At 73.3% G+C, this 51,748-nt stretch carries 40 protein-coding genes, 1 tRNA gene and 4 pseudogenes; 28 read left to right on the forward strand and 17 right to left on the reverse strand.

The genetic code is table 11. From position 1 onward, the window contains the following. Window positions 1-374: pseudogene (locus ACLIYP_RS08840) on the reverse strand (gephyrin-like molybdotransferase Glp); the annotation flags it as partial. 4 nt (window positions 375-378) lie between these two features. Continuing rightward, window positions 379-1,284 (reverse strand): UTP--glucose-1-phosphate uridylyltransferase GalU, encoded by a 906-nt coding sequence (galU, locus tag ACLIYP_RS08845; protein WP_412712577.1) that lies wholly within the window; start codon window positions 1,282-1,284, stop codon window positions 379-381. Between the two features lie 227 nt (window positions 1,285-1,511). Here galU and ACLIYP_RS08850 point away from each other — a divergent pair, with 227 nt between their 5' ends. Beyond that, window positions 1,512-2,120, forward strand: a complete 609-nt coding sequence (locus ACLIYP_RS08850; RefSeq protein WP_412712616.1) for a 5-formyltetrahydrofolate cyclo-ligase — start codon at window positions 1,512-1,514, stop codon at window positions 2,118-2,120. Between the two features lie 65 nt (window positions 2,121-2,185). On the opposite strand, the gene ACLIYP_RS08855 is transcribed toward ACLIYP_RS08850, so the two are convergent. Continuing rightward, the gene (locus tag ACLIYP_RS08855; RefSeq protein ID WP_412712578.1) at window positions 2,186-4,996 is read right to left on the reverse strand and encodes a penicillin acylase family protein; all 2,811 of its coding nucleotides are present in this window, start codon (window positions 4,994-4,996) and stop codon (window positions 2,186-2,188) included. Window positions 4,997-5,216: 220 nt separating this feature from the next. On the opposite strand from ACLIYP_RS08855, the gene ACLIYP_RS08860 reads away from it, so the two are divergent. From ACLIYP_RS08860 to mscL, 6 genes are all read left to right on the forward strand, one after another. Continuing rightward, entirely contained in the window at window positions 5,217-6,698 is a 1,482-nt protein-coding gene (locus ACLIYP_RS08860; protein WP_412712579.1) for a potassium/proton antiporter, read from the forward strand. 340 nt (window positions 6,699-7,038) lie between these two features. Beyond that, window positions 7,039-8,409, forward strand: a complete 1,371-nt coding sequence (locus tag ACLIYP_RS08865; RefSeq protein WP_412712580.1) for an MFS transporter — start codon at window positions 7,039-7,041, stop codon at window positions 8,407-8,409. Window positions 8,410-8,554: 145 nt separating this feature from the next. Continuing rightward, window positions 8,555-8,878 carry an FmdB family zinc ribbon protein gene (locus ACLIYP_RS08870; RefSeq protein WP_412712581.1) on the forward strand — a complete coding sequence of 108 codons (324 nt, stop codon included), beginning with the start codon at window positions 8,555-8,557 and terminating at the stop codon, window positions 8,876-8,878. Between the two features lie 100 nt (window positions 8,879-8,978). Then, window positions 8,979-9,809 carry an S-methyl-5'-thioadenosine phosphorylase gene (locus tag ACLIYP_RS08875; RefSeq protein ID WP_412712582.1) on the forward strand — a complete coding sequence of 277 codons (831 nt, stop codon included), beginning with the start codon at window positions 8,979-8,981 and terminating at the stop codon, window positions 9,807-9,809. Window positions 9,810-10,456: 647 nt separating this feature from the next. Beyond that, window positions 10,457-10,750 carry an RcpC/CpaB family pilus assembly protein gene (locus ACLIYP_RS08880; RefSeq protein WP_412712583.1) on the forward strand — a complete coding sequence of 98 codons (294 nt, stop codon included), beginning with the start codon at window positions 10,457-10,459 and terminating at the stop codon, window positions 10,748-10,750. A gap of 108 nt (window positions 10,751-10,858) precedes the next feature. Then, on the forward strand, window positions 10,859-11,452 hold the full coding sequence (gene mscL / locus ACLIYP_RS08885) for a large conductance mechanosensitive channel protein MscL (RefSeq protein ID WP_412712584.1): 594 nt from the start codon (window positions 10,859-10,861) through the stop codon (window positions 11,450-11,452). A 22-nt stretch (window positions 11,453-11,474) separates the two neighbouring features. Here the strand turns inward: mscL and ACLIYP_RS08890 are convergent, their stop codons facing one another. Continuing rightward, window positions 11,475-11,684, reverse strand: a complete 210-nt coding sequence (locus ACLIYP_RS08890; protein ID WP_412712585.1) for a hypothetical protein — start codon at window positions 11,682-11,684, stop codon at window positions 11,475-11,477. A gap of 53 nt (window positions 11,685-11,737) precedes the next feature. On the opposite strand from ACLIYP_RS08890, the gene ACLIYP_RS08895 reads away from it, so the two are divergent. After that, window positions 11,738-12,790 (forward strand): P1 family peptidase, encoded by a 1,053-nt coding sequence (locus tag ACLIYP_RS08895; RefSeq protein ID WP_412712586.1) that lies wholly within the window; start codon window positions 11,738-11,740, stop codon window positions 12,788-12,790. A gap of 227 nt (window positions 12,791-13,017) precedes the next feature. Here ACLIYP_RS08895 and ACLIYP_RS08900 read toward each other — a convergent pair whose 3' ends face one another. Beyond that, complete coding sequence (locus ACLIYP_RS08900; protein ID WP_412712587.1) at window positions 13,018-14,034, reverse strand: sigma-70 family RNA polymerase sigma factor; 1,017 nt, start codon at window positions 14,032-14,034, stop codon at window positions 13,018-13,020. A gap of 183 nt (window positions 14,035-14,217) precedes the next feature. Here ACLIYP_RS08900 and ACLIYP_RS08905 point away from each other — a divergent pair, with 183 nt between their 5' ends. The 3 genes from ACLIYP_RS08905 to ACLIYP_RS08915 all read left to right on the forward strand — a co-directional run bounded on the left by ACLIYP_RS08905 (window position 14,218) and on the right by ACLIYP_RS08915 (window position 17,131). Then, entirely contained in the window at window positions 14,218-14,739 is a 522-nt protein-coding gene (locus ACLIYP_RS08905; protein ID WP_412712588.1) for a GNAT family N-acetyltransferase, read from the forward strand. A 414-nt stretch (window positions 14,740-15,153) separates the two neighbouring features. After that, on the forward strand, window positions 15,154-17,001 hold the full coding sequence (locus tag ACLIYP_RS08910) for a glycoside hydrolase family 3 protein (protein WP_412712589.1): 1,848 nt from the start codon (window positions 15,154-15,156) through the stop codon (window positions 16,999-17,001). 57 nt (window positions 17,002-17,058) lie between these two features. Beyond that, a tRNA-Arg gene (locus tag ACLIYP_RS08915) sits at window positions 17,059-17,131 on the forward strand. Window positions 17,132-17,202: 71 nt separating this feature from the next. On the opposite strand, the pseudogene ACLIYP_RS08920 reads toward ACLIYP_RS08915, so the two are convergent. Then, a pseudogene (locus tag ACLIYP_RS08920) lies at window positions 17,203-17,488 on the reverse strand (tyrosine-type recombinase/integrase); the annotation flags it as partial. A gap of 316 nt (window positions 17,489-17,804) precedes the next feature. On the opposite strand from ACLIYP_RS08920, the gene ACLIYP_RS08925 reads away from it, so the two are divergent. The 5 genes from ACLIYP_RS08925 to ACLIYP_RS08945 all read left to right on the forward strand — a co-directional run bounded on the left by ACLIYP_RS08925 (window position 17,805) and on the right by ACLIYP_RS08945 (window position 24,110). Then, window positions 17,805-18,863 (forward strand): LacI family DNA-binding transcriptional regulator, encoded by a 1,059-nt coding sequence (locus ACLIYP_RS08925; protein ID WP_412712590.1) that lies wholly within the window; start codon window positions 17,805-17,807, stop codon window positions 18,861-18,863. Window positions 18,864-19,276: 413 nt separating this feature from the next. Continuing rightward, on the forward strand, window positions 19,277-20,758 hold the full coding sequence (locus ACLIYP_RS08930; RefSeq protein ID WP_412712591.1) for a glycoside hydrolase family 32 protein: 1,482 nt from the start codon (window positions 19,277-19,279) through the stop codon (window positions 20,756-20,758). Window positions 20,759-20,862: 104 nt separating this feature from the next. Then, window positions 20,863-22,203 (forward strand): ABC transporter substrate-binding protein, encoded by a 1,341-nt coding sequence (locus tag ACLIYP_RS08935; RefSeq protein ID WP_412712592.1) that lies wholly within the window; start codon window positions 20,863-20,865, stop codon window positions 22,201-22,203. A gap of 78 nt (window positions 22,204-22,281) precedes the next feature. After that, window positions 22,282-23,271 carry a carbohydrate ABC transporter permease gene (locus ACLIYP_RS08940; RefSeq protein ID WP_412712593.1) on the forward strand — a complete coding sequence of 330 codons (990 nt, stop codon included), beginning with the start codon at window positions 22,282-22,284 and terminating at the stop codon, window positions 23,269-23,271. A gap of 2 nt (window positions 23,272-23,273) precedes the next feature. Then, window positions 23,274-24,110 (forward strand): carbohydrate ABC transporter permease, encoded by an 837-nt coding sequence (locus ACLIYP_RS08945; RefSeq protein WP_412712594.1) that lies wholly within the window; start codon window positions 23,274-23,276, stop codon window positions 24,108-24,110. Between the two features lie 64 nt (window positions 24,111-24,174). Here the strand turns inward: ACLIYP_RS08945 and ACLIYP_RS08950 are convergent, their stop codons facing one another. After that, the gene (locus ACLIYP_RS08950) at window positions 24,175-26,310 is read right to left on the reverse strand and encodes an amylo-alpha-1,6-glucosidase (protein ID WP_412712595.1); all 2,136 of its coding nucleotides are present in this window, start codon (window positions 26,308-26,310) and stop codon (window positions 24,175-24,177) included. A gap of 121 nt (window positions 26,311-26,431) precedes the next feature. Between ACLIYP_RS08950 and ACLIYP_RS08955 the strand changes: the two genes are divergently transcribed. From ACLIYP_RS08955 to ACLIYP_RS08970, 4 genes are all read left to right on the forward strand, one after another. After that, window positions 26,432-27,490, forward strand: a complete 1,059-nt coding sequence (locus ACLIYP_RS08955; protein WP_412712596.1) for a LacI family DNA-binding transcriptional regulator — start codon at window positions 26,432-26,434, stop codon at window positions 27,488-27,490. Window positions 27,491-27,636: 146 nt separating this feature from the next. Next, window positions 27,637-28,881 carry a sugar ABC transporter substrate-binding protein gene (locus ACLIYP_RS08960; protein ID WP_412712597.1) on the forward strand — a complete coding sequence of 415 codons (1,245 nt, stop codon included), beginning with the start codon at window positions 27,637-27,639 and terminating at the stop codon, window positions 28,879-28,881. A gap of 6 nt (window positions 28,882-28,887) precedes the next feature. Next, window positions 28,888-30,048, forward strand: coding sequence for a carbohydrate ABC transporter permease (locus ACLIYP_RS08965; protein WP_412712598.1), 1,161 nt, complete (start codon window positions 28,888-28,890; stop codon window positions 30,046-30,048). Then, window positions 30,045-30,944 (forward strand): carbohydrate ABC transporter permease, encoded by a 900-nt coding sequence (locus ACLIYP_RS08970; RefSeq protein WP_412712599.1) that lies wholly within the window; start codon window positions 30,045-30,047, stop codon window positions 30,942-30,944. Before ACLIYP_RS08965 ends, ACLIYP_RS08970 begins: the two co-directional genes overlap by 4 nt. Before the next feature lie 129 nt (window positions 30,945-31,073). Here the strand turns inward: ACLIYP_RS08970 and ACLIYP_RS08975 are convergent, their stop codons facing one another. Both ACLIYP_RS08975 and ACLIYP_RS08980 read right to left on the reverse strand, forming a co-directional pair. Beyond that, window positions 31,074-31,760, reverse strand: coding sequence for an esterase/lipase family protein (locus tag ACLIYP_RS08975; RefSeq protein ID WP_412712600.1), 687 nt, complete (start codon window positions 31,758-31,760; stop codon window positions 31,074-31,076). A gap of 133 nt (window positions 31,761-31,893) precedes the next feature. Further along, the gene (locus tag ACLIYP_RS08980; RefSeq protein ID WP_412712601.1) at window positions 31,894-33,330 is read right to left on the reverse strand and encodes an FAD-dependent oxidoreductase; all 1,437 of its coding nucleotides are present in this window, start codon (window positions 33,328-33,330) and stop codon (window positions 31,894-31,896) included. Window positions 33,331-33,675: 345 nt separating this feature from the next. Here ACLIYP_RS08980 and ACLIYP_RS08985 point away from each other — a divergent pair, with 345 nt between their 5' ends. Both ACLIYP_RS08985 and ACLIYP_RS08990 read left to right on the forward strand, forming a co-directional pair. Then, the gene (locus ACLIYP_RS08985) at window positions 33,676-34,110 is read left to right on the forward strand and encodes a phage holin family protein (protein WP_412712602.1); all 435 of its coding nucleotides are present in this window, start codon (window positions 33,676-33,678) and stop codon (window positions 34,108-34,110) included. Next, entirely contained in the window at window positions 34,107-34,475 is a 369-nt protein-coding gene (locus tag ACLIYP_RS08990) for a DUF3618 domain-containing protein (RefSeq protein WP_412712603.1), read from the forward strand. Before ACLIYP_RS08985 ends, ACLIYP_RS08990 begins: the two co-directional genes overlap by 4 nt. Here the strand turns inward: ACLIYP_RS08990 and ACLIYP_RS08995 are convergent. Both ACLIYP_RS08995 and ACLIYP_RS09000 read right to left on the reverse strand, forming a co-directional pair. Continuing rightward, the gene (locus ACLIYP_RS08995) at window positions 34,440-35,549 is read right to left on the reverse strand and encodes a YihY/virulence factor BrkB family protein (RefSeq protein ID WP_412712604.1); all 1,110 of its coding nucleotides are present in this window, start codon (window positions 35,547-35,549) and stop codon (window positions 34,440-34,442) included. The genes ACLIYP_RS08990 and ACLIYP_RS08995 overlap by 36 nt on opposite strands. 133 nt (window positions 35,550-35,682) lie before the next feature. Next, the gene (locus ACLIYP_RS09000) at window positions 35,683-38,001 is read right to left on the reverse strand and encodes a serine hydrolase (protein WP_412712605.1); all 2,319 of its coding nucleotides are present in this window, start codon (window positions 37,999-38,001) and stop codon (window positions 35,683-35,685) included. A 322-nt stretch (window positions 38,002-38,323) separates the two neighbouring features. On the opposite strand from ACLIYP_RS09000, the gene ACLIYP_RS09005 reads away from it, so the two are divergent. From ACLIYP_RS09005 to ACLIYP_RS09015, 3 genes are all read left to right on the forward strand, one after another. Beyond that, the gene (locus ACLIYP_RS09005; protein WP_412712606.1) at window positions 38,324-39,085 is read left to right on the forward strand and encodes a GOLPH3/VPS74 family protein; all 762 of its coding nucleotides are present in this window, start codon (window positions 38,324-38,326) and stop codon (window positions 39,083-39,085) included. 168 nt (window positions 39,086-39,253) lie between these two features. After that, window positions 39,254-40,114 carry a helix-turn-helix domain-containing protein gene (locus tag ACLIYP_RS09010; RefSeq protein WP_412712607.1) on the forward strand — a complete coding sequence of 287 codons (861 nt, stop codon included), beginning with the start codon at window positions 39,254-39,256 and terminating at the stop codon, window positions 40,112-40,114. Between the two features lie 235 nt (window positions 40,115-40,349). Then, complete coding sequence (locus ACLIYP_RS09015) at window positions 40,350-40,559, forward strand: DUF397 domain-containing protein (RefSeq protein WP_412712608.1); 210 nt, start codon at window positions 40,350-40,352, stop codon at window positions 40,557-40,559. Window positions 40,560-40,772: 213 nt separating this feature from the next. Here the strand turns inward: ACLIYP_RS09015 and ACLIYP_RS09020 are convergent, their stop codons facing one another. Continuing rightward, complete coding sequence (locus tag ACLIYP_RS09020; protein WP_412712609.1) at window positions 40,773-41,897, reverse strand: ADP-ribosylglycohydrolase family protein; 1,125 nt, start codon at window positions 41,895-41,897, stop codon at window positions 40,773-40,775. Window positions 41,898-42,147: 250 nt separating this feature from the next. After that, window positions 42,148-44,739: a bifunctional FO biosynthesis protein CofGH gene (locus tag ACLIYP_RS09025; protein ID WP_412712610.1), complete on the reverse strand. Its 2,592-nt coding sequence runs from the start codon at window positions 44,737-44,739 to the stop codon at window positions 42,148-42,150. Between the two features lie 529 nt (window positions 44,740-45,268). On the opposite strand from ACLIYP_RS09025, the gene ACLIYP_RS09030 reads away from it, so the two are divergent. The 3 genes from ACLIYP_RS09030 (at window position 45,269) to ACLIYP_RS09040 (ending at window position 48,923) form a co-directional block, all read left to right on the forward strand. Continuing rightward, window positions 45,269-48,220 carry an AfsR/SARP family transcriptional regulator gene (locus ACLIYP_RS09030; protein WP_412712611.1) on the forward strand — a complete coding sequence of 984 codons (2,952 nt, stop codon included), beginning with the start codon at window positions 45,269-45,271 and terminating at the stop codon, window positions 48,218-48,220. Window positions 48,221-48,440: 220 nt separating this feature from the next. Beyond that, a complete protein-coding gene (locus tag ACLIYP_RS09035) occupies window positions 48,441-48,596 on the forward strand; it encodes a hypothetical protein (protein ID WP_412712612.1) in 156 nt (51 codons plus the stop codon). A 198-nt stretch (window positions 48,597-48,794) separates the two neighbouring features. After that, entirely contained in the window at window positions 48,795-48,923 is a 129-nt protein-coding gene (locus ACLIYP_RS09040; protein ID WP_412712613.1) for a hypothetical protein, read from the forward strand. 88 nt (window positions 48,924-49,011) lie between these two features. On the opposite strand, the gene ACLIYP_RS09045 is transcribed toward ACLIYP_RS09040, so the two are convergent. From ACLIYP_RS09045 to ACLIYP_RS09060, 4 genes and pseudogenes are all read right to left on the reverse strand, one after another. After that, window positions 49,012-49,503, reverse strand: a complete 492-nt coding sequence (locus ACLIYP_RS09045) for a hypothetical protein (protein ID WP_412712614.1) — start codon at window positions 49,501-49,503, stop codon at window positions 49,012-49,014. Between the two features lie 147 nt (window positions 49,504-49,650). Then, window positions 49,651-50,148 carry a hypothetical protein gene (locus tag ACLIYP_RS09050; RefSeq protein ID WP_412712615.1) on the reverse strand — a complete coding sequence of 166 codons (498 nt, stop codon included), beginning with the start codon at window positions 50,146-50,148 and terminating at the stop codon, window positions 49,651-49,653. A 181-nt stretch (window positions 50,149-50,329) separates the two neighbouring features. Then, window positions 50,330-51,595: pseudogene (locus ACLIYP_RS09055) on the reverse strand (outer membrane protein assembly factor BamB family protein); the annotation flags it as partial. Further along, a pseudogene (locus ACLIYP_RS09060) lies at window positions 51,564-51,748 on the reverse strand ((d)CMP kinase); the annotation flags it as partial. The pseudogenes ACLIYP_RS09055 and ACLIYP_RS09060, both read right to left, overlap by 32 nt.

The raw sequence follows: 51,748 nt of genomic DNA on the forward strand, positions 1-51,748 counted from the left end.
CCGCCGCCGGCACCGCCGTCGGTCCACTCCACGGGGACGACGGCCTCGGCGCCGGGCGGCAGCGGCGCTCCGGTCATCACGCGGGCGGCCTGGCCGGGGCCGACCTCGGGCAGCCGGCCGGCGCCCGCCGCGACGTCGCCGACGACCTCCAGCACCGCCGGGTCGTCCCCGCTCGCCTTCTCCACGTCGGCGACGCGCACCGCGTAGCCGTCCATGGAGCTGTTGTCGAAGGGCGGCAGGGAGACGGGCACCAGGACGTCCTCGGTGAGCACGCAGCCCTGGGCGTCGAGCAGGTGCAGCTCGATGGGCTCCAGCGGGCCCACCGACCGCAGGACGTCGGCCAGGTGCTCGTCGACGGACCAGGTACGGCTCAAGTGCCTACAGCTCCTCTTTGACGAAGTCTCGCAGCCAGGCGCGGAAGTCCGGGCCCAGGTCCTCGCGCTCGCTCGCCAGCCTGACGATGGCGCGGAGGTAGTCCCCGCGGTCGCCGGTGTCGTAGCGGCGGCCCTTGAATACCACACCGTGGACCGGGCCGCCGACGGACGGGTCGGCGGCGAGGGCCTGGAGGGCGTCGGTGAGCTGGATCTCGCCGCCGCGGCCGGGCTCGGTCTTGCGCAGCACCTCGAAGACGGCCGGGTCCAGGACGTAGCGGCCGATGACGGCCAGGTTGCTGGGGGCGTCCTCGCGGGAGGGCTTCTCCACCAGGTCCGACACGCGCACGACGTCGTCGTCGCCGGTGGGCTCGGCGACGGCGCAGCCGTAGAGGTGGATGCTGTCCGGGTCGACCTCCAGCAGCGCCACGACACTGCCGCCGTAGGTCTCCTGGACCTCGATCATCCTCGACAGCAGCGGGTCGCGCGCGTCGATGAGGTCGTCGCCGAGGAGGACGGCGAAGGGCTGGTCGCCGACGTGCGGGGCGGCGCACAGCACCGCGTGGCCCAGGCCCCTGGGGTCGCCCTGGCGCACGTAGTGGATGGTGGCCAGGTCGGTGGACTCCTGGACGCGGGTGAGCTTGGTCGCGTCGCCCTTGCTGCGCAGCACCTCCTCCAGCTCGTAGTTGCGGTCGAAGTGGTCCTCCAGCGGGCGCTTGTTGCGGCCGGTGACCATCAGGACGTCGGGGAGGCCGGCGGTGACGGCCTCCTCCACCACGTACTGGATCGCGGGCTTGTCGACGACCGGCAGCATCTCCTTCGGGGTGGCCTTCGTCGCCGGAAGGAAGCGGGTGCCGAGCCCGGCGGCCGGGATGACGGCCTTGGTGATCCGCCGTGTACGCGAGGTAGTCATGTCTGCACCATAGCCGTTGGTTTGTGACGTAACACGCACGTCTGAGTGGTCCGTTGCGGTTCGCGGGGATTCGTCCCGGCGCTCGGGGCCGCGCCGGCGCGCCATCAGGATGATAATGCGCCTGCCATGGCGAGGGACTGGCGTAATCGAGCCGGGGAGATGAACACGGCGTGAAGGACGACGGAACCACCGGAGCACACCGGGGTACGCGGGCGGCGGCGGAGACGGTGCCGGGAACGGCGGCGGAGACGGTGGCCGGCGAGAAGCGTGCGCTGCGGCGCGCCCTCCTGGCGGCGCGGGCCCATCTGCCGGAGGACGGCGTCCACCGGGTCGCCGGCGCGCTCGCCCGGCACGCCCTGGAACTGCCCGAACTGACCGGGGCGCGCACCGTCGCCGCGTACGTCTCGGTGGGGCGCGAGCCCGACACCCGCGCGCTGGTGGACGAACTGCACTGGCGCGGCGTACGCGTGCTGCTTCCGGTGCTGCTGCCGGACGACGACCTGGACTGGGCCGCGTACGAGGGCGCCGAGTTCCTCTCCCCCGCCCGCCGGGGGCTGCTGGAGCCCACCGGTCCGCGGCTCGGGCCGCAGGCCGTGACGGGGGCCGAGGTCGTGCTGCTGCCGGGCCTGGCGGTGGACCGGCGCGGGATGCGCCTGGGGCGCGGCGGGGGCAGCTACGACCGGGTGCTGGCCCGGATCGAGGCGTCCGGGGCCGCCCCCGCGCTGGTGGTGCTGCTGCACTCGGGCGAGTACCTGCGCCGGGTGCCGGCGGAGCCCCACGACCGTCCGGTGCACGCCGCGGTGACCCCCGAGGGGGTGCACCGCTTCACGGCGTGAGACCGGCGGGCGCGGGGCTCGCGGCGTCACGGGTTCACTGCGTCACGGGGCCACGGGCGAGGGCGTCACGGGGTGAGGGCCATGGTGTCCTCGGTGGCGTCCTCGACGGCGTCCGGGCTGAACGCCCAGTCCAGCTGCCCGCCCTCGGCCCAGATGTCCGTCTGGTCCACGTAGTTGGCGTGGTAGGCGTGACCGGAGGCGCCGGCGAGGTTGATCCAGCTCGACTCGTCGAGGTCGGCCAGGTTGACCACCATCCGCATCGACGGCACCCAGACCACCTCGTAGCCGCCCGCCGCGTTCCAGCCGGTGGCGTTGACGGCCGCCTCGCCGCCGCCGAGGTCCCAGGGGCCTCGGTTGAGCAGGTGCTGGACGAAGCCGGGGCCCTCGGTGCCCAGGGTCTGGTTCTGGAGCATCAGCCGGTGCAGACGGCCCCAGCTCCAGGTCTCGATGTCCTTGCCGAGCTTGGTGGTCAGCTCCCAGCGGGCGTCCTTCATGGCGCGGGCCAGCAGCGCGTCGCGGTCGCCCTCGCCCTCCTCGAAGCGGCTGCCGGGGGTCCACCAGCCGCTGTCGGGCTCGTCCAGCAGCGTGCGCACGACCTCGTACCAGCGGTCGCCGCCGTCGGGCTGCGCGGACTCCGGGGCGCGGGTGCCGCACTCGCGGACGGTGCGCGGGTTGCCGCTCAGGTCCTCGATGGGGCCGGACTCGTCGGCCGGGCGGACCCGCAGGCACTCGCCCTCGACGCGGACCTCCTTGGGGAGCTTGTTGCCGAAGCCGAGCTTGAGGAGGTTGCGCCACACGCCGTTGAAGTAGGCGGCGGGCGCGGAGTCGGCGTCCTGGGTGTAGTCCCAGCCCTCCAGCAGTTCCTGCGCCTGGCGGACGTAGGGGTCCTTGACGTCGATCTTCAGCAGGTAGGGCACCAGGATCTTGGCTATCTCGCTGCTGTTGTCCAGCTGCATGGTGCGCATGTCGTCCGTGGAGACCTTGCCGCCGTCCTTGATCTTGGACTGGATGAGGTCGTCGATCCGCTGGCTGCGCGCGCCGTAGCCCCAGTCCTCGGTGAGCGGGTAGGGGTACTTCTCCGCGTCGATCACGGCCTGGTTGGCGGTGACGATGTAGCCGCGCTCCGGGTTGTACTCCCAGGGCAGGGCCTCCTGCGGTATGTAGCTCTCCCACTCGTAGTCCGAGTCCCAGCCGGGTGCCGGGTAGCGGCCGTCGTGGCCCTCGGCGCGGACCGGGATGCGGCCGGGCGCCTGGTAGCCGATGTTGCCCTCGGTGTCGGCGTAGACCAGGTTCTGGGAGGGGACGGCGAACTTCCGGGCCGCCTTGCGGAACCCTTCGAAGTCGCCGGCGGCGTTCAGCTCGAAGACCGCGTCCATCGTCCTGGAGGGCTCCAGCGCCGTCCAGCGCAGCGCGACGGCGTAGCCCTTGCCGCGGTCGGGGGCGACGTCGCCGACGGGGGCGTGGTCGCCGACGCCGGCCAGCTCGCCGCTGCGGTCGGAGACGAGGGGGCCGTGGCGGGTGGAGCGGACGGTGATCCTGCGGTCCTCGCCGCCCGCGACCTTGATGACCTCCTCGCGGGTGTCGTACGGGACCTTCTTGCCGTCGTAGAGGTACGTCCCGTTCTCGATCTTCTCCAGGTACAGGTCGGTGACGTCGGCGCCGAGGTTGGTGAAGCCCCAGGAGATGTCCTGGTTGTGGCCGATTATCACGCCGGGCATGCCGGAGAAGGTGAAGCCCGCGACGTCGAAGGGGCAGGCCTCGCCGACCGAGTTGCAGTGCAGGCCCATCTGGTACCAGAGGGAGGGGAGCTGCGGGGCCAGGTGCGGGTCGTTGGCGAGCAGCGGCTTGCCGGTGGTCGTGTACTCGCCGGAGACGACCCAGGAGTTGGAGCCGATGCCGTCGCCGCTGGGGCCGAGGAGGGCGGGGATGGAGTCGAGGGAGGCGGCCAGGGCCGCGAGCTGGGTCCGCGCGCCCTGACCGGTCTGGTCCGCCGGGGCGTCCTGGGCGGCGCCGTCGGGGGAGGCGGCCCCGCCGGGGACGGCTGTGCCCGGGTCCGCTGTGCCCGGAGCCGCGGTGCCCGGGTCCGTGGCGCCGTTCTGCGCGGCGCCCCCGTCCTGCGGAGCGGTGCCCTTCGGGTCGTAGGCGCCGTCGAGGGCGCTGACGGCGCCGTCCCGGACGATCGGCTTGTTCCGGTCGTAGGGGTAGTCCGGGTAGAGCGCCTCGATCTGCTTGTTCGTCAGGCGGCTGGAGAGCAGGGCACGGTCTATCTCGTCCTGCATGTTGCCGCGCAGGTCCCAGGCCATGGCCTTGAGCCAGGCGACGGAGTCCACCGGCGACCACTTGTGCGGCTTGTAGTCGCTGACGAAGCCGAGGGCCGCGTACTCCAGGGAGAGCTCGGCGCCGCTGCGGCCGCCCAGGTAGGCGTTGACGCCCTCGGCGTAGGCCAGCAGGTACTTCTTGGTCGTCTCCGACAGCTTGGTGTCGTACTCCTCCTGCGCCACCTTCCGCCAGCCCAGGGTGCGCAGGAAGGCGTCGGTCTCGACCTGGCTCTCGCCGAACATCTCCGACAGCCGGCCGGCCGTCAGGTGCCGCCGTACGTCCATCTCCCAGAAGCGGTCCTGGGCGTGGACGTAGCCCTGGGCGCGGAAGAGGTCCTCGGCGCTGTCGGCGTAGAGCTGGGGTATGCCGTGCTCGTCGCGTTTGACGGTGACCGGGGCGGAGAGGCCGTCGAGCTGTACCGAGCCGGTCGTCCGGGGGAAGGACGCGCGGACGGTGTCGACGCTCCAGTAGGCGCCGTAGCCGACGCCCGCCACGAGCAGCAGCACGACTGCGATCACGAGAAGGCGGGCGCGTCGCGGGGTCTTCTTGGCGGGCATCGCTGTCCTTCGAGGGCAGGGTGGGACCAGAGGTGCTGGAGCAACCATAGGACGAGCCGGGTCACCGGTCGGCAGGGAGTCTGCGCATCGGGAGCCGAAGATTCAAGCGATGGTAAATTGTTAGGCAATGAAATGACTTCCCGGCGGCCGGGTCCCGGCCGCCGTCTCCGCATGCCCACGGAAGGATCGGCTTCTGACTGTCGACCGCCTCAACGAACTCATGCTGGTCTCCGCGCTCGTGCTGCTCGTCGCCGTCGCGGCCGTCCGGCTCTCCTCCCGCACGGGGCTGCCCAGCCTCCTGATCTACCTCGGCATCGGACTCGTCATCGGGCAGGACGGACTCGGGGTCGAGTTCGACAACGCCGAACTGACCCAGGTGCTGGGCTACGCGGCGCTCGTGGTGATCCTGGCCGAGGGCGGTCTGGGCACCAAGTGGCGGCAGATCCGCCCGGCGATGCCCGCCGCGGCCGTACTGGCGACCGCGGGTGTCGCGGTCAGCGTGGGCGTCACCGCCGCGGGGGCCCACTACCTGGTGGGGCTGGACTGGCGGCCGGCGCTGATCATGGGGGCGGTCGTCTCCTCGACGGACGCCGCGGCGGTCTTCTCCGTGCTGCGCAAGGTGCCGCTTCCGCCACGCCTGACGGGGATGCTGGAGGCGGAGTCCGGGTTCAACGACGCGCCGGTGGTGATCCTGGTCGTCGCCTTCGCCTCGGCCGGCCCGATGGAGTCTTGGTACGTCCTGGTCGGGCAGATCGCGCTGCAGCTGGCCATCGGACTCGCGGTGGGACTGGCCGTCGGCAAGCTGGGCGAGTACGGCCTGCGGCAGGTCGCGCTGCCCGCCTCCGGCCTGTACCCGATCGCGGTGATGGCGCTGTGCGTGCTGGCGTACGCCGGGGGCGCACTGGCGCAGGGCAGCGGGTTCCTGGCGGTCTACGTCAGCGCGGTCGTCCTCGGCAACTCCAGGCTGCCGCACCGCCCGGCCACCCGGGGGTTCGCCGACGGCATGGCGTGGATCGCGCAGATCGGCCTGTTCGTGCTGCTCGGTCTGCTGGCGACCCCCTCGGAGCTGCTGCGCGACTTCTGGGCGGCGCTGGCGGTCGGACTGGTGCTGACGCTGGTGGCGCGGCCGGTGTCCGTGGTGCTGTGCACCCTGCCCTTCCGGCTCCCCTGGCGGGAGCAGACGCTGATGTCGTGGGCGGGGCTGCGCGGCGCGGTGCCGATCATCCTGGCGACGATCCCCATGGTCGACCAGGTGGAGGGCAGCCGGCGGATCTTCAACATCGTCTTCGTGCTGGTCGTGGTCTTCACCCTGCTCCAGGGGCCGACCCTGCCCTGGGTCGCCCGCAGGCTCGGGCTGGACAAGGCCGGCGGCACCCAGGACCTGGACATCGAGTCGGCCCCGCTGGAGCGGCTGCGCGGGCACCTGATCGCGGTCTCCATCCCCGACGGCTCGCGCATGCAGGGCGTGGAGGTGGCCGAGCTGCGGCTGCCGAAGGGCGCGGCGGTCACCCTGGTCGTGCGCGAGGGCAGCAGTTTCGTGCCCTCGCCCTCGACCGTCCTGCGGCACGGCGACGAACTGCTGGTGGTCGCCACCGACGCGGTGCGGGACGCCACCGAGCGGCGGCTGATGGCCGTGGGCCGGGGCGGCAAGCTGGCGGGCTGGCTGGGGACGGCGGGCAGTTCGGCGCTGCGGCAGGGCTGAGACAGGGCTTCGGCAGGGCGGGAACGGGGACGAAGTCAGGGCGGGGCGGGCCGGTCGGGCGGGTGGGTGGGACGGGGGCGGAGACGGGGACACGGGCAGGGGGCACGAGCGGGACGCGACCGGGTCTGCGGGTGATCGGCTACCCTGAGGCCGTACGTTTGTCCGACTTTCGGAGCTACCGGAGTTTCGACCCCGCCTGATGCAGGGCCGGCACGGCCGCCCGGCCGACCACACGCCGCGGTCCGTGCGAGAGGACGGCCTTCGGCGTGCCCCCGCCGTACCGCGACACCGCGCGCCGTACGGACCGCGGCGCGCTACCAGGCGGCAGAAAGGTACGGCCGTGGCCACCACGGTCACTCCCGTCACGAACCGGAAGCCCGGCTACCGGGACCTGCTGCGCACTCCCGGTGCGTGGACGTTCCTGCTGCCCGGCTTCCTGGCCCGCCAGCCCTTCGCGATGCTGACGCTCGGCATCGTGCTGCTGGTCGAGGACACCACCGGATCGTTCGGCACGGCGGGCGCCGTCTCCGCCGTGACCGGCGTGTCGATGGCCCTGTTCGCACCCCGCAGCGGCCGGCTCGCCGACCGCTTCGGCCAGCGTGCGGTCCTGGTGCCCGGGGTGCTGCTGCACGCCGCCGCCGTGGGCGTGCTGACGGCCCTGGCGCTGTCCCGGGCGCCGCTGTGGGCACTGCTGCTGGCGGCCGTGCCGGCCGGTGCCTCGGTGCCGCAGGTCGGCCCGATGGTGCGGGCCCGCTGGGCGCACCTGCTCAGGGGCGGGCCCGGTTCACCGGACGGATCGGGCCCGCCGGGCGGGCCGGGCAGGACCCGGCTGCTGTCGACGGCGGCGGCGTTCGAGTCGGTCACCGACGAGCTCACCTTCGTCATCGGCCCGGTCCTGGCCACCGCCCTGTGCACCGGAGTGCACCCGGCCGCCGGGCTGACCGCCGAGGCGGCCCTGACCATCGTCGGCGGACTGCTCTTCGCGGCCCAGCGCCGTACCGCGCCGCCCGCCCACCGCCGCGCCCGGGGAGCGGACGGCGCGCCGCACGCCTCGGCGCTGTCGGTGCCGGGCGTACGGGTGCTGATCGTCGCCTTCCTGGGCATCGGCGCTGTCTTCGGCGGGATGCAGGTGTCGATGGCCGCCTTCACCGACTCCATCGGACAGCCGGGCCTCAACGGCGTGCTGTACGGGATCTTCGCCGCGGGCAACATGCTCGCCGGTCTCGTCTTCGGCGCCCTGACCTGGCGCTCGGCCCCGCAGCGCCGGCTGCTGGCGGCGTACGCGCTGCTGACGCTGACCACCGCGCCCCTGTGGGCGGTGGACGTGGTCCCGCTGCTGGCCGTCCTCGGGCTGCTGACCGGCATGGGCATCGCGCCGAGCCTGATCACCGGCTTCACCCTGGTGGAGCGGCTGGTTCCGGCGGGCGTGCGCACCGAGGCGTTCACCTGGATGGCCGGTGCGGTGGCGCTGGGGCAGGCCGGCGCCGCGTCGGCCGCCGGGCAGCTGACGGACGGCTTCGGGGCGAGCGCCGGATTCACGGTGCCGCTGGCCGCCACGGCGCTGGCGCTGGCGACGGTGGCGGCACTGCGCGGATGGCTGAAGCCGGACGGCGGGCAGGAGGGGGACGGGCGGCCGGGCGACGGGAAGGCCGACGGCGGGCGGCCGGGCGACCGGCGACCGGGCGGTGGAAGGGAGCCGCGAACCGGGTGACGGAGGGCGCCGGACGGAGGACGGGGAAGGGGCCCCGGGGCGTGGCGAGGGTCACCGTCCGCCGCTCCCGGTGGACTAAGCCGCCGGAATACTGCACCATGGTGCGTCGTTAGCACTCCACAGGGAAGAGTGCCAGGAGGAGCAAGTGCCGACCTATCAGTACCAGTGCACCGAGTGCGGCGAGGGCCTGGAAGCGGTTCAGAAGTTCACCGACGACGCACTCACCGAGTGCCCGAGCTGCAAGGGCCGCCTGAAGAAGGTGTTCTCCGCGGTCGGCATCGTCTTCAAGGGCTCCGGCTTCTACCGGAACGACAGCCGCGGCTCCTCGTCCGGCAGCCCGTCGTCGTCCTCTTCTTCGTCGTCGGCCTCGTCCGCGGCGTCGTCGCCCTCGTCGGCCTCCTCTTCCTCCGAGAAGAGCTCGGGTTCGTCCGGCGGCTCGTCGTCCAAGGCAGGCTCCTCGGCGGCCTGACGGTCCGCCTTCCGGCCCGGAGCCGGAACCCGCCTGTCCCGGCCCCGTCGCGGTACGCACCGCGGCGGGGCCGCGGCGTCGGGGGCTAGTGTGTTCGGCCATGAGCGCACAGGCGGAGACAGGCGTCATCGGCGGGTCCGGGTTCTACTCGTTCCTGGACGACGTGATGGAGGTCGCGGTGGACACGCCGTACGGCGAGCCCAGCGACTCCCTCTTCATCGGCGAGATAGCCGGGCGCCGGGTGGCCTTCCTGCCCCGGCACGGCCGCAAGCACCATCTGCCCCCGCACCGCATCAACTACCGGGCCAACCTGTGGGCTCTGCGCTCGGTCGGCGTGCGGCGGGTGCTGGGGCCGTGCGCGGTGGGCGGGCTGCGGCCCGAGTACGGGCCCGGCACGCTGGTGGTGCCGGACCAGCTCGTGGACCGCACCAAGTCGCGCGTCCAGACCTACTACGACGGCGAGGCGCTGCCCGACGGCTCGGTGCCGAACGTGGTGCACCTCTCCTTCGCCGACCCCTACTGCGAGGCGGGCCGGGCGGCGGCCGTCGCGGCCGCGCGCGGGCGCGGCTGGGAGCCGGTGGACGGCGGCACCATGGTGGTGATCGAGGGGCCGCGCTTCTCGACCCGCGCGGAGTCGCGCTGGCACGCGGCGCAGGGCTGGTCTGTGGTCGGGATGACCGGGCACCCCGAGGCGGTCCTCGCCCGCGAACTGGGCCTGTGCTACTCCTCGATGGCGCTGGTCACCGACCTGGACGCCGGCGCCGGGACCGGCGAGGGCGTCTCGCACGAGGAGGTGCTCCAGGTCTTCGCACAGAACGTCGGACGGCTGCGCGAGGTGCTCTTCGACACGGTGGCCGGCCTGCCGGCGGAGCGGGACTGCGCCTGCGCGACGGCTCTGGACGGACTGGACCTGGGGATCGAGCTTCCCTAGAGGGCTCCGGGAGCCGGCCGGCGGCGGGCTGTGGGCGAAGGGCCGAGGGCTGTGGGAGCTGTACGGGGCGGCTCGGAGGGCGCGTGCGGCTCGTGCGGTTCCCGTGCCTCTGCCTCGCGCGGGTGAGCGAGTTGTCCACAACCGGTGGGTAGTCCACAGGGCCCGGCGGATCTCCGCGGGGCCGGACATCGTTGGGGTGCTTCCAGCACAAGGCGGTGACCTCGATGTCCTCTTCTTCCCCTCAGTCCGCGCCCCCTGGCACACCTTTCTCCTCCCCCTTCTCCTCGTCCTCCCCCTCGTCCTCTTCGTCCTGTACTTCCTCCGTTCCCCCTCCGCCCTCCTCCCTCTCCACGCCCCACTCCCTTCCGCCGCCCTCCTGCCCTCCGGCCGCCGGTCCCGTGCCGGAGTTCGAGCCGGTGCGTGCCGGGCGGGGCCCCCTCGGCCCGCTCCGGACGGCGGGCCGGTGGTTCCGGGCGGCGGCACTGCTGCTGGCCGTCGTCTCCGCGGGCGCGGCCCTCTGGGGCGCGCCCGTAGACGGGGGCGGAGACGGGCACCGTGCGCTCCCGGCGGCCCGGCCCGCGGCCGGGGAAGCACCGGCGGGTCCGGCCCCGCCCGCGTCCACGGACGGCGGGGAGGACGGCACGACGGTGGACGCCCCTGTGCGGATCCCCGACGCGGAGGCGGTGCGACTGCTGCGGCCCGGGGACAGGGTGGACGTACTGGCCACCCCCGCCGGCGCCCCGGACGCCGGCCCGGCGGTCCGCGCGCGGACCATCGCCCGGAACGTGCCGGTGGCGGCCGTACCCGAGCCCGCCTCCGGCCCGGAGGCGGGATCCGGCGGCCGGGAGGGGGCGCTGGTGGTGCTCTCGGTGCCCCGGCCGACGGCCGCCCGGCTCGCCGGAGCGGCGGCGCACTCCCATCTGGCGGTGACACTGTGCTGACCACCGCCCGCCGGGGGCCGGGCTGGACAGTCCGCGCGGAGTTCGTGCAGCGTGTGCTGCGTTCATCCGGCGGAAGCCGGAGCACGTGTGCGGAGGAGAGGCAGTCCGTTGAGCGAGAAGCAGGGCGTCCTGGCCGGGTTCAGGTCATTCCTGATGCGGGGCAACGTGGTCGATCTGGCCGTTGCCGTCGTCATCGGGGCGGCCTTCACCAAGATCGTGAACTCGGTGGTGGAAGGCGTCATCAACCCGGTGGTGGGCTCCATCGGTCCAAGGGACCTCGACCGCTACCAGTCCTGCCTCCAGGGCCCGTGCGAGTTCGACGCGGCGACCGGTGCGGCCGTCAGCGGTATCGCGATCAAGTGGGGCTCGGTGCTGAGCGCCGCCCTGACCTTCCTGATCACCGCCGCGGTCGTCTACTTCCTGATGATCGTGCCGATGAACAAGTTCAAGGAGCGGCTGGACGCGCTGAGCGCCCAGGAGGCGGCGGAAGCGGCCGCGACTCCGGCCCAGAAGACCGAGGTGGAGCTGCTCACCGAGATCCGCGACGCGCTGCTGGCCCAGCGCGACGGCAACGGCGGCGCGGACGCCGCCCTTCTCGCGGCGCAGCGCGGCGCCCTCGAGAGTGGCGGTGCCCGGCCGGGCACCGAGGGACCGTCCGGTACATCCGGAGGTACGTCCGGAGGTCCCTCCGGGAAGGCCTGACCCGGGCGCTGCCCGGAGCGCCTCACAGATGGTGCGGTGGCTTCTCGTCCAGGAAGCGGGCCAGATCGGCAGCACCGCCGTCGCCGCCCGCCTCCGGGCGCTCGCCCCAGCCGCGGTCGGTGTCGTCGGCCGAGGGACGGCTCAGCGGGTCGGAGAAGTCCAGCGCGGAGGCCGGGTCGCGGGGCTCGGCGCCGTGGCCGGAGGTGGCGCCGGGGGTGGCGGGGGTGCTCATCCCTCCAGAGTACGGCGGCCCCGGCCCGCACCCGGGAGGAGGATCATGGCCTCATGAACGCCTCGAAGGTCAACGACGCACTGACGGATGTCCAGGGCCTGCGGGTCGGCCACGCGCAGCGGATCGGCGACGGCTGGCTGACGGGCACGACCGTGGTCCTCGCCCCGGAGGGCGGGGCGACCGCCGCCGTGGACGTGCGGGGCGGCGGGCCCGGCACCCGGGAGACCGACGCCCTGGACCCGCGCAATCTGGTGGAGCGCATCGACGCCGTGGTGCTGACCGGGGGCAGCGCCTTCGGGCTGGACGCCGCCTGCGGGGTGACGTCCTGGCTGGAGGAGCGCGGCAGGGGCTTCCCCGTGGGCCCGGAGCCGGACCAGGTGGTGCCCGTGGTCCCGGCCGCCTGCCTCTTCGACCTGGGCCGGGGCGGCTCCTGGCGGGCCCGTCCCGACGCGGCGCTCGGCCGGGAGGCGGCCGAGGCGGCCGCCCGTACGAGCGTCGGCGAGCCGGTCCCCCAGGGCAACGCCGGGGCCGGTGCGGGGGCTGTGGCGGGCGGGCTCAAGGGCGGAGTGGGCACCGCGAGCACGGTCCTGCCCTCGGGCACCACGGTGGGCGCGCTGGCCGTGGTCAACGCGGTGGGCTCGGCCCTGGACCCGGCCACCGGCGCGCTCTACGGCGAGCTGTACGGCAGGCGTCCGGTCTTCCCCACCGATGCCGAGCACGCCGAGGCGCTGCGGTCCCTGGCCGCCGCCCAGCAGGAGTCGGAGCGCCGTTCGGCCGCCTCCGTACGGCCGCCGCTCAACACCACACTGGCCGTGGTGGCCACCGACGCGCAGCTCACCCCCGCCCAGGCGCAGAAGCTGGCGGGCACCTCCCACGACGGGCTGGCCCGCGCGGTCCGCCCGGTGCACCTGCTCACCGACGGGGACACCGTCTTCGCCCTGTCCACCGGCACACGCCGGCTGGAGGCGGAGGAGGTCAACGACGTGCTGGCGGCCGGCGCCGACACCCTGACGCGGGCGGTGGTCAAAGCGGTACTGGCCGCGGAGGGCGTGGACGGCCCGGGCGGGGTGTTCCCGGCGTACCGCGACCTCTACCGCCGTCCCTGAACCGGTACGGCTCGGTTCCCCGGCGTCCCCCCGGCGTCCCCGGTGCAGCCTCACCCCACCGCCCCACCACGCCGCCTCACCGCCACCGCACCGGGGCGCCGGACGCCACCGGCCCCGGACACAGCGGGACCCCGGCGCTGGGGGGGAATGCGCCGGGGTCCCTGTCCAGGGGTCGTCTTCGGTTGTGCTCCGGCGCGGCGCGGTGCGCCCCACCGCGCCGGACGCCGTCACGCCGCCGCGTCGAAGCCCGTGTCATGGGCCATCTTCTTCAGCTCGAGCAGGGCGTGCTTCTCGATCTGGCGGATGCGCTCCCTCGTCAGGCCGTGCTGCTTGCCGACCTCGGTCAGCGTGCGCTCGCGCCCGTCCTCGATGCCGTAGCGCGCCCGGATGATGGAGGCCGTCCGGTCGTCGAGCCGACCGATCATGTCCTCCAGTTCCTCACGCCGCAGCATCACGAGCACGGAGTCCTCGGGAGAGGTCGCGGAGGTGTCCTCCAGCAGGTCGCCGAACTGCGTCTCGCCCTCGTCGTCCACGGACATGTTCAGGCTGACCGGGTCACGGGCCCAGTCCAGCACGTCCGTGATGCGCTCGGCCGTGGAGCCCAGCTCCTCGGCGATCTCGGCGGGCTCGGGGTCGCGGCCGTGCTCGCGGTTGAACTCCCGCTGCACGCGCCGGATCCGGCCCAGTTCCTCCACCAGGTGGACGGGGAGGCGGATGGTGCGCGACTGGTCGGCGATCGACCGCGTGATGGCCTGCCGGATCCACCACGTCGCGTACGTGGAGAACTTGAAGCCCTTGCGGTAGTCGAACTTCTCCACCGCCCGCACCAGGCCCGCGTTCCCCTCCTGGATCAGGTCCAGCAGCGGCAGGCCGCTGCGGGGGTAGCGCCGCGCGACGGCGACGACCAGGCGCAGGTTGGAGCGGATGAAGACGTCCTTGGCGCGCTCGCCTTCGGCGGCCACGGCCTCCAGTTCCCCGCGGGTCGCGGTCGCGCTCGGCGAGTCCTCCGAGACGGGCTCGACCTCGCCGTCGAGGATCTGCCGGGCGTACACGCCCGCCTCGATGGCGAGCGAGAGCTCGACCTCCTTCGCCGCGTCCAGCAGCGGGGTGCGGGCGATCTCGTCGAGGTACATGCCGACCAGGTCCCGGTCCGCTACATCCCCTGCCGACGAGGTACGTACAGGTCGTGCCTCGTCAGCGCCGTTGGGATCGGCCTGACGACGGGCGACGGCACGGGTTGCCATGCGTACTCCCTTGCGAGTCGTGGTCTACAACTGGTCGGTGGCGGTCCAGCCACCCGGCGTCTCCTTGGTTCGGGTGCCCGTTCCGATGGAATCAACGACTTCAATCCGGACAGAATTCCCACGGCGCGCATCGTTTTTCCGGATCTTGCGGTATTCTGCGCCGCCGCACAGAGAGGGCCGGGCATGACGGAGCGCGGAGAAGTCCAGGTCAGAGCGGGCGAGGAAGGCGACCTCCCGGATCTGACGAACATCTACAACCACTACGTCCGTGAGACCCCCGTCACATTCGACGTCGAACCCCTCACCGCCGACGCCAGGCGTCCCTGGTTGCTCTCCCACCCCAAGGACGGTCCCCACCGCCTTCTGGTTGCCCTCGACGCGGAATCCAACCGCCTCCTGGGCTACGCCACCAGCAGCCCGTTCCGCCCCAAGCCCGCCTACTCCACCTCGGTCGAGGTCAGCGTCTACCTCGCCCCCGACGCGTGCGGGCGGGGTGTCGGCACCCTGCTGTACGAGCACCTCTTCGAAGCCCTCGGCGGCGAGGACGTCCACCGCGCCTACGCGGGCATAGCCCAGCCCAACGAGGCCTCCGTACGCCTCCACGCCCGCTTCGGCTTCCGCCACATCGGCACGTACGGCGAGGTCGGCCGGAAGTTCGGCCGGTACTGGGACGTGGCCTGGTACGAGAAGCCGCTGGGTCGCTGAGGCGCCGCCGAGGCGTCCGGCGCGCGCTCACGGCCCCGGCTCCCGCGGCGGACGCGTCCCGCGTCACCCTCCGGGAGCACCGTGCCGCGCCCGCGCCGCGCGTCGCCGCGCCCGGCCCCGGCCGCCACGGCCACAATCCCAGTGGGCCCGCCCGAACCTCCCCGCCCGAAGCCGCCCCCCGACCCACCCTCCCGTCCCCTCCTTCCCGGCTCCCCCGCCCCCTCCTTCCGCGCCTCCCCGTGCACCTCCGCCAATGGCCCGACCACTGACAGTCCCGCACCCCTCTGGCCGCGGGCCCGGCGCGCTGGAACGATGTGGCCGCCACGGCTCCGGCATCCGTCCCCACATGCCGTCCCTTCCGCACGCGCACCACCGGCCCCACCCGTTCCATCCGCCCATGTGAGGAGAGACCCGATGCAGCAGCCCGCGACTCCCAGCCGCAGACAAGCCCTCGCCACCGGCCTGTTCGGTGTCACCGCGGCGCTGACCGCCTCCGCCGCCCTCTCCTCCCCGGCGAACGCGGACACCGGGACGGCCGCGGGATCGGCCGCCGGCTCCGGCACCGACCGCGCACGCGCCCGGGCCCGGGCCCTGGTCCGCCGCATGTCCCTGGAGGACAAGGTCGGGCAGCTCTTCGTCGTCGAGGTCTACGGGCAGGCCGCCGACACGGTCTCCGCGGGCAACCGCACCCTGTACGGCGTGGACACCCCCGCCGAGGTCATCGCCAAGTACCGGCCGGGCGGGGTCATCTACTTCGACGCCCGCCGCGGCCCCGACAACGTCCGCGACCCGCTCCAGACCGCCCGTCTGTCCAACGGCCTCCAGCGGGCCGCGGTCCGCGCGGGCGCCCGCGTGCCGCTGCTGGTCTCCATCGACCAGGAGGGCGGCAGCGTCGTCTACCGCCTCACCGACCCCGCCACCCTCCTGCCCGGGAACATGGCGCTGGCGGCGGGCCGGTCCGCCGCCGACACCCGGCGCTCGGCCGAGATCATCGGCCTGGAGCTGGCGGCGATGGGCGTCAACCAGAACTACGCCCCGGTCGCCGACGTCAACGTCAACCCCGAGAACCCGGTCATCGGCGTCCGCTCCTTCGGCTCCGACCCCGCCCTGTGCGCCTCCCTGGTCGACGCCTCCGTGAGCGGCTACCACCGCGGCCGGGTCGCCTCGGCCGCCAAGCACTTCCCCGGGCACGGCGACACCGACACCGACAGCCACACCGGTCTCCCGCGGATCGACCACACCCGCGAGGAGCTGGAGAGCATCGACCTGCCGCCCTTCCGGGCCGCCATCGCGCGCGGGGTCGACACGATCATGACGGCCCACATCGTCGTCCCGGCCCTGGACCCGTCGGGGGTCCCTGCCACCATGTCGCAGCCGATCGTCACCGGGCTGCTGCGCGAGGAGCTGGGCTTCGAGGGCCTGATCGTCACCGACGCCCTGGACATGCAGGGCGCCTCGGGCCAGTTCCCGCCGGACGTGGCACCGGTCCAGGCCCTCAGGGCCGGTTGCGACCAGCTCGTCCTGGCGCCGAGACTGGACACCGCCTACGGCGCCGTTCTGGAGGCCGTGCGCGGTGGGGAGATCCCCGTCTCCCGTCTGGACGCCTCGGTCGAGCGGATCCTGGCGCACAAGCTCCGCCGGGACCTCTTCCGGCACCCGTACGTGGACGAGCAGCACGCCGTGCGCACCGTCGGCGCCGAGCACCACAGGACCGACGCCCAGGCCATCACCGACCGCACGGTCACCCTGGTCAGGAACGAGGGCTCCCTCCTGCCCCTCCCCTCCGGCGCCCGCTCCGTCCTGGTCACCGGCTGGGGCGTGGGCACCACCCGGACCCTCGCCGACGCGGTCACCGAGCGGCCCGGCCAGAGCGCCACCGTGCTGGAGACGGGCGCGATCCCCTCCGCGGACCGCATCACGGAGGCGGCCGGCGCGGCGGCGGGCGCCGGCCTGGTGATCGTCTCCGTCAACGCGGCCGCGGCGGGCTCCGAGAAGGGCGCCGCGCAGGCGAGGCTGGTCCAGGCCCTGATGGACACCGGCACGCCGGTCGTCGCCGTCGCCGTCCGCAACCCGTACGACGTCCGCCGCTTCCCCGGCGTCCCGGCCTACCTGGCCACCTACTCCTACGGCGCCCCCTCCCTCCGGGCCGCCGTCCGCACCGTCTACGGCGACCTCTCCCCCGCCGGCAGGCTCCCGGTCGCCGTCCCGGACCTCGGCTCCACCGGCACCCTCTATCCCTTCGGACACGGCCTGACGTACTGACTTCCGCCCAACACGTTCGGCACGCCCCGCGCTCATCCGCTAACCTGTCCTGCGTCCGCCTTCGTAGCTCAGGGGATAGAGCACCGCTCTCCTAAAGCGGGTGTCGCAGGTTCGAATCCTGCCGGGGGCACCGGCGCAAACGCCCCGGACCGATCAAGGTCCGGGGCGTTTGACATCCACAGGTGACATCAACGGCAGCGGTCAGCCGTGCTCGGGCTGTCTCCGAAGCAGCCGGTCCATGTGGCTGATGGCCTCCCGCTGGGTGTCCTGCGCGACGTGCGTGCGGACGTCCATGGTGATGCTGATCCGGCTGTGCCCCCAGGATCTCCATCGCCACACGGGGAGCGGCCCCGGCCGCGGTCAGCAGGGCCGCGCAGCCGTGCCGGGCGTCGTGCGGCCGGGTCGCCCGAAGGCCGGCCTTCCCGGCGGCGCGGGTGAAGGAGCGGCAGACGTTGCGCGGCTCGACCGGGCGGCCGGTGCGGGCGGTTGAAGGCGGTGAAGGCGCAGCCGCCCTCCTGCGAGGTCGTGCGGGGCGGGGTCGAGTTCGATCCGCTGTCCTCCGCCGGGCCGTACAGGGCCGGCGGCGGAACGAGCACCCGCCGGGTGCCCGCCGCGTCGGCGGGCGCGCCGCCCGTGGGCCGTCGGGTGCACGTGGTCGGCAGACGCCGCTGCAGCGGGAGGACATGCCGCGTCCACGGGTTCGGAACAAGCCATTGACAGCGGCTCCGGCTGGCGGCACCCTCGTGTGCACGCGGATGCCAAATCGATTGGGCAACCCGGAATCAACCATTTTGGCAGGGGAGATGGCGCGGCGGAGCAGGATCAAGGACGTGGCCGAGGCGGCAGGTGTGTCCGTCACGACCGTGTCCCACATCCTCAACCGGGTCGAGGGCAAGCGGATCAGCCCGCAGACCCGGCAGCGCGTGCTGCGGATCGCCGAGGAGCTCGGGTACACGCCGAACGGTCTCGCCCGGGGACTGAGGCTGCAGCGGTCGCAGACCATCGGCTTCGTCAGCGACGAGATAGCCACGACTCCCCATGCGGGGCGGATGATCCTGGGCGCGCAGGAGAGCGCCGCGGCCGAGGGACTGGTGCTGTTGCTGGTCAACACCGGCGGCGACGCCGAACTGGAGCGCGTCGGCACGGAGATGCTGCTCCAGCGGCAGGTGGACGGCGTGGTGTACGCGGCCATGTACCACCGCGTCGTGGATCTGCCGGACGTCCTGCGCTCGACGCCCACGGTGCTGCTGGACGCGCGCTCGGACGATTCGGCCGTCCCCTCCGTGGTGCCGGACGAGGTGCAGGGCGGTTACGCGGCGGTGCGCGAGTTGATCGACCACGGCCACCGCCGGATCGGCATGACCGTGCAGACCGTCGACCTTCCCGCCCGTCAGGGCCGCCTGGAGGGCTACCGCAAGGCGCTGGCCGAGGCCGGCATCGCCTACGACCCCTCCCTGATCGCCGCCGAGACGGCCGCGTCGTTCAACACGGTCGGCGGTGACGTGGACGCCGGCTACCTCGCCGCGCGACGCCTGCTGTCGGCGGAACGACGTCCCACGGCGCTGTTCTGCTTCAACGACCGGATGGCGGCCGGTGCCTACCGGGCCGCCGCCGAGTCGGGACTGTCCATCCCCGGCGACCTGTCGGTCATCGGGTTCGACAACCAGGAGCTGGTCTGCGAGTCGGTTCACCCGCGGCTGAGCACCGTTCAGCTCCCGCACTACGAGATGGGGGCACGGGCCGTGGCCCGGTTGCTCGCGCTCACCAGGAATCCGGGCCGGCCACCGGGCCCGGGCACCCAGGAACTGCTGCCTTGCCCGCTGGTGGCGCGGGCATCGGTCGCTTCGCCGCCCCGACTCTGACCCCGGGGCGGCAAAGCACTTCACACCATGACAGGCGACCGTCGCAACCGGTCGTCGGTCCTGCCGGTACTTGGAACACAGTGAGGGTACACACATGTCCCCCGATGTTTTCGACGAGCCGTCGCGGCGGCATGCCCGCCTGATGTCCGACAGCGCCGCGGAGCACTGAACCGCGCCGGCGGCCGGTCCGTCGCCGGCGCTCCGCCCCGCCCTCCCCGCATCCCGCCGCGGGGGCCTGGCGTCCTGCCGCGGGGGCCTGCGGCGGACCCGGCTTCCGCCGCCGTGCCGCGGGGGCCTGCGGCGAGTGCCCGCGGAAGCCGCCCCCGGCGCGATCCCCGCGGGGATCGCGGCCGGCCTTCCCCGGTGACCGTCCGTTCCCGCACGCTCCGCCGCACATACCGAAAGGCACACGTGTGTCCACCGCGCCCCGCGATCCGTACCGGCCCGTAGCGCACCTGCGGCCGCCCCGGAACTGGATCAACGACCCCAACGGGCTGGTCCTGCACGACGGCCACCACCACGTCTTCTACCAGTACAACCCCTACGGCGCGACCCACGCCAACATGCACTGGGGCCACTTCCGCAGTCCCGACCTCGTGAACTGGGAACCGCTGCCCGTCGCCCTGTCCCCGGCCCCGGGCGGCGTGGACGCCGACGGCTGCTTCTCCGGCAGCGCGGTCTCCGACGGAGACCGGCTGGTCGTCTTCTACTCCGCGAACCGCCGGGACCGCTCGCCCCGGCACCAGCCGGTCGCCACCGCCACCTCCCGGGACGGCGGCCGGACCTTCGGCCCGCGGGGCGACCTGCTCATACCCGCCTGGCCCGAGGACTGCACCATGTACCGCGACCCGTACGTGTGGCGGGACGGCGACAGGTGGCGGATGCTGGTCGGCGCCGCCCTCGCGGACGGCCGGGGCGCGGCGCTGCTGTACGAGTCGCCGGACCTGGAGACCTGGACCTGCCTGGGCCCCTTCGAAGCCCGCGAGCAGGAGCCGGTCGGCGACACCGGCCTGCACACCGGCGAGGGCTGGGAGTGCCCCCAGTACCTTCCCCCGCAGTCCGGGCGGCCCGGCGCCCTGATCTTCAGCGCGTGGAACGACCACGACGGCGCGCGCTGCGTCGCGGCGCTGATCGGCGAGGAGCGCGGCGACGGCTTCGAGGCCGGCCCGCCCGTCCTCGTCGACCACGGGCCGGACTGCTACGCCCCCGCCCTGCTGCGGGCGCCGGGCGGCAGGTGGCTGGTGTGGGGCTGGTCCGCGGAGGCCCGCGAGGAGTCCTGGGCGGTCTCGGACGGGTGGGCCGGTGTGCTGACCCTCCCCCGCGAGATCTCGGTCGGCGGCGACGGCACGTTGCGCCAGCGGCCCGCTGCCGAACTGCTCGCCCTGCGCGGCGAGCACACCGTACACGCCGAGGGCGTCCTCCACGGCCGCGGTCGGGAGTCCGTGGCGCTGGGCCGCGTGGGCCGCTCCTTCGACCTGACGGCCCGTCTGGATACGGCGGGCGCGGCGGCCCTGCGGCTGCTGACCACCTCGGACGGCTCCGGGTATCTCGACATCCGCCTCGACGCCGCCGCGGGCGAACTGGTCGTCGACCGCGACCGCGCCTCGTCGGACGGCCGCGCACACGGCGGCTCCTACCGGATGCCCTGTCCCACCGGACAGCCGGTGGACCTGCGTGTGGTCGTCGACCACTCCATCGCCGAAGTCTTCCTGACCTCCACAGGCCAGGTGCTCACCCTGCGCTTCTACCCGACGGGGGACGACCCCTGGCACCTCGAGGTCCGCACCGCGCCGGGCGTGCGCCTGAACCACGCCGTCGACGTCTGGGAACTGCTGCCCCTGGAGATCAGGGAGCCGGGCGCCGGCCCCGGCCTGCCGCACGGGCAGGCCCCGTGACGGGGGCACCGGCCACGTCGCCGCAGGGCACGCGCCGACCTCCCCGCACAGACCCGCGCACCACCACCCACCCACCCGTACACCGCGCACCGGAGGCGCCCACCATGAATCCCGGCACCACGAGATCCCGGCGAACGGCCTGTGCGGCCCTGGCCCTCGTCCTGCCGCTGGCCGCGCTGGCCGGCTGCGGCGGAGGCAGCGGAGGCGTCTCCGCCGAGGAGGGCAGCGGCACGGGCACCATCACCGTCTGGGCCCACCAGGGCGTCAAGGCCGAGGCCGCCGCGCTGCGGAGCGCTGTGGAGTCCTTCAACTCCTCGCAGGAGAAGGTCGAAGTCAAGCTGACCCTGATCCCGGACGCCGACTACACCAAGACCATCACCGCCACCGACGCCTCCGAACTGCCGGACGTGATGGAGTTCGACGGCCCGACCATGGCCAACTTCGTCTACAACGGCAAGCTCGCCCCGATCGAGGACTACGTCTCGGCCAAGACCCTGGCGAACGCCACCGACGCCATCAAGGCCGAGGGCGAGATCGACGGCAGGCGGTACGGGCTGGGCATGTACGACTCCGGGCTCGGCGTCTACGGCAACAAGAAGCTGCTGGACGCCGCCGGGGTGAAGTACCCCGAGGGCCTGTCCGACGCCTGGACCGCGGCCGAGTTCACCGAGGCGGTGGAGAAGCTGGCCGCGAAGGACTCCGACGGCAAGAGCCTGGACCTCCAGGAGGCCAACGGGTACGCCTCCGAGTGGGGCACCTACGGCTTCGCGCCCATCGTCTGGTCGGCCGGCGGTTCGCTGCTGAAGGACGGCAAGGCCACCGGCGCGCTGGACACGCCGGCCGCGGCCTCGGCCCTCAAGACCTTCCAGTCCTGGAAGAAGTACGTCGACCCCAACACCGACGGCAACGCCTTCACCAAGGGGCGGGCCGCGCTGAGCTGGGTCGGCCACTGGATGTACCCCGCCTACAGCGAGGCCCTCGGCGACGACCTGGTCGTCCTGCCCCTGCCCGACTTCGGCAACGGCCCCAAGACCGGTCAGGGCTCCTGGGCGTGGGGCATCGGCGCCAACACCAAGAACGGCAAGGCCGCCGGCGCTTTCCTGGACTCCCTGCTGAACGACGCCAACGTCACCGCGATGACCGAGGCCAACGGCGCCCCTCCCGGCACCCGGTCCGCCCTCGCCGAGAGCGAGCTGTACAAGCCGGGCGGCCCGCTCCGGCTCTTCGCCGACCAACTCGCCAAGCCCTGCGGCGACAGCGCCGTCGACCGGTCCTGTGTCGCCGTGACCAGGCCGATCACCGCCGGATACCCCGCGGTCACCGCCGAGTTCGGCCAGGCGCTGAGCGACGTCTACGGCGGCGCCGACCCGAAGGCCGCCCTGGCCGAGGCCGCCCGCGCGATCGATCAGGACTTCTCGGACAACGACGGCTACGAGCTGCGGTAGCCGGCAGTCGGCAGCCGGGAGGGGCGGACGCGCCCCCGACAGCGCCCGCCCCTCCCGACCGGAAAGAGGAACCCCGCCGTGACCACCGTGAACCACGAACCCGCCGCGCCGGACCGGCGCAGACCGGACCCGTCACCGACATCCGCCGGGCCCGTACGGCCCCGGCGCCCCGACCGCGACCTGGTGCACGGACTGCTGATGTCCGCGCCCGCCCTCGGCGGGCTGATCGCCTTCGTCGGTGTGCCTTTCGTCTACGCCGTCGTCCTGTCCTTCCACAACGTGCGGCTCGGTTCCCCGCTTGCGCCGAGCTTCTTCGGCCTGGAGCAGTACCGGCGCATCTTCACCGATCCCGACATGTCCGGCCCCTTCCTGCGGGCCCTGCTGAACAACCTGACCTTCGCCGCGGTCGTCGTGCCCCTCCAGACCGCCCTCGCCCTGGGCCTGGCGATCCTGCTCAACCGCAAACTCAAGGCGATCGGGGTCTTCCGGTCGCTGTTCTTCATGCCCGTCGTCTTCCCCATGGCCCTGGTCGCCGTCATCTGGCGCCTCATCCTCTCCCGCAGCGGCGACGGCCTTCTCAACTCGGCTCTGAACGCGGTCAGTCTGGGCAACTGGGGAGCCTTCGACTGGCTCGGCGACGGGCTCACCGCCATGGCCTCGATCATCGTGCTGTCCGTCTGGCAGGGCGTCGGCTTCCAGATGGTCATCCTGCTCGCCGGCCTCCAGCAGATCCCCGCCGAGCTCTACGAGGCCGCACAGCTCGACAGGGCGTCACGCTGGCAGCGGTTCCGTCACGTCACCCTGCCCGGCATCCGCGGCACCCTCGTCTTCGTCGCCATGCTGACCTCCGTGCTGTCCTTCCGCGTCTTCGACCAGGTCTACATCCTCGTCAAGGGCGGCGGGCTCGACGAGGACGCCACCCGCACCGTGATGTACCAGGCCGTCACCACCGCCTTCGACCAGAACAACATCGGCCAGGCGTCCGCGATCACGGTCGTCTTCTTCCTGATCGTCGTCGTCCTGACCCTCATCCAGCGCCGCGTCATGCGCACCGGCGACGAGGAATGACCATGACCCGCACACCGCTTCGCCGCTTCCTCGACTACGCCGTCCTCGGCGTGCTGGCGTTCGTCTTCGTCCTGCCGGCCCTCTACCTGGTCATCGGCAGCTTCAAGCCCTCCGACCAGGTGCTCGACGGCCTGACCGGCTTCCTGCCCACTCATCTGACCCTCGACAACTACAGCGCCGTCCTGAGCAGTTTCGACTCCGACGCCACCGGCTACTTCTGGCGCTTCATGGGTGTGTCGGTGCTTCTGGCCACCGTCGTGGTCCTGGGCGGCCTGATCGTCAACTCCATGGCCGCCTACGGCCTCACCCGGCTGAAGTGGCGCGGCCGGGGCACCGTCTTCACCCTCGTGCTGCTGCTGATGCTGGTGCCGTTCGAGGCGGTCGCCGTCCCGCTGTTCTACATGTTCAACGGCCAGCGCAACACCATCTACATCCAGGCCCTCCCGTTCATCGCCAACGCCTTCTCCGTCTACCAGTTCGCCACCTTCTTCCGCGCCGTCCCGCCCAGCATCGAGGAGGCCGCCCGCATCGACGGCGCCGGTCCCTGGCGCACCTTCTTCGCCGTCGTCGTCCCGATGTCGAAGCCGGTCTTCGCCTCGGTCGCGATCCTGACCTTCCTCATCCAGTGGGGCTCCTTCCTCTGGCCCGTCCTGATGGTCTCCGATCCCTCGGTGCGCCCGCTGCCCCTGCAGATGAGCGTCTTCCAGGGCCAGATGCCCGTCGACTGGGGCCAGGTGCTGGCCTTCGGGGTCCTCCTCGTCCTGCCCGTTCTGGTCGTCTTCGCCTTCTTCCAGCGGTGGTTCGTCCAGGGAGTGGCCGGCTCCGCCGTCAAGGGGTAGGCGGCGGCACGGCGGTTCTCCGCGGGCGGCGGGCGGCCGGCGCCGGCCGCCCGCCGGGGCAGCGTCAGGAGCCGAGCACGTTCAGCCCCTCCGGTGCGGTCACCTCCACCGATCCGTCCGCCGCGACCGAGACGTCCAGCCGTTCCCCGCCGACCTGGAGCCCCGTCACCGTGAGCGGCGCGAACGCCGAGGCGAAGGCGGGGGCCACGGTGACGGTGCCACCGGGGACGTCGGCGTCCAGTCCGAGAGCGGCCCGGAGCACCAGGACGGAGGAGGCGGCCGCCCATGCCTGGGGCCGGCAGGACGCCGGGTAGGGGGCGGGGCCGGATCCGGCCCCGCCGCCGTGGCCGGCGAAGAGTTCGGGCAGCCGGGCGCCGAAGGCGGCCGACGCCGTCAGCAGTCCGTCCGCCAGGGACGCGGCGGCGTCCGGGAAACCGGCTCTGACCAGGCCGTGCACGGCGACGGCGGTGTCGTGCGGCCAGATGGAGCCGGTGTGGTACCCGTAGGGGTTGTACCCCACCGACTCGCTGCTGAGGGTGCGCAGGCCGTGGCCCGCGTCGAGGTCGGGCCCGGTCAGCCGGGCGGCCAGCAGGGCGCCCTCCTCCTCGTCGAGCAGGCCCGTGCCGAGCAGGTGGCCGAAGCCGGAGGTGACGGCGTCCGCCGGCCGGCCGCGGCCGTCCAGCGCGACGGCCGGATAGGGCCCTCGCTCGTCCTCGACCCAGAAGCGCTCGCGGAAGCGCAGGGCGAGCCGGTGGGCCCACTCCTCCCAGGCGTCCGCACCCGGCCGCCCGAAGGCGCGCAGCAGGGCCGCTCCGGCGCGTGCGGCCTCGTACGCGTACGCCTGGACCTCGCACAGGGCGATCGGCGGATCGGCGAGGCGGCCGTCGCGGTGGCGGATGGAGTCGTCGGAGTCCTTCCAGCCCTGGTTGGACAGACCGCGGCCGGTGCGGTCGACGTACTTGAGGAAGCCGTCGCCGCTCGCGTCCGCCTGGTCGCGCATCCACGCGAGCGCCGACTCGGCGTGCGGCAGCAGTCGTTCGACCTCCTGCCGGGGCATGCCCCAGCGCCAGGCGTCGTGGAGGAGGGTGATCCACAGGGGGGTGGCGTCGACCGTGCCGTAGTACACCGGCGGGAGGGAGAGCCGGTCCGCGATCCGGAGGGTGTCACGGCGCACTTCGTGCAGGATCTTGCCCGGCTGCTCCTCCGTGGCCGGGTCGGTGACCACGCCCTGGCGGCGGGCGAGGGTGCGCAGGGTGCCGGCGGCGAGATCGGTGCCGAGCGGGAGGAGCATGCGGGCGGCCCACAGCGAGTCGCGGCCGAAGAGGGTCAGGAACCAGGGGGCGCCGGCGGCCAGGAACTGGTCCCGCCGGCCCTCCCGCGGCGACTCCGGGTCGGTCAGGCGCAGTCGGTCCAGGTCGGCGAGGGACTGCTCCAGCCACCGGTCGAGGCGGCGGTCGGCGCTGCGCGGGGCCGGAGTGCGCCAGGGGAGCCGGCCGGCGGGCGCGGCCGGGAACTGGTCGCCGTCCGCGTGGGCCGCTGTGCAGCTCAGCGTCGCACTCCACGAGGTACCGGGCCCGAGGTCGACGTCGTAGGACAGCCGGCCGGCCGGCGCGTGGAGCGTGTCCGGCGCGGGCTCGCTCGCCAGACCGACGGTGAAGTCGCCGCCCCTCCAGGCCAGTACGGCGCCGTCACCGTCGCCGTCCGCGGCCTGCGGCGCCACCGCCTCCGGGGGCCGCCCGGACTTGACCTGCTCCATGGTGGCGAGGTCCGTGCCGGCGGTCACCGTCAGCCGGAGACGGACGTGCTCGCTGCCCGCGTTGGTGACCTCGATGGTCTCCTCGAGACGGCCGGCGGCCGTGCCGCGGCGCCTGTGCAGGGTGACCGCCGGGTCCGGTGTCGTCTCCCCGAGGCCGCGCAGGACCGACCGGAAGTCCGCCCGGTCCGCTCCCAGCAGCCCGCCCAGGACCGGCGCCAGGGCGATGCCCTCGGCCGCGACGGTCAGCCGGGACAGCGCCCTGCGGTCACCGTGGTAGAAGCCGTCGGCTCCCCCGCCGAGCTGGCCGTCCGCACGCGAGACCACCAGGCTCGGCGCGTGCAGCGTGACGACCGCGTCGTGCAGGAACGGCTGCAGGCCCGCGGCCGCCGGTGGGGGCTCCGCGACCGGGTCGTCGTTGCCCTGGGGCTTGACAGTGCTGTCCAAGGGAGTAGAACCTCTCAGCGTTAGATCGATCCAAAGACCATAGGTCAAGCGCAGGATCGCCGACAACGGCTTTGGAACGCTAAAAGAGAGTCTTCATCTCCTCTGCAACCTGGAGACCCGTATGCCCCGCTCCGGAAACAGCTCCTCGGCCAAGGGCGGCCCGGTGACCCTGGCGATGGTCGCCCGCCGGGCCGGGGTCTCGCCGCAGACGGTGTCGAACGCGATCAACTCGCCGGACATGCTGCGGCCCGAGACCCTGGAACGGGTCCGCCGCGTGATCGACGAGATGAACTACCGCCCCAGCCGCGCCGCGCAGACGCTGCGGACCCGCTCCAGCAAGCTGATCGGCTACGGCGTACTGCCCGCCCCGTCCAGCCATCCGGTCCTCGACCGGTTCCTGCACGCGCTGTCGCAGGCCGCCGACGAGGCCGGCTACAGCATCCTGCTGTTCGCCTGCCCGCCCGGCGGCCCGAGCCTGGAGGGCTACGAGGAGATGCTCGACCGGCACGAGGTCGACGGCTTCGTGCTCAGCGGCACGGAGCGGGGCGACCCGCGCCAGGCGTGGCTCGCCAAGCGGGGCGTGCCGTTCGTCGGCTTCGGCCGAATGTGGTCGGGACGGCAGATCGGCGACTGGGTCGACGTCGACGGCGCCTCGGGCACCGACGCCGCCGTCGAGCACCTGGTCGCCCTGGGCCACCGCCGGATCGCCTTCCTCGGCTGGGAGCGCGGCGCCTCCGGCGCCGGTGACGACCGCGCCGCGGGCTGGCAGCGGGCCATGCGCCGGCACGGACTGCCGACCCGGGGGCGGCGCGCGCAGAGCACGAACGACATCGCGGCGGCCCGCGAAGCCGTCGGGCCGCTCCTGGACGCGGGAGCGACCGCCGTGATCGCGGCCAGTGACATGCTGGCGCTCGGCTGCTACCAGACGCTGCGCGAGCGCGGCGCTCTCCCCGGCAAGGACGTCGCCGTGGCCGGTTTCGACGACTCGCCGGCCGCCGAACTCCTCTCCCCCTCCCTGACCTCCGTCGCCCAGCCGCTGGAGCAGGTCGGCCGGGAGTGCGTACGGCTGCTGCTGGCCCGGATGTCCGCCCCCGGGGCACCGCCCGAGCGGCTCCTGCTGGAGCCGTCCCTGGTCGTGCGCGACAGCACCGCCGCACCCGGGCCGACCGCCGCCGGGTGACCGCCGGGCGGCCGGCGCCGTACCTGCCCGGCCGGCACCGCCCGGGCCCGGGGCGCCCACCCCCGCCCCGCTCCGCATCCCCGTACGCCCGGCCGGATCCACATGCCGGATCCGCATGTACCGTCCCGTCCCCTCCGGAGGAATCCATGGTCAACCGCACGGCCGCCGCGGCCCTCGTCACCTGCACGGCGCTCCTCGCCTCAACCGGCTGCTCGTCGAGCTTCGGCAGCGGCGGGGAGACGGCGCAGGACAACGGCGGCAGACAGCACCTGACCGTGCTGATCGCCTCCTCGGGCGACGCCGAGACCAAAGCGGTCAAGGAGGCGGCGGCCGCATGGTCCGAGCGGTCCGGCCACACCGTGACCGTGGACGTCGCCAAGGACATCAACCAGCAACTCTCCCAGTCCTTCGCCGGACACAAGCCGCCGGACGCCTTCTACGTGAACTCCGACCAGTTCGCGAACTACGCCAGGGGCGGCTCCCTGTACCCCTACGGCGATCAGGTCGAGGACGCGGACGACTTCTCCCCCCGCCTGCGCGCCTCCTTCACCCACGACGGGAAGCTGGTGTGCCTGCCCAAGGACACCTCGACCCTCGCCCTGGCGATCAACGGCGAACTGTGGGAGAAGGCCGGGCTGACCGCCGAGGACCACCCCACCACCTGGGCGCAGCTGGAGGAGGTCGCCGGCAAGCTGACCACCGGTGGTGTGACCGGACTCGTCGTCAACGGCGAGTACCAGCGGATCGGCGCCTTCATGAAGGGGGCGGGCGGCTGGATCACCAACGCCGACCAGACGGAGATGACCGCCGACAGCGAGCAGAACGTCCGGGCGCTCGAGTACGTGCGGTCCCTGCTGAAGTCCGGTTCCATGAAGTACGCCGGGCAGGTCGACACCAACTGGGGCGGCGAGGCGTTCGGCAAGGGCAAGGCCGCCATGACCATCGAGGGCAACTGGCTCACCGGCGCCATGAGGCTCGACTACCCGGACGTGGAGTACGAGGTGGTCCCGCTGCCCGCCGGCCCGGCCGGCAGGGGCACGCTCGCCTTCAGCCAGTGCTGGGGCGTCGCCGCCGAGAGCGCCCACCGGGCGGCGGCCGTGGACCTGGTGAAGCACCTCACCACCGGCGCGCAGCAGCTGAAGAACGCCGAGGCGTTCGGCGTCATGCCCTCCCGCACCAGCGCCCTCGCCGAGTACGCCGAGCGGAATCCGTCCGCCAGGGCGTGGGCCGAAGCCGACTCCTACGCCCAGGGCCCGGTGACCGTCGCCGGCTTCGACAAGGTCCTCACCCAGTTCAACACCGACCTCGCGGCGCTGGCCACCGCCGACCCGGAGAAGATCCTCGCCGACCTGCAGCGCAACGGCGAGCAGGCCCTCGCGAAGGGCGACTGAGCGGCCGTGCCACTCCATGACACCACCCGTACGGCGGCCGACGGCCCCCCGACGGCCGGCTCGCCGGGCATACCCGCCCCGCCCGGCGAGTCCGGTCCGGCCGCGGCGTCCCACGCCTCCCCCTCCCCTCGCGTGGGGCGCCGCGGCGAAGGCGCCTGGGGCTGGCTGTTCGTCAGCCCCATGGTGCTCGTCCTCGGCCTGTTCCTGGTCCTGCCGATCCTGATGGCGCTGTGGGTGAGCCTGCTGCACTGGGACGGGCAGTCCAACCCCTTCGGCGGCCAGGCGGACTTCGTGGGGCTCGACAACTACCGGGCCCTGCTCACCCGGGACGGCCTCGACCGCGTCCTGTTCGCGACCTCGCTGCGGAACAACCTCTACTACGTACTGCTGACCGTCCCCCTGCAGACCGTCCTCGCGCTGTCCCTGGCGCTCATCGTCAACCAGCGGTTGCTGCGCGGCCGCGGCGCCCTGCGCACCACGTTCTTCTTCCCCTCCGTCACCAGCTCCATCGCGGTCGCCACCGTCTTCCTCTTCATGTTCCAGGGCAGCGGCGCCGTCAACACCGCGCTGTCCTGGATCGGGATGGAGGGGCCGAACTGGTTCAACGACTCCCGCGGAGTCCTCTCCCTCCTGCTCGACGGCCTCGGCGTCGTCGACACCGACCACCCCTCGGGCGCCCTGGCCGAGGGCTCCTTCATGGGACTGTCCTGGTTCGAGTGGCTGTCCGGGCCGTCCGTGGCGATGTGCACGATCATCCTGCTCGCCGTGTGGACGACCTCCGGCACCTTCATGCTGATCTTCCTCGCGGCCCTCCAGGACATCCCGCGCGAGCTCGAGGAGTCGGCCGCCATCGAAGGCGTGAGCCGCTTCCAGATGCTGCGGCACGTGACGCTGCCGGCCCTGCGGCCCGTGCTCTTCCTCGTCCTCACCCTCGGCCTGATCGGCACCTGGCAGGTCTTCGACCAGGTGTACGTCATGAGCCAGGGCGCACCGGGCAACACGACCCTGACCCCGGCCTACCTGTCCTACTCGTCCGCCTTCGGCGACGCCGACTTCGGGCAGGGGGCGGCCATCGCCTTCCTCCTGCTCGCCCTGATCCTGGCCATGACCGCCCTGCAGCGCCTCGTGCTGCGCGAGCGGGGCCCCCGCACCCGGAGGAAGCGATGAACGCCAAGGCCGCGGCCGCCCGGGGGCAGGGGACCCCGGTGCTCGGCCGCTTCCCGCCGCCACTGCGGATCCTCGGGTACACGCTGGTCGCAGCGCTCGGACTGCTGTACCTCATGCCGTTCGTGATCCAGCTGGTGACCGGCTTCAAGACGGACCCGGACGCCGCCGCCCACCCCCTCGGGCTGATCCCCGTCACTCCGACGACCGCCGCCTACCAGCGCCTGTTCGGACTCAGCCAGGCAGGCGACGGGGTGCCGTTCCTGCGCTGGCTGGGCAACTCGGCGGTCATCGCGGTCGTCGTCACCGCCGGACGGGTGCTGTTCGACTCGATGGCCGGGTACGCCCTGGCCCGGCTGCGCTTCCGCGGCCGCACCCTGCTGTTCGGCTTCGTCATCGCCGTTCTCGCGGTGCCCAACGTGGCCCTGCTGATCCCGAGGTTCCTGGTGCTCAACACCTTCGGGCTCTTCGACACCTACACCGGCATGGTCCTGCCGCTCATGGTGGACGCGGCGGGCATCTTCATCATGAAGCAGTTCTTCGAGTCCGTGCCGCGGGAAGTGGAGGAGGCCGCCCGTGTCGACGGCGCCGGTGTCTTCCGCGTCTTCTGGTCGGTGGTCCTGCCGATGGCCCGGCCCGCTCTGATCACGCTGACCATCCTGTCGTTCCAGGGCTCGTGGAACGAGTTCACCCACTTCCTCGTGGCCACCCAGTCCAGCCAGTACGAGACCCTGACCACCGGTCTCGCGCGGCTCGTCTCGGGCGGCCTGGGCGGCGGTACCCAGTACCCGCTCAAACTGGCGGCGGCGCTGCTGGCGACCCTGCCGGTGGCAGCGCTGTTCTTCTGCTTCCAGCGCTACTTCGTCCAGGGCGCCAACGCGGGGGCGGTCAAGGAGTGACCCCTGGCGGGCCCGGCCCGGCCCGGGCGCGGGGCGGGGGCGCGGGAGCCCCGCGCCCGGGCCGCCGGGGCGGGCCCGCGGCGGACGCCCCCGCCCGTGTGCGGCACGGGCCGGGGCGTCCGGCCGAGGTCAGCTGTCGACCGTGTTCCGGACCTGGCCGTAGACCGTGGCGTCGCTCAGCAGCCCGGAGTGCGACAGGCAGGCGGTCCTGGTGTTGACCGCACCCGACAGGGCGACGCTGCTGTCGGGGTTGATGACGGTGTCGCAGGGCGACCACCAGGTGGCGTAGCGCGCCGAACCGGGCGTCTCGTCACCGGAGTTGAGGGAGTTCAGGAAGTTCGACCCGATGCGCATCTCGGAACAGGAGGTCTGGAAGCACCAGTTGGCCGTGTCGGTGCCGTGGTTGGGGCCGCCGAGGGAGACCCAGGCGTCGATCTTCGCCGCGCCGCCGAGGTTCTTGGCGTAGTAGCGCGAGGAGAGGCCGCCCATGGAGTGGGTGATCACGTCGACCTTGCTCGCCCCGGTGGCGGCGAGCAGCCGGTCCACCTCGGTGGCGAGCTGCTGCGCGGTGGTGGCGTTGGACTGGCTGGTGTTGTAGCTCCACTGCCTCAGGTGGCCGGCGGGCCAGCCGTCGGCGCGGAAGCGTTCGGCCATGGTGTTCCACGTGGATCCGCTGCTGTTCCAGCCGTGGACGAAGAGGATCGGGTTGCTGCCGGGGCCGTAGGCGGACGGGGACGCCGCCGCGGCCGGGGCCTGGAGGGTGAGTGCGAGCACGGATGCCGCGGTTGCCGCGACGGCCAGTGACTTCTTCTTCACTGCGACCTCGAATGGGTGCGGGGGGACGGGGGACGAGGAGCGGTTGCGCCGTGGGGGGAATCGCAGGTTACTGACCGGTCATCGGTACCGGGCAAGACCCTTGCACGCCTTTCTTGTCGCGTACACGACTTCTTTACGACTCCGTGCGCACCGGCCCGCCGGCCCTCCCCGACGCGCGCAGCACGCGGAGCACATGGCCTGGGGACATCAGCCGGGCGGGCGGCTGGAGCATGTGGGCCACCGCCAGGAACGTCCGGCCCAGTACTGGGTCGACGGAGGCCGCCGCGCGGTAGCGGGTGAGGTACCGGTCCAGCAGTCCGTCGGCCGGACCGCGCCTCCCCTCCGCCTCGGGGAAGCGCAGGTCGCCGCCGGCGGCCAGCAGCCACGGGGTGTCGACGACCCTGGCCGCGGCACGGAAGAAGCGCCGGGGCAGGCCGTCGGCGTCCAGGCCCCGACCCCGCTCCAGGCCCCAACCCCGCTCCCGCCCCCGGGCGAGGAGCGCTCGCAGCACGATCGCCTGCTGGGCCGCCGCCGTCATGCCCTGCCCGTAGGTCGGGTTGAAGCTGCACAGGGCGTCGCCTGCGACGAGCAAGCCGCCGAGGTGGCGGTCCAGCTTCTCGTAGTGGTGGCGCGTGCTGGCCGGATAGCGCATCCTCACCGGCTCGTTCAGCGGCTCGGCCGTGCGCAGCACCTCGGCCACGTCAGGTCCGGGCAGGGTCTCGGCGTAGGCCAGCATGCCCGCCTCGTCGGCCGGCGGCTCCTCACCCAGCAGACCGAAGAGGACGACCGCGAAACGGTCGTCCCGCTCAGAGACGATGGCCCCGCCGCGCGGCAGTCCGGGGAAGGGCACCAGCGCGACACCGCTCCGGCCGCCGAGGTGGTGGGGTTCGCGCCGGAAGTGGCGGGTGACGTAGACGACGTCGGCGCGTACCCGCGTCTGCCGCGGCCGGGGGTATCCCAGTTCCTCCAGCCAGGCCGGGGCCCGCGAGCCCCGGCCCGAGGCGTCGACCACCAGATCGGCGGGGACCGTCTCCTCCCCGCCCCCGCCGGCATCCCCCGCCCCGTCGGCGCGCGGGCGCACCCGGACTCCGGTGACCCGGCGGCGGTCGGGCGTGGTGACCGGGCCCAGCACCTCCGTCCGCCCCCTGACCTCGACGCCGGGGAGCGCATCGACACGCGCGCGCACGTGGTGCTCCACCCGCGGCCGGCTCGCGCCGTACGAGATGACCCCGGAGGGCGCCGGACGCAGAAGGTGGCCGTCGAGGTACCAGTGGGCCTCGCCCTGGGTGTCCGCACGGGTGGCCCCCGCCGCGAGCAGTTCCTCCAGAAACCCGGGGAACAGCTCCTCCAGCGCCTGCGCGCCGCGGGCGAGCAGTACGTGGAGCTGCCGGCTCTGCGGCACGCCGCGGCGGGGGGCCGGGTCGGTGGGAAGCGTATCCCGGTCGAGCACCGTCACCCGGTCGTAGGCGTCGGCGAGCGCGCGGGCCGCCGTCAGCCCCGCGAGGCCGGCGCCGATCACCACGGCGTGGGACCGGTCCGCCGCCCGGGCGGGTCGGGGGATCTGGGCCATGGGCGAACTCCGTTCCGTACGGGGGCGGTTCGGCCCCTGGGCCGTCGGGTGCCGTGCGACTACGAGGGTAGCGACTCCATGTGTCCGAGTTGTTCCCCTCCGTGTCCGCGCCCCGTCCGGCGGCCGTCGTGAGCACGGCGCGGAGGCGGGGGCCCGGGCGGGGCGCGGCCCGGTGCCGGTGCGGCGTGTTCAGGACGCGCGGGGGACACGATGTCCTCGTCGCCGAGCGCTCCGCCCGCCGGATGCCGCCGGACACCCCCGTACGCCGTGACGAACGGGTGAGACCGGGTTAGCGGGCGGTGAGCGGAGGTACTCGGAGTGCTGACCCATGAGGGGAGCGCGACGATGAGCACGATGCAGCGGATGGACGGACACAAACACGGGCACGGGCCCGGGGAGGAGCACTCCGTCGGCGAACTGGTGGCACGGGCCACCGCGCAGATGTCGCAGCTCATGAAGGAGGAGCTGCAGCTCGCCAAGATGGAGATGGCCGAGAAGGGCAAGCGGGCCGGAATGGGCGGCGGCATGCTCGGCGGTGCCGGGGTGGTCGCGCTCTACGCGGTGGGCGCCGGTGTGACGGCCGCGATCGCCGGTCTGTCCGTGGCGTGGCCGGTCTGGCTGTCCGCCCTGGTGATCATGGCGGTGCTGTTCCTCGTCGCCGGGGTGCTGGCGGCCCTCGGGCGGCAGCAGATGCGCAGGGCGGCGCCCGCGAAGCCCGAGCGGGCGCTGCGGGGCATGCACGACGACCTGGACGAGATCAGGGGAAGGGTACGGCGATGAGCGTTTCGAGGGACACCAGGCAGACGGAGTTCCCCGACACCCCGGGCATCCCCTCCGACCCGGAGACCCCCGCCGAGCTGCGCGAGCGGATCGACCGCACGCGCCGGGAGCTCGGCGACACCATCGAGGAACTGGCGGCCAGGGCCGACGTCAAGGCCCTGGCCCAGCGCAAGGCGGCGGGCGCCGTACGGGCGGGCCGGCGCAACGCCGCGCCGCTGGCCGCGGCGGGCGGGGCCGTGCTCGCCCTCGCCGTGGCCGCCGTGGTGCTGCGACGGCGGCAGGTGCTGCGACAGCGGTACCCGCTGCGCCACGACCCGCGGACGCCGGCCTCAGTCCGCCGCCTTGTCGAGCGTATGGCCGCGTGAGGCGTCCGGGCCCGGGGGCCTGCCCCGGTCCGGACGCGGCTCCCGGTCCGGACCGGTGGGGGCGGGCTCGTCCCCTCCGCGCGGCTCGCTCCCGCGCCGCTCAGTCCCGCGCCGCTCCGTCCTGCGCCGCCTGAACCGCAGCCGCAGCGAACGCGGCCACTTGGCGGTGTCGCGCGGCTCCACGTACGGCTCCTCCCCCTCCGGCAGCCCGCCCGCGTACGCCCGCCGGCGGGCCAGTTCGGCGTCCAGCTCCAGGCCGAGCAGGATGGCCAGGTTCGACAGCCACAGCCAGACCAGGAAGACCACGACGCCGGCGAGGGTGCCGTACGTCTTGTTGTACGAGCCGAAGTTCGCCGTGTAGAGCGCGAAGCCCGCCGAGGCGGCCAGCCACAGCAGCACGGCCAGCACGCTGCCCGGCGCCATGCGCAGGCCCCGCAGCCGGGCGTTGGGAGCCGACCAGTACAGGATGCTGATCATCGCGGCCACCAGCATCACCAGCACCGGCCACTTGGCGACCGACCACACCAGCAGCGCCTGCTCGCCCATGCCGACGGCCTTCCCGGCCTGCTCGGCCAGCCCGCCGGTGAAGACCACGATCACCGCGCTCACCGCGAGCAGCACCATCAGCACCAGCGTCACGCCGATCCGCAGCGGCGTGAGCTTCCACACCGGGCGGCCCTCGGGGATGTCCAGGACGCGGTTGGCCGCGCGGATGAACGCCGCGACGTAGCCGGAGGAGGCCCACACCGCGCCCAGCAGGCTGACGGCCGCCAGGAGGCCGCCGCCGCTGCTGCGCTGGATCTCGCCCACCGTGTCGCTCAGGATCTCGCGGGCCGGGCCGGGAGCGAGCCGCTGGAGGTTCTCCAGGATGTACTCCGTCGCCGTCTCGCCGACCGCGCCGAGCAGCGAGACGAGCAGCAGCAGGGCCGGGAAGATCGACAGCACGCCGTAGTACGTGAGGGTCGCCGCCCGGTCCGGGATCTCGTCGTCGAGGAACTCCTTGGCCACGCCCCGCGCGACGGCCCACCACGTCTTCGCCATGGCCCTACTGATTACCGCCGCGGGCCCGGCCATGTGCCGCCCGGTGGACACGGCTGCGTAACGGCGGGCCCCGAATGCCCGCGGCGGCGGTACGCGCGCGGGGCGCGGTACGGACGGCGCCTGCCGTCCGTACCGCGCCCCGCGTACGGGCCCCGCGGCCCGCGCGTCACAGGATGCGGGTGAGCCGCTTCCCCACGCCCGGTTCGGCCAGTTCGCCCCGGACGGCCACCGGGACCTTCACCTGGCCCGGCCCGCTGCCGACGGTGAGGGTGCCGACGGTGTCGCCCGGGGCCGCCGTGTGCGGTACGCCCTTGCCGCCGTCGGTCAGCGCCAGCTCCACCTTCAGGCCGGACCAGCCGACCGCCGAGACGTCCTCCGTCGCGACCAGCGGCGTACGGCCGCCGAGGCCGTCGTCCACGTAGCCCACCACGTCGCCCTTGGCGACGATCTTCTCCGACTTCAGGACCTCCTGCGCGGAGACCAGCAGATCGCGGCTCTCGGCGATCACCGTGTCGATGATCGGCGGCCTGTGCTGCCCCAGCATCGCGCCGACGATCAGCTGCGTGGTGCCGCCGACCTCCTTCTCCCCCGCGAACAGCAGGTTGCCGCCGGCGGCGGTGGTCGTACCGGTCTTGATGCCGACCGAGCCGTTGTAAGGGACGAGTCCGTTCCAGTTGCGGTGGGAGACACCGTTGCGGTCCTCGTACGAGGGCTTCTTGACGATCTCCCGGAACGCCTCGTAGTCCATCACCTTCTTGCCGAGTTTCACCTGGTCGGCGGCCGTGCTGACGGTGTCCTTGCGCAGCCCGCTGGCGTCGGTGTAGGTGGTGTTCTCCATCCCGAGCTCCTCGGCGGCGGCGTTCATCTTCTCCACGAACGCCTTCTCCGAACCGTCCGAGTCCCAGCGGGCCAGCAGCCGTGCCACGTTGTTGGCGGAAGCGATCATCAGGGCGTGGAGGGCCTCGTTGAGGGTTATCTCCTCGCCCTCCTCGACCTCGACGGTCGACTCGCCCTGGGCGCTGAGGCCCGCGTCCTTCTCGGCCTGCGCGTCGACCGGTATCTTCGGGCCCTCCTCGCCCGCCTCGAGCGGATGGTCGCGCAGGATGACGTAGGCGGTCATCACCTTCGCCACGCTCGCTATCGGCACCGGCTCCTCCTCGCCGTACGAGCCGAGGGACCCGAGCCCCTCCACCTCCAGTACGGCCTGGCCCTCGGACGGCCAGTCCAGGGCGGGCCTGTCGCCCTCGAAGGTGTGGGTGGCGGAGGCGGTGAGCACCAGCTCGGGGGCGGGCAGCGGGCGCATGAGCTGCGCGACCGCCAGAGCGATCACCAGCAGCAGGACCAGCGGCGACCAGATCTTGACCCGCCGCAGGGCGACCCGCAGCGGGGTCTCGGGCGGGGCGGGCTTGTTCGTCAGCTCGGCCAGCAGCTCCAGCGGCTTGTGCGGCGGCAGCGGCTGCTGCCTCGTCCGCTCGGCCTCCGGCAGCTCGGGTCCCGGCGTGTGCGGCGGCTGCTCGGGCGAAACCGCGGCCGGGGGCACACGGGGAGCGTCGGCGGACCGCAGCGGTACGAAGCGGCTCGTCCGCTCGACCTCGCTCTCCCCGGCCTTCTCCGGCTCCTCGGTCTTCTCCGGGGTCCCGGCCTCCTCCCGGCCCCTCGGCTCCGGTTCCTCCGGGGTGCTTCCCGGAGGAACCCGGAACATCGCGGTGGGCTGGTCGACCGGCCGTCCGTCCTCGGCGTCTTCGCCGTCCTCGTCGGTCTCGCGGGCCTTGCCGTCCTCGTCGGTCTCGCGGGTCTTGTCGGTCTCGCGGGTCTTGTCGGTCTCGCCGTCGTCGGCAGTGCTCCCGGCCCTGTCCTCGGGAACGCGGAAGACCGTCGTCGCCTGGTCCACCGGCTCGGCCCCGGGCTCCTCGGACTCCACGGAGTCCCCACCGGCGCGGTCCACGTCGGGCTCGGCGCCACCGCGCGTCTCCTCGGCGTCACCGGTGTCGTCGGTGCCTTGGACGTCATCGGTGTCGTCGGTGTCATCGGCGCCGGCCTCGGCGCCGGCCTCGGTGGCGGCGCCGGTGTCCTGGGAGGTCCCGCTCCCGTCGGGCTCCGCTCCGTCCTCGTCGCCCTCGCCCGTCCTACCGTCCTCGGCGCCTTCACCGTCTTCGCCGGCCTCGGCCGTGCTCCCGGCCCTGTCCTCGGGAACGCGGAAGACCGCCGTCGCCTGGTCCACCGGCTCGGCCCCGGGCTCCTCGGACTCCACGGAGTCCCCACCGGCGGACTCATTCCCGTCGGCGGACTCCGTTTTCCCGGCCGCCTCCGGTTCCTCAGCCTCAGCCTCCGCCCCGGCACCGTCCTCGGCGTCCTCGGCGTTCCCGGGCCCGGCGTCTCCGCCGGTCCCGGCGCCGCCGTCCGCTGCAGCCGGGCCGTCACCGTTCGGCGAGGGCTTCCCGCCGCCGGCCTCCGCCTCGTCCCGGGGCGCCTCGTACAGCGCCACACGGGGATCGCGCGCCTGATCGGGAACCGTTCCGGCCTCTCCGGTCGTCTCCCCCAACGAAGTCTGCCGTTCCGAACTGTCGGGGGACTTGCCCGCCACCTATGCCTCCCGCTTGGTGCTCACCACTCGTCGTATCAGTAAACAGTGTCCTGAACGCCGGTCCTCCCCCGGCACTCCGGCCCTGTTTCGCGGCCGCGAGGGCCCGCTAAATTGCCAGACGGTAACGACATACCTACTGGTTCCATGACAAAGCACCCAGGCACTCTCGACAGACCTCTGTGAGAGGGGTCACCCTGTCATGCATCCACGCGGGGAGGCATGGATGGGCAGGAGCCGCAGAACAATTCCGGAGGAGCTTCTGCTGCTGGCCCTGGACCCGGCCACGGGTACCACGGCGCAGCCGCAGTCGCTCGACCTCGGCCTGGCCGGGGCCCAGCTCGTGGAGCTGGCTCTCGCAGGACGGATAGCCCCTGACGGGGATCGCATAGCCGTGGTGCTGCCACGGCCGACCGGAGATCCAACCCTGGACTCCGCGCTGGAGCTGCTGCGCAGGCGCGGCAGCCCCGTCCGCGCGGTCCACTGGATCGGCGGGCCCAGACTCGGGCTGCGCCAAACCTATCTCACACACCTGGAGCGCTGCGGCATGGTTCATGCCGTATCCAGCCAGATGTGCGGGGTGTTGCCGACGACTCGCTACCAGGCGACGGACACGGCAGTGAGCCGGGAGATCAGGGCCCGGCTCGACAACGCGATCCGCACCGGCGTACCGTCGGACCCGCGGACCGCCGCACTCGCCGCGCTGGCCCACGCGGTCGGCCTCGGCAAGCACCTCTACCCCGGCAACGAGGGGCGGTCATCCCGCTCCCGGCTGAGGGATCTGATCAGGCACGACCCGATGGGCGGCCTCGTCGCGCACGCCGTGATGGACGTGCAGAACGGCGTGGCCGCGCAGCCCCGGCGCACCGCTCCCGGCAGGGGTGCGGGCGGGCCGGGCGGCGGCCGGACGGCGGCACGGGCCGCCGCGCCGCAGCCGCTCGCCGGGCAGGCACGGCGGGGCGGGATGGCCCGCGCGGGCGCCCACTGACCCTGCCGCACCCCCACTCGGCGGACACCCGACGGATTTCCCGGATTCGGCCGAAATCCGTTCGTCGGCCGCGAAGCGCGGGGTGGCGGTTTTCCAGCGCGAACACGGCCGTTGGTGGCAATCTGCTCCAGGAGCGGTCCTATTGGCGTAAGCGGAGGTGTGCGCACCGTGGCATCCAGTGTCAATCCCACCGTCAGGCGGCGCCGGCTGGGTCAGGAGCTGCGCCGGCTCCGTGAGCAGAGGGGCATGACGGCCGAGGAGGTCGCCGACCGGCTGCTGGTCTCCCAGTCCAAGATCAGCCGGCTGGAGAACGGCCGTCGCAGCATCAGCCAGCGCGACGTCCGCGATCTGTGCGGGGTCTACGAGGTCGACGACCAGCGGATAGTCGACTCGCTGATGCAGATGGCCAAGGAGTCCAGACAGCAGGGCTGGTGGCACGCGTTCGGCGACATCCCGTACAGCGTGTACATCGGCCTGGAGACGGACGCGGCGTCCCTGCGCGTGTACGAGCCGCAGGTCATGCCGGGGCTGCTGCAGACCCCCCGGTACGCGGAGGCCGTCGTCGCGGGCGCGCTGCCCGAGGCGTCGGCGGAGGACGTGGAGAAGCGCGTGAAGGTGCGGCTGCGCCGGCAGGAGCGCATCCACGACCGGAAGAGCCCGCTGCGCCTGTGGGCGGTGATCGACGAGGCCGCGCTGCGCCGGACCGTGGGCGGGAGGCAGATCATGCGGGACCAGCTGGAGCACCTGCTCGAACTATCCCGGCTGCCCCATGTGACGGTGCAGGTGCTGCCCTTCGCCATGGGCGCGCACCCCGGGCTCAACGGCCAGTACGCCATCCTGGAGTTCCCGGACGCGGCGGACTCGACGGTGGTCTACCTGGAGGGCGTCACCAGCGACCTCTACCTGGAGAAGGCCGGAGACGTGCACAGCTACAGCGTGATGTACGAGCACCTGCGGGCGCAGGCCCTCAACGTCGAGCAGACGCGGGAGTTCGTCGAGGACATCGCCAAGGAGTACACCCGGGGCTGAGACCGGCGCGCCGGTGGCGCGCACGCGGCGCACACGCGGTGCGCGGGCGGCGAACGGGCGGCGAACGGGCGGTGCAGCAAGTTACATCTGGTGGCGCGTCGATGTGAAGAGCTGTCTGGAATATGCCACCCGGTCGAGTGAACGGCGTTATTGGAGGCCCCAGTTGAGGGGTACCGTCTGCCGCACGCCGGGCCCAACCGGCGATCTTCACCGTCTGGGAGAAAACGGAGCAGACATGGCAATCCGACAGGGCATGACCGACAGGTGGACCAAGTCCAGCCACTCCGCCGGGAACGGGGCGTGCGTGGAGGTGCGGTCCGCCGAGCCGCAGGCGGTCGCCGTGCGCGACTCCAAGGTCCCGCAGGGGCCGTCGCTGGACTTCGTCCCCGGTTCGTGGACGGCGTTCGTGGGAGCCCTCGGCCGGGGCGCGCTCGCCCGGCACTGACCGCTCCGTACGCCGCACGCCGCGCACCGGACCACGGTGACCCGCGGCGTCTCGCGGTGCCGCTCGGCACCGCGGCCGAAGCCCTCTCGACTGGTCCGCCGTCCCGGCCGAGGGGGTTCGGCGCTTGCGGGCCCCGCAAGCGCCCACAAGTCTCCGTGAGCCCCCGCAAGCCCTCGTGAGCGGGCCCGGTTCCGTACGCGGGACCCGGTCCCGTCAGGTGCGCGGGTAGCGGGTCAGCCAGCCCGGTGAGCCGGCCGGAGTGGCGGGGCTGTGGAGGGCGGGCCCCTGGGTCATCTCCATGGCGAAGTCGTCGGCCAGTTCCAGGATGGTGGCGCGGCCCTCCAGTTCGGCGACCCAGTTCGGCGGCAGGGCGGTCTCCCCGTGCATCACGCCCAGCAGGTTGCCGCAGACCGAGCCGGTGGAGTCGGAGTCGCCGCCGTGGTTGACCGCCAGCAGCAGGCCGTGGCGTACGTCCTCGGCCACGAGCGCGCAGTACACGCCCATCGCCAGCGCCTCCTCCGCCGTCCAGCCCTCCCCCAGCGACTCCACGCGCTCCGGGGTCGGCAGCCCCTGGCGCACGGCTCCGAGCGCGTGCTTGAGGGCGTCCGTGGTCTCCTCGTGGCCGGGGTGGGCCGCCAGGTGGGCCAGGGCCCGCTGCACCGCGGCGTCCAGGCTCTCGCCCCGGGCGACGGCGTGGACGATGACGGCGAAGGCCCCCGCCGCCAGGTACCCGGTGGGGTGGCCGTGGGTCTGGGCGGCGCACTCGGCGGCGAGCTGGAAGACGAGCTGCGGCTCCCAGCCGACGAGCAGCCCGAAGGGCGCGGATCGCATGACGGTGCCGCAGCCCTTGGAGTCGGGGTTCTTGGGGGCGTCGAGCGTGCCCATCCGGCTGTCGGCGAGCCCGGTCAGGCAGGCGCGGCCGGGCGCGCGCCGCGAGTACAGCCACTCCTGGCGGGCCAGCCAGCCGTCCTCGGTGCGGCGCTCGTCGGGCCCCCAGTCGCGCTGGGTGGCGGCCCACCGCAGATAGGCGGCGTGCACGTCGGTCGGCGGGTGCCATGCCCCGGTGTCGCGCCGGACGTGGGCGCGGATGAGGCCGTCGACGGTGAACAGGGTCATCTGCGTGTCGTCGGTGACGGCGCCGCGCCGCCCGTAGGCGGGCACGTAGTCCGTCACTCCCTGGGGGCCGTGGGCGGCCCGGACGGCGTCGAGCGAGTCGAACTCGACGCCCGCGCCGAGCGCGTCGCCGATCGCGCCGCCGAGCAGGCAGCCGCGCACCCGGCTGCGGAAGTCCTGCTGCTCGGTGCGGCCCCAGATGCCACCGCCAGGTGTCGCGGTCACCGTGCCGTCCCTCCCGTTCGCCCCTCGGCTCTCGTCCGCTCTCGTCCGTTCCCGTGTCCCGTTCCCGCCGGCTCCCGCGCCTTCCGTGCCGCTCCACCACCGCCCGGCCCGCCGGTTTCGAACCGCACTGTAATCGACCCCGGGGAGGCGGAGGCGGCACGGAGGTGGACGGGGGCCGGAGATCCCGGGAAGACGGCCGGAAGTCGCCCCGTGCCCGTCCGGGCCCGGGGAGGCCGGTCCCCGGACGGGCTCAGTCCTCCAGTACCGGCAGCAGTTCCGGGAGGCGCCCGCCGGACGCCTCGGCGGCCCGTACGCGCTCCTCGGGGACCTCGCCGTAGACCGTGGTGCGGGGGCGGGCCGGACGTCCGGCGGCCTCGGCGATGGCGACCAGCTCCCGGACGGACTTGTACGAGCCGTAGGAGGAGCCGGCCATCCGGGAGATGGTCTCCTCCATCAGCGTGCCGCCCAGGTCGTTGGCGCCCGAGCGCAGCATCTCGGCCGCGCCCTCGGCGCCCAGCTTGACCCAGCTGGTCTGGATGTTGGTGATGTGCGGGTGCAGCAGCAGGCGGGCCATGGCCGTCACCGCGCGGTTGTCGCGGACCGTCGGCCCGGGGCGGGCGATCCCGGCCAGGTAGACCGGGGCGTTGGTGTGGACGAACGGCAGCGTGACGAACTCGGTGAAGCCGCCGGTGCGCCGCTGGATCTCCGCCAGCAGGCGCAGGTGGCCCAGCCAGTGCCGGGGCCGGTCCACGTGCCCGTACATCATCGTCGAGGACGACGGCAGGCCCAGTTCGTGCGCGGTGGTGACCACCTCGGCCCAGGTGGCGGCCGGCAGCTTGCCCCTGGTGAGGATCCAGCGCACCTCGTCGTCCAGGATCTCGGCGGCCGTGCCGGGGATGGAGCCGAGCCCGGCCTCCTTCGCCGCCGCCAGCCAGTCGCGGATCGGCATGCCGGTGCGGGTGGCGCCGTTGACGACCTCCATCGGGGAGAAGGCGTGCACGTGGATGCCCGGTACGCGCTCCCTGACCGCCCGCACGATGTCGAAGTACGCGGTGCCGGGCAGGTCCGGGTGGATGCCGCCCTGCATGCAGACCTCGACCGCGCCGACCTCCCACGCCTGCGCCGCCCGGTCGGCGATCTGGTCCAGGGAGAGGGTGTAGGCGTCGGCGTCGGTGCGGCGCTGGGCGAAGGCGCAGAAACGGCAGCCGGTGTAGCAGACGTTGGTGAAGTTGACGTTGCGCGTGACGATGTACGTCACCTCGTCGCCGACGGTGTCGCGGCGCACGTCGTCGGCGATGCGGCACACCGCGTCCAGGGCCGGCCCGTCGGCGTGGAGCAGCGCGAGGGCCTGGTCGTCGGTGAGGCGGGTGGGGTCGTCGGCGGCGGTGGCCAGGGCGGCGCGCACGTCGGCGTCGATCCGCTCCGGCGCCATGCCGGGCGCGGCGCTCTCGCGCAGCGCCTCCCAGTCGCCGTACACCTCGTCGAAGTCGGCGCGGCGGTCGGCGGTGCGGCCGGTGGTGTCGATGGTGCGGTGCAGGTCGGTGCGGCCGGCGGAGACGGCGGTGAACGCCTCGTCGGGCTCCTGCCAGGGGCGGCCGGTGACGGCGGCGTCCTCGCGGGCCAGGCCGGTTTCCGGGTCGGCCAGGGCGGTCACGTGGGGCAGCAGCCTGGGGTCGAGCCAGGGCTCGCCGCGGCGGACGAACTCCGGGTAGACGGTGAGGCGTTCGCGCAGTTCGAAACCGGCCGCGCGGGTGTGCCCGGCGAGTTCGTCGATCTGGGGCCAGGGGCGCTCGGGGTTGACGTGGTCGGGGGTGAGCGGGGAGACGCCGCCCCAGTCGTCGATCCCGGCGCCGATCAGCAGCGCGTACTCGGCGTCGACGAGGTTGGGCGGGGCCTGGATGCGGGCGGCGGGCCCGAGGACGTGGCGGGCCACTGCCACGGCGGCGGCCAGTTCCTCCAGTTCGGCGTCGGGCATGCCGCGCATGGCAGTGCCGGGCTTGGCGCGGAAGTTCTGCACGATGACTTCCTGGACGCCCTGGTACGCCCGCTGGACGCGGCGGATCGCGAACAGCGACTCGGCGCGCTCGTCGTACGTCTCGCCGATGCCGATGAGGATGCCGGTGGTGAAGGGGACGGACGAGCGCCCCGCGTCCTCCAGTACCCGCAGCCGGACGGCCGGCTCCTTGTCGGGCGAGCCGTGGTGGGGGCCGCCGGGCTCGGACCACAGCCGGGTGGCGGTGGTCTCCAGCATCATGCCCATCGACGGGGCGACGGGCTTGAGGCGCTGGAAGTCCGTCCACGTCAGCACCCCGGGGTTGAGGTGCGGCAGCAGGCCGGTCTCCTCCAGCACCCGGATCGCCATGGCGCGCACATAGGCGAGGGTGTCGTCGTAGCCGTGCGCGTCCAGCCACTCGCGGGCCTCGGGCCAGCGGTCCTCGGGCCGGTCGCCGAGGGTGAACAGCGCCTCCTTGCAGCCCATCGCCGCTCCCCGGCGGGCGATGTCCAGCACCTCGTCCGGGGAGAGGTACGCGTCGTGCCCCTCGCGGCGCAGCTTCCCCGGCACGGTGACGAAGGTGCAGTAGTGGCAGCGGTCCCGGCACAGCCGGGTGAGCGGGATGAAGACCTTGCGCGAGTAGGTGATCACCCCGGGGCGGCCGGCTGCCTCCAGGCCCGCGTCCCGTACGCGGGCGGCCGACGCCGTCAGATCGGCCAGGTCCTCGCCGCGCGCCTGGAGCAGCACGGCGGCCTCGGCCGCGTCCAGCGCGACCCCGTCACGGGCCCGCCGCAGGGCGCGCCGCATGGCGTTGGCGGTGGGTGCTGCCTGCCCGCTCGACGAAGTCATGGGAGCGAGCATACGAGCGCCCCCGGCACCGGCCGGGAGGCGGGGAAGGGATGTCCCTCACACACCCCTTCCGCCGCCGGCCCCGCCGCCGCACCCGCCGTCACGCGGTGTCGGGCGGGTTGTCCACAGGCCTTCTCCCGTCCGTCACCGGCTCGTGGAAAAGTGGCCCGCACCACATCGGAGGCGACGGGACGGGGGCCGCCATGGACCGGCGCGACGTACTGAGGCTGTCCGCCGCCGCGGGGGCGGTGCGGCTGGAGGTGCCGGGCTGCCGGGGCCGATGGCGGCGATGACCAATCCGCTGCGGCCGGAGGCGCGCTGAGAAGGCGAAGCGGCATTACCGGCAACTCCCTTGATAAGGAGGACTGTTGATCAACCACCGGACATCTCGCCATCTGTCGGGGCATCAGCTATCGGTTCCGTCGCGGGTTTGCGGTGACTGTGAGGAGAGACAGGGGCGCGGCTGACGTACCGACCCTTGACAAGGCACACTGTGCGCTGCGGGTCGTCACACTTCGCAGGGGGCACCATGGACGGCGAGGGGCACACCGGACGCGAACGACTGCGGCAGCCGGACAACGATCGTCACCGGCTGCGTTTCGCCGTGCTCGGACCGGTGCGTGCCTGGCGTGACGGCGAGCCGGTCGGCGTCGGCTCGCCCCAGCAGCGCGCCCTGCTCGCCGCCCTGCTGCTGCGCGGCGGGCAGACCGCCACCGCACAGGAACTGGTGGACGCGCTGTGGGGCGAGGAGCCGCCGCAGCGCGCCCTGGCCGCGCTGCGCACCTACGCCTCCCGGCTGCGCAAGGCGCTCGGCGCCGAGGCCCTGATCAGCGAGTCCGGCGGCTACGCGATCCGGCTGGGCCCCGACACCGGGATCGACGCGGACACGGCCGCCGCCCACGCCCTGGAGGCGGAGAAGGCGGTCTCCTCCGGCGACCGCGGCCGGGCGCGTGAGCTGTACGCCGCGGCGCTGGCGCAGTGGGACGGCGAGCCCCTGGCCCACGTCCCCGGGCCGTACGCGGAGAACCAGCGGACCCGGCTGGAGGAGTGGCGGCTGTCCCTGCTGGAGCACCGCCTCGACCTCGACCTCCAGCTCGGCTCCCACGCCGAGGCGGTCAGCGAGCTGACCGCCCTGACCGCCGAGCACCCGCTGCGCGAGCGGCTGCGCGAACTGCTGATGCTGGCGCTGTACCGCTGCGGCCGCCAGGCCGAGGCCCTGGCCGTCTACGCCGACACCCGGCGGCTGCTCGCCGAGGAGCTGGGGGTGGACCCCCGCCCGGAACTGGCCGAGCTCCAGCAGCGCATCCTGCGGGCCGACGAGGAACTGGCGCAGCCCGTCGAGGAGTCCGCCCCGCCGGGCACGTCCACCTTCGTACGGCCCGCGCAACTGCCCGCGACCGTACCCGACTTCACCGGCCGCACCGCCTTCGTCTCGGAGCTGGGCGACCAGCTCGTCACCGCCGAGAGCCGGGTCATGGCGGTGTCGGCGGTCGCGGGCATCGGCGGGGTGGGCAAGACCACCCTGGCCGTGCACGTCGCCCACGCCGCCCGTGACCGCTTCCCCGACGGCCAGCTCTACGTCGACCTCCAGGGCGCGGGCCCGGCCCCGGCGGAACCGGAGGCGGTCCTGGGCGCGTTCCTGCGGGCCCTGGGCACTCCGGACTCCGCGATCCCCGACGGGGTGGAGGAGCGGGCCTCCCTGTACCGCTCGACGCTGGCCGGCCGCCGGATCCTGACCCTGCTGGACAACGCCCGCGACGCCGCCCAGGTGCGCCCCCTGCTGCCGGGCACCGAGGGCTGCGCGGCACTGATCACCAGCCGGGTGCGGATGGTGGACCTGGCCGGCGCCCACCTGGTGGACCTGGACGTCATGAGCCCCGAGGAGGCCATGACCCTGTTCACCAGGATCGTCGGCGCCGACCGGGTGGGCGCCGAACGCGAGGCCGCCATGGACGTCGTCGCGGCCTGCGGCTTCCTGCCCCTGGCCATCCGCATCGCCGCCTCCCGCCTGGCCGCCCGCCGCACCTGGACGGTCTCCTTCCTGGCCCGCAGACTCGCCGACGAACGCCGCCGGCTGGACGAACTCCAGGCCGGCGACCAGGCCGTCAAGGCCACCTTCGAACTGGGCTACGGCCAGCTCGAGGCGGAACAGGCCCGCGCCTTCCGCCTGCTGGGCCTGGCCGACGGTCCCGACATCTCCGTCCAGGCCGCCGCCGCCATGCTGGAGCGCACCCCGGAGGAGACCGAGGACCTGCTGGAGTCCCTGGTCGACACCTCCCTGCTGGAATCGGCCGCCCCCGGCCGCTACCGCTACCACGACCTGGTCCGCCTCTACGCGCGCACCTGCGCCGAACGCGACGAGGACCCCGCCTCCAACCGGGCCGCCGCACGATCCCGGCTGCTGGACTTCTACCTGGCCACGGCGGCGGGCGTGTTCGCCCTCGAACGCCCCGGCGACCGCACGGTGGAGCACCTGGCCGCCACCGAGCACCCCGGACTGGAGTTCGGCGATCACGCCGCCGCGCTGGACTGGCTGTTCACCGAGGCCGACTGCCTGCTGGCCTGTGTGGAGCAGTCGGCCGGCGGCGGCGCACTGCGCCGCGCCGCCGACCTGCTGATCGCCGCCAAGGACCTGGCCGACTCCGGCATCCACTCACTGCGCTACGAACGGGCCGCCACCGCCGTGCACGAGGCCGCGCAGACCACCGGAGACGCCTGGGCCGAGGGCCGCGCCCAGATCATGCTCACCCACGTGCACATCGTGGCCGGCCGCTTCGACCAGGCGAACGAGAGCGCGCAGCGCGCCGCGCAGCTCTCCGAGAACACCGGTGATCCGGTGGTGAGCGGGTACGCGCCCAACGACCGCGGCATCATCGCCATCTCCCGTGGCCGCTACGAGGAGGGCGAAAAGCATCTGGACCTCGCCCTCAACGCGTTCCGCGCGGACCACAACCCCAATGGCGAGGCCAGTGCGCTGTGCAACCTCTCCCGCGTTCGCCTGGGGCTGGGCCGGACCGACAGCGCGATCCGGCTCGCCGAGCAGGGCGTGGCCATCTACGCCGAGCTGGGAATGGCCATGCGGCTGGCCAACGGCCGCTACGCCCTGGCCATGGCCCTGACCGGCGCCGGGCGCACCACCGAAGCCCTCGATCAACTCAACCAGGCTCTTCTGCTCTTCCGCGAGAGCCGCCAGCCCATGTGGGAGGGAGCCACCCACCTGCGGATGGCCGAGGCCCACATGGCGGCGCGACGGCCTACGCAGGCGGCCGCCCATGCCGAGCAGGCTCTCGCCATGCGCGTGATCGGCTGGGACTGGCGGCGCGGAAACGTGCTGACGGTACTGGGACGCGCCCTGGACGCGCTGGGCCAGACAGACCGTGCCCGGGCCTGCTGGCAGGACGCGCTGAACATCTTCGAGTCCCTGGACTCGCCCGAGGCCGCCGAGGTGCGCAAACTGCTCTCCCCCGTGGTCGCCGCGTAGGTACCGAAGCCATCGGCAGTGGGCGTTCATCGATTGTTTATCGCCCCCCGCCATGCTTATACATATCGATCCGCCGCGTCGGGGGGCAGGCGGGTCGAGGGGCCCGACAACCCTGCACGGTCAGGGCGGGTAGCCCGGAAATGCACGTCCGGCGGCCCACGGGGGAGCCGCCGGGCGTGCCCAGGACCTCCCTGCCACCAGAACCTAGGAGCCGGTCCACATGAGCGAGACCACCAAAAAGATCACGACAGGCGGCCCGCAGCGCGACAACCACGCGCCGGCTCCTGGCGAGGGCGGTTCGACGGCCTCGGAGCCCACCGGGACCGAGACCACGGCCACCCCGGAGACCCAGGTCACCGAGGAAAGCGGGCAGTAAGGCCGCATCTCACGGGGGACACACGGGGCCGGCCCCGGCGGCGCAGAGGGGGAGCCGCCGGAGCCGGTCCCTGTCATGCATACACGGACGATTACCGGACAGTCGTGTGCGGAAGAACAGAACTGTATGCGCTGAGGGGTTATCTTCACCTCTGCGAACCCGGAACCTTCATCCCCCGGTTCACACCAAGGAGTTGGCATGACCCGCGTGACGAAGTTCCTGACCGCCCTGGTGATGGCGGTGGCAGCGGTGGGAATCGGCGCGGCGCCAGCGCTGGCCGACAACCACGCGTTCGTCCCCTCGCCCTCCCAGCCGGCAGGGAACTGAGACCGGTGCCCGGAGGGCTCCGGGCACCGTTCGGGGGCGGAACCGCTGACGCGGTTCCGCCCCCGAGCCCGTTCAGGCCGCATCCGGATCACGGAGTGCGGCCGGCCCTGACCACGTCGCACCGCAGGGTCCCGGCGCCGTCCGAGGGGCCCGTGTACGCGCCGCCCCCGGCGTCGGTGGTCAGGGTCTCCCCGGCGGGCACCTCGAAGTCCTTCAGGACGGCGGTCCCCCGGGAGGCGCCCCGCGCGTCCTCGAACGCGACGGTGGCGCTGTAGTCCATGTCCATGCGGCCGGTGTTCTCGATCTCCAGGCGTGCCACCAGTTCGCCGGCCTCGTCCACCCCGCAGTGCAGCACGGTGATCTCGCGCATCACCTTCTGCTGCTTGCCGCCGCCCGAACCCCCGGTGCCGCCGGATGTGCCACCGAAGTCACCGCCGCCCGAAGAGGAGGACGAGGACGACGAGGAACTGCCGCTGTCGTCGTCGCCGGAGCAGCCGCCTCCGTCCGACTTCCTGGCACCCGTCAGAGCCACCAGTACGACGGCGGTGACGGCCACCGCCCGCACATGACGAAGCCTCACGCTTCATTCCCCCCGTAAGAACCCGTGGAAGGGCGCGCCGGAGCGCGCCCAGGTGTATGCCGTGCCCCTGCCATCCCGGAAGGCGGGCCGGACATCCGTTGAACACGCGCCCGGACCCGCCGTGGTTCCCGCCGATCCCGGACCGGTTCAGCCGATCACAAGGACACGGCAGTCGTCCGCGGCATCCACCATGACCGGGTCCCGCGGCCTCACCTCGACGCGCTTGGTCTGGTCCCTCCGGACGCTGACGCGCTGGGAGGCGGTGTCGATGACGTCCCCGAAGTCGTCCACCAGGTCCACGTAGACGGTGTAGGTGCCGGCGTCGCCGTCGGAGAGCTCGACCACCGTCCCCTTCCTGCCCTTGGCGCACGAGATGATCTCGGCGTCCGGCTCGTCCTTGCGCGAGGAGGAGCCGGAGGACCCGGAGGAGCTGCTGCCGGCCGTCGTGCTCCGGTAGCCGCTGTAGCCCGACCGGCTGCTGGACTTGTCCTTGCCGCAGCCCCCGCCTCCGCTCTTGCTGCTGCTCCCCCGGCCGCCGCCGCCCTTGCCGCCGCCGCTGCGGGCCTGGCTGAAACCGGACAGGGCCAGCGTCACGACGGTGACGACGGCTATCAGCTTGAGATGGCGCTTCACAGAGCGCTTCATGTCGCGTTTCTCCCCCGGTGGACGCACGGCGCGCGTACGCACCCGCTGTTTGACTGCCGGACTTTCTACCAGGGTTCACGCGGGGAACGGCCAACGGGGTTCCCGCGCAAGGCGGTTCGCCGGAAAACGGAATGGGCGGAACGGCGCGGAACGCGGGAACGGGGACAGGGGCGGGGGCGGGTCAGGCGCGGGCCTGGCCCGTCCCCTTGGCCGCGTCCAGCGCGTACACGCAGCGGTCCCGGCTGCACGCGAAGACCACGCCGTCCGCGACCACCGGGGAGCCGGTGATCTCGCCCTCCGTGGCGAGCTTCCAGCGCAGCCGGCCCCCGACGGCGTCCAGCGTGTACAGGCAGTGGTCCGCCGAGCCGAAGTGGACCCGGCCGTCCGCCGACACCGGGGCGCCGGTGATCTCGCCGCCCGTCGCGAAGCGCCAGCGGGGGGTGCCGCTGACCGCGTCCAGCGTGTAGAGCGCGCTGCCGCTGCCCAGGTGGACCAGCCCGTCGGCCACCACCACCGGCTCGGCCGACTGGCGGGACTCGGTGGCGATCCGCCAGCGGTCGTGGCCGTTGGCGGCGTCCAGGGCGTACACCGTGCCCAGGTAGTCGGCCAGGTAGACGCCGCCGCCCGCGATCGCCGCGCCCGGCGCGAAGGCCGGCGGGCACAGGAACGCGGCGGGCGCGTCGAAGCGCCACCGCTCCGCTCCGGTGGCCGCGTCCAGGGCGAAGACGCGCGAGCCGGCGCTGACGTACACCGCGCCGTCGTCGGCGGGCAGCAGCCGCACCGGGACGCCGCCGGTGGCCGAGGAGTCGCCGACCGGGTACGACCACTGCTCGGCGCCGGTGCGCGAGTCCAGCGCGTACAGCCGCCCGTCGCCCCAGACGTAGACCGAACCGCCCCGGATCACCGGGCCGGCCTCGGGGGTCTCGAAGTCGGTCTGCGCGCCGGACAGCTCCCACAGCCGCTCGCCGCTGGCCGCGTCCCACGCCTGTACGCCGCCGCCGCGGGTGCCGGTGACGACCGTGCCGCGGTCGGCGCGCAGCGCGTACACCCAGCCGTCCACCGCCAGCCGCCAGACATCGGAGCCGTCGCGGGCGTTGAGGGCGTACAGGCTCGGGCCGTCGGAGGCGTGGACCCGGCCGTTGCCCACGGCCATCGACCACGCCACCTCGCGGGTCTTGAACTGCCGCCGCCCCGTCGCCACGTCCAGCGCGTGGACCTCGAAGGAGGTGACGTACAGCAGTCCGTCGGCGACGACCGGGGTGCCCCACACGTCGTTCGACATCCGGAAGCGCCACGGCCGCCAGCGCGGCGGCGCGGCGGCCTCACCGCCGCCGGGGCCGTCGGTGGGGGGCTGGGACGGGGAGGGGTGGGCCGCGGTGGCGCCGAGGGCGCCGGTGCCGCCGGCGCCGCCGCCGTCCGGCGCGCGCAGCACCCAGGACGTCGGGGGAGGCGGTGAGGAAGATCTTCAGGTCGGCGTCGGGCAGGACGGTGGTGCCGATGTCCCGGCCCTCGACGACGATGCCGGTGGGGGCTCCCGCGGCGATGGCCCGCTGGAGCTCGGTGATCCTGGTGCGCACCGCGGGCACCGCGCTGACCGCGC

It is taken from the genome of Streptomyces nanhaiensis, assembly GCF_046614825.1.
GTDB lineage: Bacteria > Actinomycetota > Actinomycetes > Streptomycetales > Streptomycetaceae > Streptomyces > Streptomyces radiopugnans.

Coding starts and splice junctions, on each gene's coding strand:
- ACLIYP_RS08895 (WP_412712586.1), top strand. CDS start 11,738: ATGAACGCCTCGAAGGTCAACGACGCACTGACGGATGTCCAGGGCCTG.
- ACLIYP_RS08860 (WP_412712579.1), top strand. CDS start 5,217: ATGCTGGTCTCCGCGCTCGTGCTGCTCGTCGCCGTCGCGGCCGTCCGG.
- ACLIYP_RS09035 (WP_412712612.1), top strand. CDS start 48,441: ATGAGCGAGACCACCAAAAAGATCACGACAGGCGGCCCGCAGCGCGAC.
- ACLIYP_RS09005 (WP_412712606.1), top strand. CDS start 38,324: ATGGGCAGGAGCCGCAGAACAATTCCGGAGGAGCTTCTGCTGCTGGCC.
- ACLIYP_RS09040 (WP_412712613.1), top strand. CDS start 48,795: ATGACCCGCGTGACGAAGTTCCTGACCGCCCTGGTGATGGCGGTGGCA.
- ACLIYP_RS08875 (WP_412712582.1), top strand. CDS start 8,979: ATGAGCGCACAGGCGGAGACAGGCGTCATCGGCGGGTCCGGGTTCTAC.
- ACLIYP_RS09025 (WP_412712610.1), bottom strand. CDS start 44,739: ATGACTTCGTCGAGCGGGCAGGCAGCACCCACCGCCAACGCCATGCGG.
- ACLIYP_RS08855 (WP_412712578.1), bottom strand. CDS start 4,996: ATGCCCGCCAAGAAGACCCCGCGACGCGCCCGCCTTCTCGTGATCGCA.
- ACLIYP_RS08910 (WP_412712589.1), top strand. CDS start 15,154: ATGCAGCAGCCCGCGACTCCCAGCCGCAGACAAGCCCTCGCCACCGGC.
- ACLIYP_RS08985 (WP_412712602.1), top strand. CDS start 33,676: ATGAGCACGATGCAGCGGATGGACGGACACAAACACGGGCACGGGCCC.
- ACLIYP_RS08970 (WP_412712599.1), top strand. CDS start 30,045: ATGAACGCCAAGGCCGCGGCCGCCCGGGGGCAGGGGACCCCGGTGCTC.
- ACLIYP_RS08890 (WP_412712585.1), bottom strand. CDS start 11,684: ATGAGCACCCCCGCCACCCCCGGCGCCACCTCCGGCCACGGCGCCGAG.
- ACLIYP_RS08945 (WP_412712594.1), top strand. CDS start 23,274: ATGACCCGCACACCGCTTCGCCGCTTCCTCGACTACGCCGTCCTCGGC.
- ACLIYP_RS09050 (WP_412712615.1), bottom strand. CDS start 50,148: ATGAAGCGCTCTGTGAAGCGCCATCTCAAGCTGATAGCCGTCGTCACC.
- ACLIYP_RS08900 (WP_412712587.1), bottom strand. CDS start 14,034: ATGGCAACCCGTGCCGTCGCCCGTCGTCAGGCCGATCCCAACGGCGCT.
- ACLIYP_RS08935 (WP_412712592.1), top strand. CDS start 20,863: ATGAATCCCGGCACCACGAGATCCCGGCGAACGGCCTGTGCGGCCCTG.
- ACLIYP_RS08995 (WP_412712604.1), bottom strand. CDS start 35,549: ATGGCCGGGCCCGCGGCGGTAATCAGTAGGGCCATGGCGAAGACGTGG.
- ACLIYP_RS08905 (WP_412712588.1), top strand. CDS start 14,218: ATGACGGAGCGCGGAGAAGTCCAGGTCAGAGCGGGCGAGGAAGGCGAC.
- ACLIYP_RS08960 (WP_412712597.1), top strand. CDS start 27,637: ATGGTCAACCGCACGGCCGCCGCGGCCCTCGTCACCTGCACGGCGCTC.
- ACLIYP_RS08955 (WP_412712596.1), top strand. CDS start 26,432: ATGCCCCGCTCCGGAAACAGCTCCTCGGCCAAGGGCGGCCCGGTGACC.
- ACLIYP_RS09015 (WP_412712608.1), top strand. CDS start 40,350: ATGGCAATCCGACAGGGCATGACCGACAGGTGGACCAAGTCCAGCCAC.
- galU (WP_412712577.1), bottom strand. CDS start 1,284: ATGACTACCTCGCGTACACGGCGGATCACCAAGGCCGTCATCCCGGCC.
- ACLIYP_RS08990 (WP_412712603.1), top strand. CDS start 34,107: ATGAGCGTTTCGAGGGACACCAGGCAGACGGAGTTCCCCGACACCCCG.
- ACLIYP_RS09030 (WP_412712611.1), top strand. CDS start 45,269: ATGGACGGCGAGGGGCACACCGGACGCGAACGACTGCGGCAGCCGGAC.
- ACLIYP_RS08980 (WP_412712601.1), bottom strand. CDS start 33,330: ATGGCCCAGATCCCCCGACCCGCCCGGGCGGCGGACCGGTCCCACGCC.
- ACLIYP_RS08925 (WP_412712590.1), top strand. CDS start 17,805: ATGGCGCGGCGGAGCAGGATCAAGGACGTGGCCGAGGCGGCAGGTGTG.